Source organism: Lentzea sp. NPDC058436, assembly GCF_042721515.1.
Classification (GTDB): Bacteria; Actinomycetota; Actinomycetes; order Mycobacteriales; family Pseudonocardiaceae; genus Lentzea.
This window is the reverse complement of record NZ_JBHXLF010000018.1, coordinates 1-57120: the sequence shown is the minus strand read 5'-3', so window position 1 is coordinate 57120 and position 57120 is coordinate 1. Positions and strand designations below refer to the sequence as shown.

Annotated in this window: 51 protein-coding genes (1 of these 51 only partly in view); 25 read left to right on the top strand and 26 right to left on the bottom strand. The window is 69.5% G+C overall.

Annotated features, from left to right (window positions below; all coding sequences use genetic code 11):
- The 3 genes from tpiA to ACFWN2_RS36910 all read left to right on the top strand — a co-directional run.
- Positions 1–727, top strand: the 3' portion of a protein-coding gene (tpiA, locus tag ACFWN2_RS36920) for a triose-phosphate isomerase (protein ID WP_382435200.1). It extends 62 nt beyond the left edge of the window; only the last 727 of its 789 coding nucleotides appear in the window; the start codon falls outside the window, past its left edge; it ends in the stop codon at positions 725–727.
- Between the two features lie 94 nt (positions 728–821).
- Positions 822–1061: a preprotein translocase subunit SecG gene (gene secG / locus ACFWN2_RS36915; RefSeq protein ID WP_030478109.1), complete on the top strand. Its 240-nt coding sequence runs from the start codon at positions 822–824 to the stop codon at positions 1059–1061.
- Positions 1062–1127: 66 nt separating this feature from the next.
- Positions 1128–1472, top strand: a complete 345-nt coding sequence (locus ACFWN2_RS36910; protein ID WP_089912928.1) for an RNA polymerase-binding protein RbpA — start codon at positions 1128–1130, stop codon at positions 1470–1472.
- 75 nt (positions 1473–1547) lie between these two features.
- Here ACFWN2_RS36910 and ACFWN2_RS36905 read toward each other — a convergent pair whose 3' ends face one another.
- Positions 1548–2411, bottom strand: coding sequence for a hypothetical protein (locus tag ACFWN2_RS36905; protein ID WP_382435199.1), 864 nt, complete (start codon positions 2409–2411; stop codon positions 1548–1550).
- Between the two features lie 112 nt (positions 2412–2523).
- On the opposite strand from ACFWN2_RS36905, the gene ACFWN2_RS36900 reads away from it, so the two are divergent.
- Both ACFWN2_RS36900 and ACFWN2_RS36895 read left to right on the top strand, forming a co-directional pair.
- Complete coding sequence (locus ACFWN2_RS36900; protein ID WP_382435198.1) at positions 2524–3243, top strand: hypothetical protein; 720 nt, start codon at positions 2524–2526, stop codon at positions 3241–3243.
- Positions 3240–4850 (top strand): serine/threonine-protein kinase, encoded by a 1611-nt coding sequence (locus ACFWN2_RS36895; protein ID WP_382435197.1) that lies wholly within the window; start codon positions 3240–3242, stop codon positions 4848–4850. The genes ACFWN2_RS36900 and ACFWN2_RS36895 overlap by 4 nt, the downstream gene beginning before the upstream one ends.
- Here the strand turns inward: ACFWN2_RS36895 and ACFWN2_RS36890 are convergent.
- The gene (locus tag ACFWN2_RS36890) at positions 4837–5457 is read right to left on the bottom strand and encodes a TetR/AcrR family transcriptional regulator (RefSeq protein ID WP_382435196.1); all 621 of its coding nucleotides are present in this window, start codon (positions 5455–5457) and stop codon (positions 4837–4839) included. The genes ACFWN2_RS36895 and ACFWN2_RS36890 overlap by 14 nt on opposite strands.
- 38 nt (positions 5458–5495) lie before the next feature.
- Between ACFWN2_RS36890 and ACFWN2_RS36885 the strand changes: the two genes are divergently transcribed.
- Positions 5496–6593, top strand: coding sequence for a hypothetical protein (locus tag ACFWN2_RS36885; RefSeq protein ID WP_382435195.1), 1098 nt, complete (start codon positions 5496–5498; stop codon positions 6591–6593).
- On the opposite strand, the gene ACFWN2_RS36880 is transcribed toward ACFWN2_RS36885, so the two are convergent.
- The 3 genes from ACFWN2_RS36880 to ACFWN2_RS36870 form a co-directional block, all read right to left on the bottom strand.
- Positions 6583–7839, bottom strand: a complete 1257-nt coding sequence (locus ACFWN2_RS36880; protein WP_382435194.1) for a sensor histidine kinase — start codon at positions 7837–7839, stop codon at positions 6583–6585. The genes ACFWN2_RS36885 and ACFWN2_RS36880 overlap by 11 nt on opposite strands.
- 142 nt (positions 7840–7981) lie before the next feature.
- A complete protein-coding gene (locus tag ACFWN2_RS36875; protein WP_382435193.1) occupies positions 7982–8611 on the bottom strand; it encodes a DUF4360 domain-containing protein in 630 nt (209 codons plus the stop codon).
- A 74-nt stretch (positions 8612–8685) separates the two neighbouring features.
- Positions 8686–9312, bottom strand: a complete 627-nt coding sequence (locus ACFWN2_RS36870; RefSeq protein WP_382435192.1) for a DUF4360 domain-containing protein — start codon at positions 9310–9312, stop codon at positions 8686–8688.
- Between the two features lie 194 nt (positions 9313–9506).
- Between ACFWN2_RS36870 and ACFWN2_RS36865 the strand changes: the two genes are divergently transcribed.
- Positions 9507–9896, top strand: a complete 390-nt coding sequence (locus tag ACFWN2_RS36865; protein ID WP_382435191.1) for a response regulator — start codon at positions 9507–9509, stop codon at positions 9894–9896.
- A gap of 1 nt (position 9897) precedes the next feature.
- On the opposite strand, the gene ACFWN2_RS36860 is transcribed toward ACFWN2_RS36865, so the two are convergent.
- Entirely contained in the window at positions 9898–12714 is a 2817-nt protein-coding gene (locus ACFWN2_RS36860; RefSeq protein ID WP_382435190.1) for a substrate-binding domain-containing protein, read from the bottom strand.
- 117 nt (positions 12715–12831) lie between these two features.
- Between ACFWN2_RS36860 and ACFWN2_RS36855 the strand changes: the two genes are divergently transcribed.
- Complete coding sequence (locus ACFWN2_RS36855) at positions 12832–14205, top strand: hypothetical protein (RefSeq protein WP_382435189.1); 1374 nt, start codon at positions 12832–12834, stop codon at positions 14203–14205.
- Here the strand turns inward: ACFWN2_RS36855 and ACFWN2_RS36850 are convergent.
- A complete protein-coding gene (locus ACFWN2_RS36850) occupies positions 14189–14644 on the bottom strand; it encodes a GNAT family N-acetyltransferase (RefSeq protein ID WP_382435188.1) in 456 nt (151 codons plus the stop codon). The two genes, ACFWN2_RS36855 and ACFWN2_RS36850, sit on opposite strands and share 17 nt — an antisense overlap.
- Positions 14645–14729: 85 nt before the next feature.
- Here ACFWN2_RS36850 and ACFWN2_RS36845 point away from each other — a divergent pair, with 85 nt between their 5' ends.
- The gene (locus ACFWN2_RS36845; RefSeq protein WP_382435187.1) at positions 14730–15605 is read left to right on the top strand and encodes a M48 family metalloprotease; all 876 of its coding nucleotides are present in this window, start codon (positions 14730–14732) and stop codon (positions 15603–15605) included.
- Positions 15606–15684: 79 nt separating this feature from the next.
- On the opposite strand, the gene pgl is transcribed toward ACFWN2_RS36845, so the two are convergent.
- Genes pgl through tkt form a run of 6 tightly spaced genes read right to left on the bottom strand, consistent with a single transcriptional unit; the run spans position 15685 to position 23811 of the window.
- Positions 15685–16452 carry a 6-phosphogluconolactonase gene (gene pgl / locus ACFWN2_RS36840; RefSeq protein ID WP_382435186.1) on the bottom strand — a complete coding sequence of 256 codons (768 nt, stop codon included), beginning with the start codon at positions 16450–16452 and terminating at the stop codon, positions 15685–15687.
- Positions 16449–17465 carry a glucose-6-phosphate dehydrogenase assembly protein OpcA gene (opcA, locus tag ACFWN2_RS36835; RefSeq protein ID WP_382435185.1) on the bottom strand — a complete coding sequence of 339 codons (1017 nt, stop codon included), beginning with the start codon at positions 17463–17465 and terminating at the stop codon, positions 16449–16451. The genes pgl and opcA overlap by 4 nt, the downstream gene beginning before the upstream one ends.
- A complete protein-coding gene (zwf, locus tag ACFWN2_RS36830; RefSeq protein ID WP_382435280.1) occupies positions 17462–18949 on the bottom strand; it encodes a glucose-6-phosphate dehydrogenase in 1488 nt (495 codons plus the stop codon). Before zwf ends, opcA begins: the two co-directional genes overlap by 4 nt.
- Positions 18950–18999: 50 nt before the next feature.
- Entirely contained in the window at positions 19000–20586 is a 1587-nt protein-coding gene (locus ACFWN2_RS36825; protein WP_382435184.1) for a glucose-6-phosphate isomerase, read from the bottom strand.
- A gap of 25 nt (positions 20587–20611) precedes the next feature.
- A complete protein-coding gene (gene tal, locus ACFWN2_RS36820) occupies positions 20612–21724 on the bottom strand; it encodes a transaldolase (protein WP_382435183.1) in 1113 nt (370 codons plus the stop codon).
- Positions 21721–23811: a transketolase gene (tkt, locus tag ACFWN2_RS36815; protein WP_382435182.1), complete on the bottom strand. Its 2091-nt coding sequence runs from the start codon at positions 23809–23811 to the stop codon at positions 21721–21723. Before tkt ends, tal begins: the two co-directional genes overlap by 4 nt.
- Positions 23812–24064: 253 nt before the next feature.
- Here tkt and ACFWN2_RS36810 point away from each other — a divergent pair, with 253 nt between their 5' ends.
- The gene (locus tag ACFWN2_RS36810; RefSeq protein ID WP_382435181.1) at positions 24065–24988 is read left to right on the top strand and encodes a heme o synthase; all 924 of its coding nucleotides are present in this window, start codon (positions 24065–24067) and stop codon (positions 24986–24988) included.
- Positions 24989–25010: 22 nt separating this feature from the next.
- Complete coding sequence (locus ACFWN2_RS36805; protein WP_382435180.1) at positions 25011–26924, top strand: hypothetical protein; 1914 nt, start codon at positions 25011–25013, stop codon at positions 26922–26924.
- Positions 26925–26942: 18 nt separating this feature from the next.
- Here the strand turns inward: ACFWN2_RS36805 and ACFWN2_RS36800 are convergent, their stop codons facing one another.
- The 3 genes from ACFWN2_RS36800 to ACFWN2_RS36790 are packed head-to-tail and all read right to left on the bottom strand — an operon-like array spanning position 26943 to position 29302.
- Positions 26943–27593: an HD family phosphohydrolase gene (locus ACFWN2_RS36800; protein WP_382435279.1), complete on the bottom strand. Its 651-nt coding sequence runs from the start codon at positions 27591–27593 to the stop codon at positions 26943–26945.
- A gap of 50 nt (positions 27594–27643) precedes the next feature.
- Positions 27644–28291 carry a hypothetical protein gene (locus ACFWN2_RS36795; RefSeq protein WP_382435179.1) on the bottom strand — a complete coding sequence of 216 codons (648 nt, stop codon included), beginning with the start codon at positions 28289–28291 and terminating at the stop codon, positions 27644–27646.
- Between the two features lie 6 nt (positions 28292–28297).
- A complete protein-coding gene (locus ACFWN2_RS36790; protein ID WP_382435178.1) occupies positions 28298–29302 on the bottom strand; it encodes a hypothetical protein in 1005 nt (334 codons plus the stop codon).
- A 354-nt stretch (positions 29303–29656) separates the two neighbouring features.
- On the opposite strand from ACFWN2_RS36790, the gene ACFWN2_RS36785 reads away from it, so the two are divergent.
- Positions 29657–30184, top strand: a complete 528-nt coding sequence (locus ACFWN2_RS36785) for an FKBP-type peptidyl-prolyl cis-trans isomerase (protein ID WP_382435177.1) — start codon at positions 29657–29659, stop codon at positions 30182–30184.
- 80 nt (positions 30185–30264) lie between these two features.
- On the opposite strand, the gene ACFWN2_RS36780 is transcribed toward ACFWN2_RS36785, so the two are convergent.
- Positions 30265–31206, bottom strand: coding sequence for a quinone oxidoreductase family protein (locus ACFWN2_RS36780; RefSeq protein WP_382435176.1), 942 nt, complete (start codon positions 31204–31206; stop codon positions 30265–30267).
- A 168-nt stretch (positions 31207–31374) separates the two neighbouring features.
- On the opposite strand from ACFWN2_RS36780, the gene ACFWN2_RS36775 reads away from it, so the two are divergent.
- Positions 31375–32163 (top strand): glycoside hydrolase family protein, encoded by a 789-nt coding sequence (locus tag ACFWN2_RS36775; RefSeq protein WP_382435175.1) that lies wholly within the window; start codon positions 31375–31377, stop codon positions 32161–32163.
- A gap of 44 nt (positions 32164–32207) precedes the next feature.
- Here ACFWN2_RS36775 and ACFWN2_RS36770 read toward each other — a convergent pair whose 3' ends face one another.
- Entirely contained in the window at positions 32208–33794 is a 1587-nt protein-coding gene (locus ACFWN2_RS36770) for a DUF885 domain-containing protein (protein WP_382435174.1), read from the bottom strand.
- 36 nt (positions 33795–33830) lie between these two features.
- Between ACFWN2_RS36770 and ACFWN2_RS36765 the strand changes: the two genes are divergently transcribed.
- Together ACFWN2_RS36765 and ACFWN2_RS36760 are read left to right on the top strand one after the other, a co-directional pair.
- Complete coding sequence (locus ACFWN2_RS36765) at positions 33831–34121, top strand: hypothetical protein (protein ID WP_382435173.1); 291 nt, start codon at positions 33831–33833, stop codon at positions 34119–34121.
- Positions 34118–34966, top strand: a complete 849-nt coding sequence (locus ACFWN2_RS36760; protein ID WP_382435172.1) for a RimK family alpha-L-glutamate ligase — start codon at positions 34118–34120, stop codon at positions 34964–34966. Before ACFWN2_RS36765 ends, ACFWN2_RS36760 begins: the two co-directional genes overlap by 4 nt.
- On the opposite strand, the gene ACFWN2_RS36755 is transcribed toward ACFWN2_RS36760, so the two are convergent.
- Entirely contained in the window at positions 34955–36250 is a 1296-nt protein-coding gene (locus ACFWN2_RS36755) for a PLP-dependent aminotransferase family protein (protein WP_382435171.1), read from the bottom strand. The two genes, ACFWN2_RS36760 and ACFWN2_RS36755, sit on opposite strands and share 12 nt — an antisense overlap.
- Before the next feature lie 69 nt (positions 36251–36319).
- On the opposite strand from ACFWN2_RS36755, the gene ACFWN2_RS36750 reads away from it, so the two are divergent.
- Positions 36320–37105: an alpha/beta fold hydrolase gene (locus ACFWN2_RS36750; RefSeq protein ID WP_382435170.1), complete on the top strand. Its 786-nt coding sequence runs from the start codon at positions 36320–36322 to the stop codon at positions 37103–37105.
- On the opposite strand, the gene ACFWN2_RS36745 is transcribed toward ACFWN2_RS36750, so the two are convergent.
- Both ACFWN2_RS36745 and ACFWN2_RS36740 read right to left on the bottom strand, forming a co-directional pair.
- Positions 37091–38668 (bottom strand): cation acetate symporter, encoded by a 1578-nt coding sequence (locus tag ACFWN2_RS36745; protein ID WP_382435169.1) that lies wholly within the window; start codon positions 38666–38668, stop codon positions 37091–37093. The genes ACFWN2_RS36750 and ACFWN2_RS36745 overlap by 15 nt on opposite strands.
- Positions 38665–39078, bottom strand: coding sequence for a DUF485 domain-containing protein (locus tag ACFWN2_RS36740; protein ID WP_382435168.1), 414 nt, complete (start codon positions 39076–39078; stop codon positions 38665–38667). Before ACFWN2_RS36740 ends, ACFWN2_RS36745 begins: the two co-directional genes overlap by 4 nt.
- Before the next feature lie 333 nt (positions 39079–39411).
- Between ACFWN2_RS36740 and ACFWN2_RS36735 the strand changes: the two genes are divergently transcribed.
- From ACFWN2_RS36735 to ACFWN2_RS36705, 7 genes are all read left to right on the top strand, one after another.
- Positions 39412–42057, top strand: coding sequence for a nitrate- and nitrite sensing domain-containing protein (locus ACFWN2_RS36735; protein ID WP_382435167.1), 2646 nt, complete (start codon positions 39412–39414; stop codon positions 42055–42057).
- Positions 42054–42473: a roadblock/LC7 domain-containing protein gene (locus ACFWN2_RS36730; RefSeq protein WP_382435166.1), complete on the top strand. Its 420-nt coding sequence runs from the start codon at positions 42054–42056 to the stop codon at positions 42471–42473. The genes ACFWN2_RS36735 and ACFWN2_RS36730 overlap by 4 nt, the downstream gene beginning before the upstream one ends.
- A gap of 4 nt (positions 42474–42477) precedes the next feature.
- A complete protein-coding gene (locus ACFWN2_RS36725; RefSeq protein WP_382435165.1) occupies positions 42478–43023 on the top strand; it encodes a DUF742 domain-containing protein in 546 nt (181 codons plus the stop codon).
- Positions 43024–43132: 109 nt separating this feature from the next.
- Complete coding sequence (locus ACFWN2_RS36720; protein ID WP_382435164.1) at positions 43133–43621, top strand: ATP-binding protein; 489 nt, start codon at positions 43133–43135, stop codon at positions 43619–43621.
- Positions 43622–43708: 87 nt separating this feature from the next.
- Positions 43709–44275: a Uma2 family endonuclease gene (locus ACFWN2_RS36715; RefSeq protein ID WP_382435163.1), complete on the top strand. Its 567-nt coding sequence runs from the start codon at positions 43709–43711 to the stop codon at positions 44273–44275.
- Between the two features lie 308 nt (positions 44276–44583).
- Positions 44584–45048 carry a GbsR/MarR family transcriptional regulator gene (locus ACFWN2_RS36710; protein ID WP_382435162.1) on the top strand — a complete coding sequence of 155 codons (465 nt, stop codon included), beginning with the start codon at positions 44584–44586 and terminating at the stop codon, positions 45046–45048.
- A gap of 9 nt (positions 45049–45057) precedes the next feature.
- A complete protein-coding gene (locus ACFWN2_RS36705) occupies positions 45058–46161 on the top strand; it encodes an ankyrin repeat domain-containing protein (protein WP_382435161.1) in 1104 nt (367 codons plus the stop codon).
- Here the strand turns inward: ACFWN2_RS36705 and ACFWN2_RS36700 are convergent.
- Genes ACFWN2_RS36700 through ACFWN2_RS36690 form a run of 3 tightly spaced genes read right to left on the bottom strand, consistent with a single transcriptional unit; the run spans position 46140 to position 48738 of the window.
- Positions 46140–47057 (bottom strand): heme A synthase, encoded by a 918-nt coding sequence (locus tag ACFWN2_RS36700; protein WP_382435160.1) that lies wholly within the window; start codon positions 47055–47057, stop codon positions 46140–46142. The two genes, ACFWN2_RS36705 and ACFWN2_RS36700, sit on opposite strands and share 22 nt — an antisense overlap.
- A 20-nt stretch (positions 47058–47077) precedes the next feature.
- Positions 47078–47836, bottom strand: coding sequence for an ABC transporter permease (locus ACFWN2_RS36695; RefSeq protein ID WP_382435159.1), 759 nt, complete (start codon positions 47834–47836; stop codon positions 47078–47080).
- Positions 47833–48738 (bottom strand): ABC transporter ATP-binding protein, encoded by a 906-nt coding sequence (locus tag ACFWN2_RS36690; RefSeq protein ID WP_382435278.1) that lies wholly within the window; start codon positions 48736–48738, stop codon positions 47833–47835. Before ACFWN2_RS36690 ends, ACFWN2_RS36695 begins: the two co-directional genes overlap by 4 nt.
- Before the next feature lie 201 nt (positions 48739–48939).
- On the opposite strand from ACFWN2_RS36690, the gene ACFWN2_RS36685 reads away from it, so the two are divergent.
- Positions 48940–49515: a DUF998 domain-containing protein gene (locus tag ACFWN2_RS36685; RefSeq protein WP_382435158.1), complete on the top strand. Its 576-nt coding sequence runs from the start codon at positions 48940–48942 to the stop codon at positions 49513–49515.
- The gene (locus tag ACFWN2_RS36680) at positions 49512–51497 is read left to right on the top strand and encodes a glycosyltransferase (RefSeq protein ID WP_382435157.1); all 1986 of its coding nucleotides are present in this window, start codon (positions 49512–49514) and stop codon (positions 51495–51497) included. Before ACFWN2_RS36685 ends, ACFWN2_RS36680 begins: the two co-directional genes overlap by 4 nt.
- 162 nt (positions 51498–51659) lie before the next feature.
- On the opposite strand, the gene ACFWN2_RS36675 is transcribed toward ACFWN2_RS36680, so the two are convergent.
- Together ACFWN2_RS36675 and mptB are read right to left on the bottom strand one after the other, a co-directional pair.
- The gene (locus ACFWN2_RS36675; RefSeq protein ID WP_382435156.1) at positions 51660–55307 is read right to left on the bottom strand and encodes a patatin-like protein; all 3648 of its coding nucleotides are present in this window, start codon (positions 55305–55307) and stop codon (positions 51660–51662) included.
- 73 nt (positions 55308–55380) lie between these two features.
- Entirely contained in the window at positions 55381–56928 is a 1548-nt protein-coding gene (gene mptB, locus ACFWN2_RS36670) for a polyprenol phosphomannose-dependent alpha 1,6 mannosyltransferase MptB (RefSeq protein WP_382435155.1), read from the bottom strand.
- Positions 56929–57120: the final 192 nt, after the last annotated feature.

Below are 57120 nucleotides of genomic sequence, written 5' to 3'. Positions count from 1 at the left end.
CATCGGCCTCGTGCAGAAGATCGCCTTCTCCCTCCCGGAGAAGTACTTCGCCAAGGTCGAGGTCGCCGTTCTTCCCCCGTTCGTCGACATCCGCAGCATCCAGACGCTGGTCGACGGCGACAAGCTGCTCCTCAAGTACGGCGCGCAGGACATCTCGCAGCACGACTCCGGTGCCTACACCGGTGAGGTGTCGGGCGGGATGCTCGCGAAGCTCGGCTGCCACTACGTGGTCGTCGGGCACTCCGAGCGCCGCGAGTACCACGGCGAGACGGACGCCATCGTCAACGCCAAGATCAAGGCGGCGCTGAAGGTCGAGGTCACCCCGATCTTCTGCTTCGGCGAGAAGCTCGACGTCCGCGAGGCCAAGGGTCACCTGGAGCTGGTGCGCCAGCAGCTGGAGGACGGCCTGAAGGGCTTCACGGCCGAGCAGGTCGCCAAGATCGTGTTCGCCTACGAGCCCGTGTGGGCCATCGGCACCGGTCGCACCGCCTCCTCGGCCGACGCGCAGGAGGTGTGCTCGCTGGTCCGCTCGTTCGTGGCGGAGAAGTACGGCGAGGAGACCGCGGCCGTCGTCCGCGTGCTGTACGGCGGTTCGGTGAAGTCGTCGAACATCGGTGAACTGATCCAGCAGAAGGACATCGACGGCGCTCTCGTCGGCGGTGCCAGCCTTCAGGCGGACGAATTCACCAAGCTGTGCGCATTGGCCGCCGGCGGGCCTCTACCCTAAGTTGATCTGGTTAAACCCATAACCCCACTGGTTGCACACGTTCGGCAGTCGAACAGGTACTCTGTGGCGTCGGCTGCCTGACAGCGAGGAAGAAATGATCCTGTTCCTGCAGATCCTGTTGATCGTCTCCAGCGTGCTGCTGGTGCTGCTCGTGCTGTTGCACCGCGGCCGTGGTGGCGGCCTTTCCTCGCTGTTCGGCGGCGGTATGCAGTCGAGTCTGTCCGGTTCCTCCGTTGTCGAGAAGAACCTCGACCGCCTGACGCTGTTCGTCGGCGCGATCTGGGTCATCGCCATCGTGGGCATCGGGCTGCTGATCAAGCTCCCCGGAGCCTGATCTTCCGTTCAGCGGCAGAAGCCCTCAGGGGCTTGGGGTAACCACTTGGTGGGGGTGTAACGGTCGATGTCCGGTGGTAACGCGATTCGCGGTACCCGCGTCGGCGCAGGCCCGATGGGCGAATCGGAGCGCGGCGAGTCCGCGCCTCGTCGTCGGGTGTCGTACTGGTGCGCGAACGGTCACGAGTCCCGGCCTTCCTTCGCGGTCGACGCGGACGTTCCGGAGAACTGGGACTGCCCGCGCTGCGGCCTGCCCGCAGGTCGTGACGAGCAGACGCCACCCGCGCCTCCGCGCAACGAGCCCTACAAGACGCACCTTGCGTACGTGAAGGAGCGGCGCTCCGACGCGGACGGCGAGGCGATCCTCGAAGAGGCTCTCGCCAAGCTGCGCCGTCAGCGCGAAGAGCCGTAAACCTGGCTCGGTAGTTTCCGAACAACGCGAAAGGCCCCCTCTACTGCGGAGAGGGGGCCTTTCGCGTTCGTTGCTTTATCGCCTGAGACCGGAGAACTGGCGGCGCAGCATCGCGGCTCCGACGAGCAGGAAGAACAGCAGCACCACGAGCGTGCTGGTCGTGCCGCCGGACGAGCTCGACAGCGTCACGTCCACGTTGCCCACGAGCACGATGCCGCACTCCGCGCGCACCTTGTGGCGGCCGGGCTCGATGTTCGCGAACCGCACCGGCGACTTGAACGTGCCGTTCTCGTCGGCCGTGGTCTTGCCGACGTCCTGGCCGAGCGACTTCAGCGTCACGTTCGCGCCCTTGGGGCAGCCGGTGCCGGTCGCGGTCAGGTCGTCGCCGGGCTGGATGTTGTCCTTGTCCAGCAGGAGAACGCCGTCACCGGGGTTGGTCAGCGCGTCGGTCGTGGAGGACGACGGCGCCGACGAGTCCGTGGTGGTCGTGGTCGTCGTCGTGGTGACCGGGGGAGTCGTGGTGGTGACGACCGGCGGACGCGTCGTCACGGGCGGGTTGGTCACCGGCGGGTTGGTGACGGGAGGCTGCGTGGTGACCGGCGGTCGCGTCGTGGTGACGGGCGGCGGCGGCACGACGACGCGCAGCACGGTGCCGGCCACGCCGCACTTCGTGTTCGTCGACCGGGCTTCGAGCTTGTGGCTGCCGGCGCTCGTGCCCGCCGGGACGGTCGCTCCGACCGAGCCGCTCGACGCCGAGCCGGCCGTCGCGATCTGGATGCCGTCCAGCGTGAAGATGATGCTGACGGCACGACACGTCACGAAACCGCCCCAGGTCATGGTCACGGGGCCGCCCGCTGTGGCAGGCTGCGGCGCCGCACTCAGTGAGGGCGGCTGCTGGGCCGTGGCCGGTGTGGTGCTCAGCACCGTAACACCGGCCATGATGGCCACGAGTAAGCCTAAAGACCGCATTCCCTCTCCCCGGATCAGAACCTAAGGTGCGCTAGTGAGACGTCGCATGGCCGGTGCAGGTTTACTGCTGTGGTGCGGAATTATGCTGCTTCCCTCAACAGCGTCCGCACAGGGCGGGTCGGTGATCCTCGAGGCCGATGTGGACGGTAGGCCGGTCGGAGTAGGGAACCTGGTGCTGGACCCGTCGCGGACCGCCAAGGTCTCCATCACGGTCCGCAACAACTCGAACACCGTGCAGCGCGTCAAGACCGTGCGGATCAGCGGCACCGCGCTCGCGTTGACCTTCTTCGCTTACGACACAACGGTTCCGTTCGACGTGCCTGCGCGGTCGTCGGAGACCCGCTCGTTCCCGCTGGAGCCGACCGATCTGGGCTCGCAGGCGATCGGTCTCCTTCCGGTAACGGTTGAGGTCATCGACGTCCAACGCGAGAGCATCGCCTCCGTCGAGACGACCGGCGACGTCAAGGGGTCGCTCTGGTCCGTCTACGGGGCGTTCGGTCTGGGCGTGCTCGTGCTGACGGCGTTGTCGTGGGCGGGCGCGCTGATCGCGCTGGCCCGCCGGCGCCTGCCCGCGAACCGGTGGCAACGCGCCATGCGGTTCCTGCCCGCCGGCATCGGGACGGGGCTGATCGCGGTGATCTCGCTGTCGGTGCTGCGACTGGTGGCGCCGTCGCCCACGGCCGAGATCCCGTTCATCGTGGGCGCCGCCGCGGCGGCGTTCATTCTTGGCTATGTGACACCGCATCCGGGTGAAACTCAACCGTCCTCTGTGGATGCGGAGACCGTGAGGTTCCGCCTGTGAACCAGTCCAGTGTGGTCGCCGCCCTGCCGCAGTACGCCGTCGGTGAGCAGATCGGCGAGGGCGGCATGGGCGTCGTCTACGGCGGTGTGCACCGTCAGCTGGGTCGTCCCGTGGCGATCAAACGGCTGCCGCACGCCGTGGCCGAGGACCCGCGGATGAGCGAGCGCTTCGAGCACGAGGCACGGCTGCTGGCCCGCCTCGACCACCCGCACATCGTGCCCGTCTACGACTACGTCCGGCAGCAGGGCGAGCACCTGCTGGTGATGGAACGGCTCGACGGCGGCACGGTCTGGTCGCGGTTCGCGGGAGACGGCCTGACCGCGCAGCAGTCGTGCGGCATCGTGCTGGCGGCGCTGTCCGGGCTGCACGCCGCGCACGAGGCCGGGGTGCTGCACCTCGACGTGAAGCCCAAGAACCTACTCTTCACCTCGAACGGCGTGGTGAAGGTGGCGGACTTCGGCATCTCGCAGGTGGTGTCGGAGGGCGCGACGCTCGTGACGCACGGTGGCGCGGTGCTCGGCACGCCCGCGTACATCGCGCCGGAACAGGCGATGGGCAACCCGCTCTCGCCCGCGGCGGACGTCTACGCGACCGGCACGATGCTCTACGAACTGCTGTGCGGCGACCTGCCGTTCGAACGCGGCGGCGGCCCGATCGCGATGATCCAGAAGCGGGTGTTCCAGGAGCCGCGGCAGTTGCCGAAGGTACCGGAACCCCTTGCGGGCGTGGTGATGCGCAGCATCGCGCGGGAGCCCGCGGCGCGCTACCGCAACGCCGAGACGTTCGCGATCGACCTGGCGGCCGCGGCGGGCCACCTGTTCGGTCCGGACTGGCTCGTGCGCCTCGGCATGCCCGTGCACCTCGCACCGCAGGTGTCGGCGTCATCAACGCGTCCGTCACTGCGGCCCGTGCCCGAACGCGACACCGTGACGCTCACCGGGCAACGCATCCGCGCCACGCTCGTGGACCCCGTTCCGGCCGCACGGCTGAGCGGCAGCAGCACGCTCGTGCCGGCGGCACAGGTGATCAAGCCGCCGTCGACGCCGTGGGCGCTGTGGCTGGTGGCTGCGCTGGCGTTGATCGCGATGGCCGTGGTGCCGTTCGTGGCGACGGCCAACACGCTCACGACGTCGGTCACGCAGGACCTCGCGAATCCGGTGAACGCCGAGGGCACGCATCTCGTCGTGACGGCGGCGGGGATCCCGATCGCGGACGTGCCGGAGCGCACGCCTGAGGGGTTCGTGCTGCCCGGTGTCACGCGCTGGATCGTCGGCGGCGCCGTCCGGGCCCAGGTCGACGAGCAGCCGCCGTTCCTGCTGGTGTCGAGCCAGACGCCGTGGCTGAGTCTCATGGGGACCGGTTCGGTGCTGTTGCTGCTCTTCGCGTTCGCGTACCTGGAGTCGAACCTGCGGGCGTTGCGGCGCAGGCAGACCGGCATGGCGGCGATCATCGCGTCGGTGCCGCTCGGTCTCGTGCTGGGACTCGCGGTGTGGCTGCTGGTCTCGGTGTTGCTCACGCGCGAGCCGACCATGTCGATCGGGCTCACGTGCGGTGTGCTGGGCGCGGCGGCGGCGTTGAGCGCGTCGCTCGCCTCTAAGCGGCCCTGACCGCTCGTTCGAACAAGTCCGCGAGCTCGCTCGCGTACGCGGAGACGTCGGTGTCCGGCCGGGCCATGAGCTCGGCCGGCGCCGCCTCCATCGCGGCGAGCACCGACACGGCCATCACGCGCGGCGAGAACGCCCGCAGTTCGCCGAGCGCCTGACCCTCGCGGAACATGTCCTCCAACTCGTCCAGCGTGGCCGTGTTCTGCGCCTCCGCCCACGCCCGTGCGGCTTCGGCGTCGCGTGCGGCGGCCGCGATCTGGGAGATCGCGATGAGTTCTGCGGGGTGCTCGGCGCAGTAGTGCACGAAGCCCTTGATGAGTTGCCGTAACGCCGTGACGTGGTCGGTGGCGCTCTCGGTGTACGCGGTCAGTGCGCGGTCCATCGAGTCGTGCACGGTCAGCATGACCTGCTTCATCAGCTCCTCGCGCTTGGCGAAGTGGTACGTGATGAGGCCCGGGCTGATCTCCGCACGCTGCGCGATCTGCACGAACGACGCCTTCGCGTACCCGAGCTCGGTGATCGTCGCGATGGTCGCGGCCACGATCTGACCTCGCCGAGCGTCCTCGATGAAGCTGCGCTTCTGGTCGCCCGACCGATTTTCTGGTTGCATGAACAGCATCCTAGTTGAGCAACTAGTCGGGGGAAACGATGATCAGTCGAAAGGTGTTCCTGAAGTCGGTCGCCGGTGCCGCGGCCCTGATGAGCGCCGGGGGAGTGGCGTCGGCGGCGCCGAAGAAGCGCGGCGGCGTCTGCTACGACACCGGCGTCCTGCACGCGGTGGGGGACCCGTTGAGCCGCGTGCGCTGGAGCCGCCGCCAGCTCGAACGGGAGATCGGCCTGATCAGCGACCTGCGCTGCCCGTCGATCACGGCGTTCGGCACCGACCTCGGCCGCCTCGCCGAGACGACGGACGTGGCGCTGCGGCACGGCCTGCGGGTCTTCGTGCAACCGAGGCTCTACGACCACCCTCAGGAACAGGTCCTGGAGCACATGGCCGAGGCCGCGCGCACGGCCGAGCGCAAGCGCCACGGCGACGACATCACGTTCGTGACCGGCTGCGAGCACTTCCTGTTCACGCCCGGCATCATCCCCGGAGACACGTTCCTCGACCGGATCGCGGCCATCGCCGAACTCCCGCAGTCGGAGTGGCCGCAGGTCGTCCGGCGCTTCCGCGAGTTCATGGCGAAGGCCGTCGAGGTGACGCGCCGGGAGTTCCGCGGCCGCATCACCTACGGCGCGGCCGCGGGCGCCGACGCCGAATGGACCGACTGGTCGTTGTTCGACCTCGTCGGGCTCGACTACTACACGCACTTCGCGACCGACGCCGAGTACACGACCGACCTCGACCGGTACCGGCGCTGGGGCAGGCCGCTGATGGTCCTGGAGTACGGCTGCTGCACGTTCACCGGCGCCGCGCAGGCCGGCGGGATGGGCTGGGACGTCGTCGACTACGAGGCCGACCCGCCCGTGATCAAGCCCGGCCACGAGCGGAACGAACGCGAACAGGCCGACCACATCGCACGCATGCTGCGCGTGTTCGCCGCACAGCCCGACGTCGAGGGATCACACCTGTACTCGGTCATCTCGCCGGACGCACCGCACAACCCGACGTGCCGCGATCGCGACTACGACATGGCCTCGTACAGCCTGCTGCGCACGATCCGTGAGCGGTTCGACGACGACAACTCGCCCTACCGGTTGGAGCCCAAGAAGTCGTTCCACGCCTTTCAGCGCTTCAATCGCTGATCACGCGTTCCCTCGGGAACGACGCCGTCACCAGGAAGCCGCCGTCCTCGGTCGGCCCTGCCGAGAACTCGCCGCCGAGCAACGTGGCGCGCTCGCGCAGGCCGACCAGGCCGTGGCCTCCGCTGGGCAGCGACGACGACGGGCTGGACGAGGCCGTGTTGCGCACCTCGACCTGCACGTTGTCGTCGTACTGCGCGTCGATGAACACCGTCGCGCTCGCCCCGGCGGCGTGCTTGCGGATGTTGGTCAGCGCTTCCTGCACGGTCCGGTAGACGGCGCCGGACACCGGTGCGGCCAGGTCCTCGACCGGGCCCTTGAGCTGGATGGTCACCTCGAAGCCCGCGTCGGCCGCCAGGTCCGGCAGCTCGTCGACACCCGGCTGGATGTCGTCCGTGGTCCGCAGGACGGACACGAGCGTGCGGAGCTCGTCGAGAGTGCGCGTCGACAACGTGCGGATGGTGCCGGCGACCTGCTTGTGCTCGGCGTCGGCGACGGCCATGCGCAGCGCGCCGGCCTGCATGGCGATGAGGCTGACCTGGTGCGACACGACGTCGTGCATCTCGCGGGCCAGCTTCGCCCGTTCGTCGGCACGGATGGCGTGCGCGTGCAGCACACGCTCTCTCTCGCGTGACTCGGCCAGCTCGGAGATGCGGTCCGACAGCTGCTGGCGGACGTGCACCAGCAGGCCGATCGCGATCGGCAGGCCCGAGACCAGGAAGCCGTAGATCGCCGAGTGGAAGTGCCCCGACGCCGGTCGTTCGATCAGCTCCTCGAACGGCCAGGCGACGAACCGGCACAGCCACACCAGCGCGGCCGCGAGGCCCGTCTGCCAGCCGCCGACGTACCGGCGGGCGACCGAGTAGAGGGCGATCATCGCGGCGAGCTGCGACCAGCCGACGAAGAAACCGGGGATGGTCAGCACGAGCGTGAGGAACGGGAACCGGCGGCGCAGCACCAGCGCGCCCACCGCGAGCCAGTTCAGCCACAGCTGGTAGTTCTCGACCGGCGGGAGGTCCGTGATCGGGTCGGCTTCCAGCCACAGCCCGTACAGCCAGACGTCGAGCACGGCGAAGAAGATCAACGCCAGGTCGGCGAGGACCTGCCGGTAGTCACCACTCAGCGGCCAGCGCGAACCGGCCGCGGTCTCCTCCGACCGTCTGGCCGGGAGCAGCGTCGTGGTCAGGATCCGACCTCCCCTGTGAGCCTTCTGACCCTCACCGTACTGCGCGTATGCGGCGGATGGCATTGGCTGCCCCTTTACCCCGACCTGCCCCGTCAGGGGGTAAGACGCCCGCACACGCGAATCTGTACGGCTGTTGACTCACATATGTGCTACCGCACACGCTCGTGCGAGCGCGTGCGGTAGTCACAGCACTACTGAGGGGCCGCTACGGGCAGGTCTTCCAGCTGAACCGGTAGGTCGTGTCGATCGCGCCGTCCGTGGAGTCCATCGACACGAAACTCGTCGTCGTGGCCGTGTTGGACGAGCCCGGGTACACGCGGAGCTCGGTGTTGATGTTGAAGTTCCGCTTCTCGCCGCACGGCGAGTAGACGATCGCGGCGACGTCGGTCGTGTCGGTGGCCTGCCAGTCGTCGCTGTGCGGGCCGTTGTAGCGGTGCTGCGCCGAGTCGTTCTGCGACATGCCCTGGAAGTAGTAGTTGGCCTTCTGGATCGCGTACGCGCCTCTCTCCAGGTGCGCGAAGCCTCTGTAGTCGGCCTGGGCGATGCCGTAGGTGAAGCCCTGCGGGACGTTGACCCTGAGGTTGAGCTGGCAGTTCTTGCGGAAGTCCGTCGGCCGCGCACCGACGCCGACCTGGGCCAGGTAGTCGCTGTAGGTGACGGTGAACGCCTTGTTGTCCTCCGAGACCGCGACGGCCGCCGTGCCGGCCGGGCAGCCGGAGCCGTTGACCGTGACGATGTCGATGGTGATGTGGTCGGGCGGCGGCGTCTCGTTCGGCGCGCCGGGCGGGATGACGATGGCCGAGGCCAGCAGGGCAGCGGCAACCGCGTTGAGCATGAGGGCACCTTTCCAACGCAACTTGCAGGGTGTGGCGGCGGTTGGACTTCGGTGGCGGCGGCCTCAGTGAAGAATCAGCAACGCTTCCACGAGAAGTGATGCAGGGTGCGCACTTCTCCGCGTTGGTAGTCCATCGTCATGAAGCTATTCGTATTGGCGTCGGAGGTACCTTTGTCGACGCGCAGTGAGCTGTTGACGTTGAGATTCTTCTTCTCTCCGCACGGTGAGTAGACGATCTCCGAGAACTCGGTTCGATGAGTGATCGACCAGTTGTCGTCGAACGGCCCGTTGAACGAGTGCTTCCACGTCGTGGTGGCCGACTGACCCTGGAAGTAGTAATTCACCGACTGGTGCCCTGAGGCGCCGGGCCTGAGGTAGCCGTAGCCCGCGTAGGTCGCTTCCGCGATGCCGTACGAGAAGCCCTGCGGCACGTTGACCTGCAGAGTCAGCTGGCAGTTCTTGCGGAAGTCGGTCGCGCCGGCTCCCTTGCCCGCCTGGGCCAGGTAGTCGCTGTACATCACCCAGAACGAGGTGTTGTCCGGTGCCACGACCACTTCGGCGGTGCCCTGCTTGCACCCGGAACCGTTCACCGTCACCACGTCGATCGTCACGCGCTCCGAAGGAATCGCCGAAGCGTGCGCGGGTGCTGACGACAATGTGAACAGCACGGCCAGAGCGGCTGCTGCCGTCGCTTTGCGCATGAAGTTGGCCTTTCCTGGTGCCTCTTTCTCGGCGAGGAGCGGCAGCGGTGCCGCGAAGGTTAGCGCAGACCCTCAACCAATGGTGTGATCCAAACGGCCCATGTCATCCTGATGGAGCAGTTCGTGAAGAATTCCCAAAAATAGTCGGTCACCTGGTGCTGAGAGAACGAATGGTTTCAGGCATACTTGCCCGCATGTCGCTGGCTGGGCTGGTGCTCGTGGTCGAGGACGAGGACCCCGTGCGGAGGTACACCGTGAGCCTGCTCGAGGAGCTGGGCTTCACCGTTCTGCAGGCCACCGACGGCGTCGAGGCGATCGCGGTGCTGAGAGAGCGGTCGGCCGAGATCAGCGCGATGCTGCTCGACCACAGCATGCCCGGCCTGTCCGGCGAGCAGGTGCTCGCCGAACTGGAGCGCGAGGGCCTCTCCGTGCCGGTCGTGCTGACCAGCGGCTACGACCGCGCGTCGCTGGAGCGGCGGTTCGCGGGGCACGACATCGCCGGGTACCTGCAGAAGCCGTTCCGCATCGAGACGCTGGACGAGACGGTCCGCCTCGCCGTGTCCGGGCGCGCCCAGGCCTCCTGACTCAGCGCGCCAGCACCTGCCGCACGCGTTCGAGCAGGTCCGACTCCACGTACGGCTTGGTGATCAGCACCTCGTCGTCGAGGACCTCGTCGGTCGTGTAGCCGGACACGTAGATCACGGCGGGCGCGGCACCGGCCGAGCGCAGCAGCCTGACCAGCTCCGGGCCGCCCATCTTCGGCATCACGACGTCGGTCAGCACGAGGTCGATGGTGCTGCGGTGCGCCGTCGCGAACTGCAGCGCCTCCTGGCCGTCGCCCGCCTCGATCACCGCGTAGCCCGCGGTCTCCAGCGAGCGCCTGGTCATGACCCGCACCTGGGCGTCGTCCTCCACGAGGAGCACCGTGCCCGCGCCTTGGTGCGTGGTGAGGCGACGCGCGCACGGTGCTTCCGGCGTGCCGTTGCGTTCGATCGGCACCGGCAGGTAGACCTCCACGGTCGTGCCCTCGCCGGGGGCGCTGATCAGCTCGATCTGGCCGCCGGACTGCTGCACGATGCCGAACACCGTGGACAGGCCGAGCCCGGTGCCCTTGCCGACCGGTTTGGTCGTGAAGTACGGCTCGAACACCTGCGCCTGCACGTCCGGGGCCATGCCCGCGCCGGTGTCCTGGACGCGCATCACGACGTACTGGCCCGGCCGCACACCGACGATCCGGCCGGTGTCGTCGCCGCGCAGGGCCCGGTTCGCGATCTCGATCCTGAGGATGCCGCCTGCAGGCATGGCGTCGCGGGAGTTGACGGCGAGGTTGAACAGGATCTGCTCGACCTGGCCCGCGTCCGCCCACACCTGCGCCACGCCCTCCGGCAGGTGCATCTCCAGTTCGATGTGGTCGCCGACGAGCGTGCGCAGCATCGAGTGGACCTTGGTGAGGTTGTGCCGCAGGTCCAGGGACTCCGGGTGCAGGACCTGCTGGCGGGTGAACGCGAGCAGCTGCCTCGTCAGGTTCGCGGCCCGTTCGCCCGCGTGCCTGATGTCCTCGATCGCCGTGCGTCTCGGATCGTCCTGAAGGGTGCGTCGCAGCAGCATCTCGCTGTTGCCGTTCACGACCGTGAGGATGTTGTTGAAGTCGTGCGCGATGCCACCGGTCAACCGGCCGATGGCCTCCATCTTCTGCGCGTGCCGCAGCTGCGCTTCCGTTTCGCCGACGCGTTCTTCGAGCCGTGCGCGCGCGTCCTTCAGTTCCTGCATCAGCCTGATGCTGCGCAACGCGCTGCTGAGCTGCTGCTGCACAGCCTCGTAGACCCAGCCCGGCTGCGGGCCCTCCTCGAAGATCACGTACCCGAGGTGGTCCTCGTCGGTGTAGAGCGGGGCGACGAGCGCGCTGAACGGGGCGGCGCGCCGGAACGGGTACGGCGTCAGGTTGATGGTGGGGAACGGGGTGGCCGGCGGCGGCTTCAGCTCGCCGTTCTCGTACCGGACGAGTGTGCGCGCTGTGCCTGAGGTGTCGTACGCCATGACGTGACAGCCAGGGATGGCGAGGCGGGGGAGTTCCTCGGCGAGAGCCTTCGTCAGCTCGTCGACGCCCCTCGACGCGATGAGCCTCTGTCCTGCTTCACGCACCGTCTGATCGTGACGCTCGTGCGACAGGTACTTGAAGCGTGCGTCCATCGCGAACGCATCGCCCAGAAGCAACTGCACGCGCATCCACAGGTCGTTGATGATCGTCGCGTCACTGATACGTGCCGTCACGAACCGATGCAGGTCGAACAGCGGTGGCCACCACTGCGACGGTTCACATCCGACGCGCGCGCCCCAGCGGATGTACTCGGCCAGCAGCTTGAGGAACTCCGCGCCCTCGACCTCACCGCGTCCCGCCGCCATCAGCTCGACGACGAGCTGCTCCGCCCAGCCGTCCGGCAGCGACCCGGAGGCCTTGCCGAGCGAGTCGCGCAGGTGGTCGGCCACCGTGGACGCCGTCGCGGACTCGTTGATGGTGAGCCGGTCGTGCGCGGGGGCGTGGTCGCCCAGCCCGGACGGCAGGCACCCGCACGACCGGCGCACGATCAGCTCGGTCGGCATCGTTTGGCGTTGCCGCGCCGGCTCGCCCTTCACCAGCGCCACGGCCAGTTCCACCGCGCGGAAGCCCATTTCGCGGAACGGCGCGCGCACGGTGGTGAGGTCGTTCGTGCGGACGTTGGTGTGGTTGTCGTACCCGACGACGGCGATCTGCTCCGGAGTGCGGAACCCCAGCTCCTCCAGCGCGGACACGGCACCGATCGCGTAGTCGTCGTTCGCCGCGGCGATGGCGTCCGGCGGCTCCGCGACGCGGGAGAGCAGCCTGCGCACGGTGTCGGCGGCGCGGTTCGGTTCCCAGATCAGCGAACCGGGCATGCTCACGAGGGCCGGATCGAACGCGATCCCGTGGTTGCGCAACGAGTCCGCGTATCCCCAGAACCGCTCTTGGGCGCCCGCATGCGTTTGCGGACCCCTGATGAACGCGATCCTGCGTTTGCCGTGCACCTCGATGAGGTGGTCCACGGCCTGTTTCATCCCATTGCGGTTGTCCATCAGGATGGTGGGCCATTGCGCGAGAGGCGTCTCCACACTCACGATCGGCATCGGCGTGTACTGCTTCACGTACTCCTGCATGCCGTCGGAGCCGATGAGCTGGCCTACGCGCGTAGTCCACACCACGAGTGCATCGATGCGGTTCGGCGAAATGAGGTCGTAGACGGTGTTGGCCCGCCGCTTGTGCGGATCCGGGTGGTCCAGCTCGCTGCCGACGAAGCAGACCAGGTCACACCCGTGGTGCCGAGCGCCGTCACTCACACCGCGCCACTGCTCACCCGCGAGCTCGATGAGCGGTCCAGCGGTGATCATCCCGATCGTGGGACGTCGCCTCGCACTGCCGTTAGCCACAAAACCCCCGCTACTCAACGCGATTGGGGATGATACGCGTTGTCGGGGGGAATGCCTGCCTTGTTACCAGGGAGATTGGTGAACGCTGCACTGGAGGGCCTGGCGTCGAACCCGGCGCTACCCGGCACCCTGCTCGACCGTTTGGCCGCGATGCCGTCGTTGGCTCCGGAACTGGCCGAACGCGCTGACCTGTCGACATCGCACGTGCGCACATTGCTCTCTCACGGCGACCCCTCAGCCGTGTACGTCCTGCTGCAGAAGGGAGTGGTCCGTCCGGCGGACGTCCCCGTCACCGACGAATCGGTCGCTCTCGTGCTGACCGGCCACCCGGACACCGACCCCTCGCTGACCCGCGCGCTCGCGTTCCACCCGGACCCCGCAGTGCGGGCGAGCCTCGCGGAACGGGCTTGTTCGCTGCCCACCGACGTGATCGAGCGGCTAGCCCTCGACGACGTCGCCGAGGTGGTCGCCGAACTCGTCACGTTCCACGCGGTGCCCCTGCCGGTGGCCGAGTCGCTGAGCCGCCACCCGAGCGTCACCGTGCGGCGTGCGCTGGCCGCCGGCAGCAGGACGCCGGCCTCGGTGCTGGTGGCCCTGAGCTCCGAGGACGCCCTCGCCCGCGAGCTGGCCTCGAACCCCTCCACACCACCCGCGATCGCGGCGGACCTGTTGCGCCACCACGCCTCCCGCTACTTCCTCGCCTCGCGCACCGACCTGCCCGCGGAGGTGTACGAGCAGCTCGCGTCGGAGTTCGAACCCGGCATCCTCACCGAGCTCGCGGCGAATCCCGCCGTGCCCGCGCACGTCCTGCGCCGGCTCACCGACACCCGCGCGTTGCGCCACGTGCTGCTGCGCAACCCGGCGATCCCGCTGCCCCTGCTGCTCGACCTGGCCCCGGCCGCCCGCATCGGCCCGGAACCGTTGCCGCGCATCGCTTCCGCCTCCGTCGCCGAGCTCCGGGAGCTGGCCGCCTCGCCGGTGGCGCAGGTGCGGATGATGGTGGCGGCGCATCCTGATCTGCCTGCCGACGTGGTCGCCGGGCTGGTGGCCGATCCCGATCACGGTGTCGCCGACGCGGTCACCGCCGGCCCGCTGGTGACGGTGGAGCAGCTGTGGGACCTGGTGTCGCTGCACGGGCCCCGGTTGTTCGCCCGGGTCGCGCGGAACCCGTTGTGCCCGCCCGAGTTGTTGCACCACATGGCTTCGAGGGCTTCCTCGGCGGGTCCGGTCCTCCGTGCCATCGCGCGGCATCCGCACACCTCCGGCGCGACTTTGGTGCTGTGCCTGGGAGATGCGCAGGCCAGGTACCTCGCCGCCGGGCACCCGAACCTGCCGGCCGACGAGCTCGTCGCGTTGCTGGCCGACGAGTTCACGGCTCGTGCCGCAGCCTCGAACCCGTCGTTGCCGGTGCCCGTGATGGAGCGCTTGGTGGCGCTCAGTCCCACCACTTGATGAGGTTCGTCTGCTCCTTGCGGACCGCGTACCCGTTGGCAGCGTAGAACTCCCGGGCCTGAACCCGGTTCGCCCCGGTGACCAGCCGGACCCCGGACGCACCGTCGGCACGGGCCCACTCCTCGCCGGCGGCGAGCAGGGCCCTGCCGACGCCCCGGCGCTGGTGCCGGGGTGAGGTGGCCAGGGTGATGAGGTTCTTCAACGGGCGGTGGTAGGTGTTCTCGTAGTCGCTGAGCTGGACGTACCCGAGCACCTCAGCCCCGTCGACGGCCACGAGCAGCACCACGTTGGGCGCCTTGATGATGCGCTCCACCTGCGCGAGCGTGTCCGGCAGCGGGAAGTCGTACCCCAGCGCCTCGTGGTTGATGCGGTGGATCGCCGGCGCGTCGTCGGCCAGCACCTCGCGGATGTGCAACTCGACCCCCTCGGTTGACCTCACCACCCAACCACACTGGGCGGGACGGGCGAATCGGCTGGACACAAACGGGAGGCGGCTGGAACGCTCGTGCGGCGAGGTGATGACGGTGCGCCGACGACGCTTCGACCTGTCCGCCGTGTTCGAGTTGCTGCTCGGGGTGCCGACGGTGCTGAGCAGCCTGCTGCTCGTCGGTCTCGTCGGCAGGGCCTTCGTGCCGCACCAGCTGTGGCTGTTCCCGGTGGTGTGGCTGGTGTCCGGCGCGATCGTGTTCGTGCCGGCGATGGACAGGGTGCTCGCCGTCCTCGCGCTCAACCTCCGCGGGCCCACGAACAGGGAACGCGCCGTGCTGGAGCCGTTGCTCGAAGAGGTGTGCGGTGCGGCCGGGGTGGCACCGCAGCGGTACTGGCTGCGGATCGAGAACTCCAAGGAGATCAACGCGATGGCGGTCGGCGGGCACGTCGTCGCGGTGTCGACGGCGGCGCTCGCGTTGCCCGCCAGACATCTTGAGGCGGTGCTGGCGCACGAGGTCGGGCACCACCTCGCCGGGCACACGCGGATCTCGTTGCTGCGGTGGTGGTACGAGCTGCCGGCGCGGGCAGCGGTCCGGCTCGCCCTGGTCGTGGCGCTGGGGATCTACCTGGGCGGGCGGAAGATCGGCACGAAGACGGCCTTCGTCGCGAGCGTCCTGCTGATCGTGGCGCTGGCGGCGGTGGCGGTGGTGGCCAGTCCGTGGGTGCTGCTGGTGCCGGTGATCGCGCCGCTGCTGGCGTTGTCGAGCAGGCGGTCGGAGCTGTACGCGGACCGGATCTCGGCCGAGCTGGGGTACGGGCCGATGCTGCTCGAAGTGTTGCAGCGGTGGGTGAAGCAGGGGCACGACGAGCGGCGGGCCAGGGCTGGGATCAGGGCGCGGATGCTGGCCTCGCACCCGTCGTGCGCGCAACGCATCAGCAGGCTGCACGACAAGAAGGCCTCCAGATCGTGAAGGCTGGGAGCCACGAAAGGCTGCACAACAAAATGGCCCCCAGGCCGTGAAGCCTGGGGGCCACGAACAACTCAAGCCGCTACGGCGTGAACGACGCCGGAACCTTCGCCGAGGCCGCCGTGTCCAGCAGCCACAACGTCCGGCGCTGACCGGTCGCACCGGCCGCGGGCAGCTCCACCTCGTCGGCACCGGACAGGGCCGTGGCCACCGCGTCGGCCTTGGCCTCGCCCGTCGTCATCAGCCAGACCTCCCGCGCGTGCCGCACCGACGACAACGTCAGCGAGACACGGGTGGGAGGCGGCTTCGGGCAGTCGCGCACGGCCACGACCGTGCGCTCCTTCTCGTGCACGGCAGGCGAATCCGGGAACACCGACGCCACGTGCCCCTCCTCGCCGACGCCCAGCATGCAGACGTCGAACGCGGGCACGCCGTCGTCCTCCTGGCTAGCCAGGGAGGCCAGCACCTCGGCGTAGGCCGCGGCCGCCGCCTCGGGGTCGTCGCCGAACCTGCCGTCCGACGGCTCCATCACGTGCACCCGCGACGGGTCCAGCGCAACGTGGTCCAGCAGCGCGGCACGGGCCTGCGTCTCGTTGCGGTCGGGGTGACCCGAGGGCAGGAACCGCTCGTCGCCCCAGAACAGGTCGACGCGCGACCAGTCCACGGCGTCCCGCGCGGCGTTGCGGTTCAGGTGTTCCAGGACGGCGGTGCCGGTGCGGCCGCCGGTCAGCACGACGGACGCGTGGCCGCGGGCGGCCTGCGCGTCGACGATGCTGGTGACCAGGCGGGCCGCCGCGGCGGCGGCCAGCAGGTCGCCGTCGCGGTGCACCACTACTTGCGCATTGCTCACGAACTCGCCTTCGCCTTGGACTTCTTCGCGACCGGAGCGGCCTCGCCGTTCGACGACTCCGCTGCCGGCTCGTCGGCCTTCGGAGCGTGCGCACGGCCCTTCGAGACCTTCGCCAGCGACTTCAGCGCCGCCGCGTAGACCTCGTCCGGGTCGAGACGGCGCAGCTCCTCGGCGAGGCAGTCGCGCACCGAACGACGCTGCAGCGCGACCCGCCGCTCGGGCTGGCCCGGCTGCGACAGCGTGCCGGTCTTGCCGTCCGGGCGGAGCAGGTCGACATCACCGGACGGGCGGATGAGCCGCACCTCCACGATGCCTTCACCCGACGTCGCCTTGAAGCGCTTCGCCGCGACCTTCAGCCGGTCGGACAGCCACGCGGCCAGCAGGTCCGTCGACGGCGAGTCGGACTCGCCGGTCACCTCCGCCTCCAGGACCTTCTCGTACGGCGGCAGGTCCAGCGAGGAGGCGAGCATGGCGCGCCACAGCGTCAGCCGCGTCCACGCCAGGTCCGTGTCACCCGGCGCGTAGTGCGCCCGCCGGGTCTCCAGGGCCTTGATCGGGTTCTTCTCGGCGGCCGCGTCGGTGATGCGGCGCTGCGCGAGCTGACCGATCGGGTCCTTCGACGGCGACACCGGCGCGTCGAACGGCCACCACGCCACGACCGGGGTGTCCGGCAGCAGCAGCGGCATGACGCACGAGGCGCCTTCCTTGGCCAGTTCTCCGTACAGACGAAGAACAACGACCTCCGAGGCTCCGGCGTCGCCACCGACGCGGATCTGCGCGTCCAGGCGGGGAGCCGCCTGACGGGCACCGCGCGCCACGACGATCACGCGACACGGGTGCTCGCGCGAAGCGTCGTTGGCCGCGTCGATCGCGGCGTCGGTGCGCTGGCCGTCCTCGGTCACGATCACGAGGGTCAGCACGCGACCGAGGGTCGTCGCACCGCCCTCGTCCCGCAGCCGGACGAGCCGCGAGTTGATCTGGGAGGTGGTGGTCGAGGGCAGGTCGATGATCACGGACGCCTCCAGTGCCTTCCGGTGCGAGCGGTCATCGCGTCGGCCGACGGCGGGCCCCACGTACCGGCCTTGTACTTCTCCAGAGCGGGCTCGTCCTTGCGCGCCCAGAACTCCAGCACCGGGTCGAGGATCTCCCAGGAGAGCTCGACCTCGTCGTTCTTCGGGAACAGCGACGGCTCACCGAGCAGCACGTCCAGCAGCAGCCGCTCGTAGGCCTCCGGCGACGACTCGGTGAACGAGTGGCCGTAGCCGAAGTCCATCGTGACGTCGCGGACCTCCATCGTGTTGCCCGGCACCTTCGACCCGAACCGGATCGTCACGCCCTCGTCCGGCTGAACCCGGACCACCAGGGCGTTCTGGCCCAGCTCCTCGGTCGCCGTGTCGTCGAACGGCAGGTGCGGCGCCCGCTTGAACACGACGGCCACCTCGGTGACACGACGGCCCAGGCGCTTGCCGGTGCGCAGGTAGAACGGCACCCCGGCCCAGCGACGGGTGTTGACCTCGCAGGTGATCGCGCCGAACGTCTCGGTCTTCGACTCGGGCGAGAAACCGCCCTCCTCCAGCAGACCCGGGACCTTCTGGCCGCCCTGCCAGCCACCGGTGTACTGGCCGCGCGCGGTGGTCTCCTCGAACGGCTCCGCGGGACGCGTGGCCGAGAGGATCTTCACCTTCTCCGCGCGGAGGTCGGCCGGCTTGAACGAGACCGGCTCCTCCATCGCGATCAGCGCGAGCAGCTGCAGCAGGTGGTTCTGGATGACGTCGCGCGTCGCGCCGATGCCGTCGTAGTACCCGGCGCGGCCACCGAGACCGATGTCCTCGGCCATGGTGATCTGCACGTGGTCGACGTAGTTCGAGTTCCAGATGGGTTCGTACAGCTGGTTCGCGAACCGCAGCGCCAGGATGTTCTGCACGGTCTCCTTGCCGAGGTAGTGGTCGATGCGGAACACCGACTCCTCGGGGAAGACCTCGTTGACCGTGCGGTTGAGCTCCTTGGCGGACTTCAGGTCGTGACCGAACGGCTTCTCGATGACGACGCGACGCCACTGGTCCGGTGCCGTCTGGGCGAGACCCGCGCGCTTGAGCTGGTTGACCACCGTCGGGAACGCGCCCGGCGGGATCGACAGGTAGAACGCGTGGTTGCCGCCCGTGCCGCGCTCCGTGTCCAGTGCGGCCAGACACGACGCGAGGTTGTCGAACGACTGGTCGTCGTCGAACGTGCCCTGCACGAACCGGATGCCTTCGGCGAGCTGCTGCCACACGGCCTCGTTGAACGGCGTGCGCGCGTGCTCCTTGACGGCGTCGTGCACGACCTTCATGAAGTCCTGGTCGGCCCAGTCACGGCGGGCGAACCCGACGAGACCGAAGCCCGGCGGCAGCAGACCCCGGTTCGCGAGGTCGTAGATCGCCGGCATGAGCTTCTTGCGCGAGAGGTCACCGGTGACACCGAAGATGACCAGCGCGCTCGGGCCCGCGATGCGGGGCATGCGCTTGTCGCGCGGATCCCGCAGCGGGTTGTTCCACTTGGCGGAAGTGGTCACGAGCCGTCCTCCTGGACTGCCTCGACGAGCTGGGCCAGTCCGGCGATGCGGTCCTCCAGGTGGAGACGCAGCACCGGGCGACCGTGTTCGGCCAGCACCTGACCGTCGCCGAGCGCCTGCGCGAGCTGGAGCTGCGCCAGCGTGTAGGGACGGCCGGGCACCTCCAGGTCGTCACCGGACTCGCCGGTGATCTGGATGAACACGCCGTTCTGGTGACCGCCCTTGTGGTACTGGCCGGTCGAGTGCAGGAAGCGCGGACCCCAGCCGAACGTGGTCTGCAGGTGCGTCTTCTTCGCGATCTCCGCACGGAGCAGCTCGAACGACGCGTCGTCGATCCTGTCCAAGTACGCCTGAACCGAGATGTAGCCGTGGTCGGGCGCCACTTCAACGATCGCCGCAAGCGCTTCCGCGACGGTGTGGACCTTGCGCGGCGCCCAGTCCGTGCCGTGACCCTCGACCGGTCCGTCCACGAAGGACGGGACGGTCGCGGCGACGGCCGGCGCGTCGAGCAGCGCGCGGGAGGCCTTCTTCGCGGCCTCGACGTCGGGCTGGTCGAACGGGTTGATCCCGAGCACCCTGCCCACGAGCGCGGTCGCGTACTCCCACAGCAGGAACTGCGCGCCCAGCTTGCCCTCGACGGCGACGTGCGCCGAACCGGTGGCCGGTCCGATCGCGACGGTCGTGGCATCGGAACGCGCGTCCACGAAACCGGGAGCGCCGGGGCCCTCGACGACGACCGGCAGCAGGCCGGTGCCGTTCTTGCCCGTCGACTCGGCGATGAGCTGCTCGGCCCAGTCGCCGAAGCCCTTGATGCCCGAGCCCGTGTCGGCGAAGACGATCTTCTCGGCACCGTGCGCGTGCGCGGCGCCGAAGATCCCGGCGAGCACGACGGCGGGGTTCTCGACGTTGTCCTGCGACACCAGCTTCGCGACCTCGGCCGCGTCGTCGAGCAGTTCCTCGACGTTCGCACCCGCGAGGTACGACGGCACCAGGCCGAACGCCGTCAGCGCCGAGTACCGGCCACCGACGTTCGGGTCGGCCAGGAACACCTTGCGGTAGCCCGCCTCCTCGGACGCCTTCTGCAGCGGCGAGCCGGGGTCGGTGACGACCACGATGCGCGACGCGGCGTTGATGCCCGCGTCGGTGAAGGCCTTCTCGAAGATCCGGCGGTGGCTGTCGGTCTCGACCGTCCCACCGGACTTGGACGACACCACGATCACCGTGCGCTCGAGATCACCGGCGAGAGCGTCGGCGACCTGGGCGGGATCGGTGGTGTCCAGCACGACCAGCGGCACGCCCGCGGTCCGCGTGATCACCTCGGGGGCCAGCGACGAGCCACCCATTCCAGCGAGGACGACGCGGTCGACGCCCTCGGCGTGCAGTTCGGAGCGCAGCGCGACGAGATCCGGGAGCAGCGCTCGGGACGTCTCGTGCAACGTCGTCCACGAGAGGCGGATGCCCGCCTCGGACTCGGCTTCCGCCCCCCACAGGGTCGGGTCCTGCGCGGTCAGCTTGCTCGGCACCGAATCCGCGACCAGGTCAGCAGCGATCGTGCTGACCTGGTCGGCGTTCGGTGACCTCACGATTTCGACGGAGGTCACTTCGTGATCAGCCCTTCAGTTGAGCCAGTTGGTTCTTCACCGTCTCGAGCAACTCTTCCCAGGACTTCTCGAACTTCTCGACGCCCTCGGTCTCCAGCGCGACGAACACGTCCTGGAGGTCGATTCCCACGGCGGCGAGCTGGTCGAACACTTCCTGGCCCTCTGCGGCACGACCGGTGACCGTGTCACCCGTGATCTTGCCCGCGTCGGCGACGGCCTGCAGCGTCTTCTCCGGCATCGTGTTCACGACGTCGTTCACGACGAGCTGGTCGACGTAGAGCGTGGGGGAGTAGCTCGGGTCCTTCACGCCGGTCGACGCCCACAGGGGACGCTGCGCGTGCGCGCCGTCCGCCTTGAGGGCCTCCCAGCGCTCGCCCTGGAACGTCTTCTCGAACGCTCCGTAGGCGATGTACGCGTTGGCGAGCGCGGCCTTGCCCAGCAGGGCGGTGGCCTCGTCCGTGCCGATCGCCTTCAGGCGCTTGTCGATCTCGGAGTCCACGCGGGACACGAAGAACGAGGCGACCGAGTGGATCGAACGCAGGTCGTGGCCGTTCGCCTTGGCCTGCTCCAGGCCCGCGACGTAGGCCTGCATGACGGCCTCGTAGCGCTCGACCGAGAAGATCAGCGTGACGTTGACGGAGATGCCCTCGGCGATCACCTTCGTGATGGCCGGGATGCCCGCCTCGGTCGCCGGGATCTTCACCAGCAGGTTCGGCCGGTCCACGGTCTTCCACAGGTCCTGCGCCTCGGCCACGGTCTTGTCCGTGTCGAACGCCAGGCGCGGGTCGACCTCGATGGAGACGCGGCCGTCCACACCGCCCGTCGAGTTGTAGATGTCGCGGAACTTGTCGCACGCGTTGCGCACGTCCGTCGTCGTGACCTCGCGGATGGTCGCCTCGACGTCGGCACCGCGCGACGACAGCTCGCGCACCTGCTCGTCGTAGGACTCGCCCTTCGACAGGGCGCCCGCGAAGATCGTCGGGTTCGTCGTCACGCCGACGACGTTCCAGTCGCGGATCAGCTCGTCCAGGTTGCCGCTGGTGAGCCGCTCACGCGACAGGTCGTCGAGCCAGATGGAAACGCCGGCGCCGGACAGGGCGTCGAGGTTGGGCTTGCTCACTTGTTACCCCTCACGTTGTCAAGGGAACGGCGGGCGGCGGCGACGACGTTCTCCGTCGTGAAGCCGAACTCCTTGAACAGGACCTGGTAGTCGGCCGAGGCACCGAAGTGCTCGATCGACACGATCTCGCCGGCGTCGCCGACGTGGCGATACCACGGCTGCGCGATGCCGGCCTCGACCGCGACGCGCGCCTTGACCGAGGACGGGATGACCGACTGGCGGTACTCCGCGTCCTGCTTCTCGAACCAGTCGAGCGACGGCATGGACACCACGCGCACTGCAACGCCCTCGCCCTGCAGAACCTTTCCGGCCTCGGCCGCCATCTGCAGCTCCGAGCCCGTGCCGATGATCACAACCTCGGGGTTGTCGTCACCGAAGAGCACGTACCCGCCGCGCTTGACGCCCTCGGCGTTCGTCCCCTCGAGGATCGGGAGGTTCTGGCGGGAGAGCGCGAGGCCCACCGGGCCGGTCTGCTCGATGACGGCCTTCCACGCGAACGCCGTCTCGTTGGCGTCGCCGGGGCGGACCACCGAGAAGTCCGGGATCGCGCGCAGGGCGGCGAGGTGCTCGATCGGCTGGTGCGTCGGGCCGTCCTCGCCCAGGCCGATGGAGTCGTGCGTCCACACGTACGTGACGGCGGCCTGCATGATCGCGGCCAGGCGCACGGCGGGACGCATGTAGTCGGAGAACACGAGGAACGTGCCACCGAACGGACGGGTCGGGCCGTGCAGCGCGATGCCGTTGAGGATCATGCCCATGGCGTTCTCGCGGACACCGAAGTGCAGCACGCGGCCGTACGGGTCGGCGCTCCACATGCCCGTGGAGATCTCCGCGGGACCGAAGGACTTCGCGCCCTTGATGGTCGTCAGGTTGGACTCGGCCAGGTCGGCCGAACCGCCCCACAGCTCCGGCAGGTGCTTCGCCAGCGCGTTGATGACCTCACCGGAGGCCTTGCGGGTCGGGACCTCCTTGCCGCCCACCTCGTAGACGGGGAGGTCGGCGTCCCAGCCGGCCGGCAGCTCGCGCGCGACCAGGCGGTCCAGCAGCGTCTTGCTCTCGGCGTTGGCCGAGGCCCACGCGTCGAAGGACTTCTGCCACTCGGCCTTGGCGTGCTCGCCGCGCTTCACGACCTCACGGGCGTGCGCGAGGACCTCGTCGGCGACCTCGAAGGTCTGCTCGGGGTCGAAGCCGAGGACCTCCTTGGTGGCCTTGACCTCGTCCACGCCGAGCGCGGCACCGTGCGCGGCACCGGTGTTCTGCTTGTTCGGCGCGGGGAAGCCGATGATCGTGCGCAGCAGGATGAACGACGGCTTGTCGGTGACGGCCTTGGCCTTCTCGACGGCGTCGAGGATGCCCTTGACGTTCTCGCCGGACTCCACGACCTGGACGTGCCAGCCGTAGGCCTCGTAGCGCGCCGCGGTGTCCTCGGACAGCGCGATCGTCGTGTCGTCCTCGATGGAGATCTTGTTGTCGTCGTAGAAGACGACCAGGTTGCCCAGCTGCTGCGTGCCCGCGAGCGACGAGGCCTCGGAGGTGACGCCCTCCTCGATGTCACCGTCGGAGGCGATCACGTAGATGTGGTGGTCGAACGGGCTCTCGCCCTGCGCGGCCGACGGGTCGAACAGGCCGCGCTCGCGGCGGGCGGCCATGGCCATGCCGACCGCGGAGGCCAGACCGGAGCCCAGCGGGCCGGTGGTGATCTCGACGCCCCTGGTGTGGCCGTGCTCGGGGTGACCCGGCGTCTTCGAGCCCCACTTGCGCAGCGTCTTGAGGTCGTCGAGCTCCAGGCCGTACCCCGAGAGGAACAGCTGGATGTAGAGCGTGAGGCTGGAGTGGCCCGCGGAGAGCACGAACCGGTCGCGGCCGATCCAGTCCGCGTCGGCGGGGTCGTGCCGCATGACGCGCTGGAACAGCGTGTACGCGAGCGGGGCGAGGCTCATCGCCGTGCCGGGATGCCCGTTGCCGACGTTCTGCACGGCGTCCGCCGCGAGCACGCGCGCGGTGTCGACGGCGCGCTTGTCGAGCTCGGTCCAGTCGTCGGGCAGATCGGCCTTGGTGAGCCGGCTGATGTCGTCGGTGACGGTCACGGACTGACAGCTCCAAACTTTGTCACTAGGGCGGGTGCGAAACCCGTTCGGAATCGATCCCGAAGAGCCTCACCCGCGTCTCTCCCACGTCCTCCGGCCAGCCTAGTCCCGGAAGATTCAGATGGTGCTCCCAAAGCTCCCAGGCACATGTGTGGCGGGGCACACCAGCACCCGAACGGGCTGTGAATTCTTCCCGTGGTTACCATCAGTCGCTGGTTTTCCCACCACTTGCAACACGAGGAGCGTTCACGCGATGAGTGCCGTCCTCGAGGCCCCTCAGCGGTCGCCTCGTCAGGTTGTTGGCGCCTATGTGGCACTCACCAAGCCGCGGGTCATCGAGCTCCTGCTGATCACCACGATCCCCGCGATGCTCCTCGCCCAGCACGGCCTGCCGCCTCTGTGGCTGATCGCGTGCACTCTCACCGGCGGTACCCTCGCCGCGGGGTCGGCAAACGCCCTCAACTGCTTCGTGGACGCCGACATCGACTCGGTCATGAAGCGCACGGCGTCCCGCCCGCTCGCGCACAACGCCATTCCCCCGCGCAACGCCCTGATCTTCGGCGTGGTGCTCGGAATCGTCTCGTTCGCGTTCCTGTGGATCTTCGTCAACCTGATGTCGGCCGTGTTCGCCGTCGCGACGATCCTCTTCTACATCTTCGTCTACACGCTGGTGCTCAAGCGCCGCACCTCCCAGAACATCATCTGGGGCGGCATGGCGGGCTGCATGCCGGTCATCATCGGCTGGAGCGCGGTGACGGGCACCGTCGAGTGGCCGGCGCTGGTCATGTTCGGCGTCATCTTCTTCTGGACGCCGCCGCACACCTGGGCCCTCGCGATGAAGTTCAAGGAGGACTACGCCCGAGCAGGCGTGCCGATGCTGCCCGTGGTGGCCACAGCTCAGCAGGTGACGCGGCAGATCGTGATCTACAGCTGGATCACCGTCGTCTGCACGCTCGCCCTGGCCCCGGTCACCTCGTGGATCTACGTGGCGATCGCCGCGCTGTCCGGCGTGTGGTTCGCCGTCTTCGCGCACAAGTTGCACAACGTCGTGCGTCGTGGCGGCTCCACGAACACCATGAAGTTCTTCCACATGTCGAACCTCTACCTGATGCTCGTGTTCTGCGGTCTCGCCGTGGACGCCGTGGTCGGGTTGCCGGTGCTTGGCTGGCCGTTCTAGCTGCACCTCCAGGCGTACGGCTGTGGCGCCCGTTGAGTTCACCGTCACCGGTGGTGAAGGTTCGCCACTGGACTTCGTCGCGGCCCTGACGCCCGCCACCTCGCTGGTCGTGATCACCGATCCTGGTGGCTGGGCGCAGGTCAGCGCGGGCCTGCCGGTCGCCGCGGCCGGGGCTTCGGCGGTGCCGACCCAGGTGCGGGTGCTGCGGTGCGCCGTCCTCGACCTCCGGCACTTCCCGTCGGCCTCCTCGCTGCCCTCGCTCGCGGACGTGCCCGGCGACGTGGTGGCGTTGCACGACACGCGGGCCTGGGACTCGGCACCGGTGGTCGCGTCGTTGCGCGGCCTCGGACGGCCGCTCGTCCTCTTCACCGCCATCCACACGTGGGTGTCCGGTGTGGACACCGCGTCGGTGCTGATCGGCTGGAGCTCACCGCACGCGGTGCTCGCCGTGCCGCGCGGCGCGGGCTCGGTGCGCGTCGAGGACGCCGTCTGGCAGTTCCGGGAGCTGGAGCGGCGCCGGGCGATGACCTACACCGCGCTGCCCGCGCCGCCTCCCGTGGTCGTGGACCGGACCGTGACCGTCCTGGTCGCGCATCCCGGTGCGACCGAGGGCATCGCCGGGGCGCTGCGGCCCGGCGGCGAGTACGAGGTGTGGACGCGCGTCGGGCCCGGTCCGGTGCTGCCCGCCGACCTGGAGCTGCGGGTCGTTCTCGCGATGAACGGCCGTGACGTGCAGTCGGAGTCGTTCGTGCTGCCCGCCGACGGGGCGTCGCCGTGGGTGAGCTTCCCGGTGACGACGCCCTACGCGGCCGTGCCGTGGACCGGTGAGCTGGTCGTCTACCGCGGGGCCGTGCCGGTGCACGTGCAGCAGGTCGTGCTGCCGGTCGGGGGCGGCGAGTCGCGGGTGCGGCCGAGGGTGCGGCTGTCCCGGACGTTCGCCGACCTCGGGCCGTTGTCGTCACGGGCGGGGTCGGTTCTGGTGCTCGGCGAGCGGGCGCTGGTCTGCGCGGGCGGCGCCCCGTGGTGGACGAGCCTTCCGGACGGCGCAGCGCTGCCTCCCGTGACCGGCCTGGATCCCTGGTACGGCAAGGGTTTCCCGGCGTACTGCGAGGACCTCGCCACGTTCGCCGTCCGGGGTGCCGCGCTGCACGGGCTGCTGTTCGGGGACGGCCCGGTGATCCGGCGCGGCGGGGCGGTCGCGGTGGTGGGCCCGGCGCGCGTGCCGTGGGCGCAGGTCTACGAGCTGCCGTTCGCCGACGGCCCGTACCGGCTGTGCGCGTCCGTGTCGCGGTTCGGTCCGTTCGGTGCCGGGGGAGAGGTGCCGCCGCTGTGCCCGGAACCGGACCACAGCGGGAACGTGTTGTGCCCCTTCGGGTTCTGGGGCCTGTCGCGGGTGCTGGAACAGCCGGCGGGACCGCTCGCGTGGCAGGTCGCGCCGGCCGACCGGCAGGTCGGGGTCGCCGTGGCCGTTGATCCCGACCTGGACCGGACGCTCACCCAGCGGCACGTGGCCGAGCTGATGTCGTTCCTGCCGCCGCACATGTTCTCGTCCGCCTACCTCAGCCCGTCAGAGCTCGCGCGCGCGTTGGCGGAGGAGCGTGCGGACGTCATGCACCTCGTCTACGGCGAGGGCGCCCTGGAGGCCGTGGAGATCACCGGCTGGCCCCACCGGCCGTTGGTCGTGACGACGTTCCCGGCCGCGCACCTCGTGGACGCGTTCGTGAACGAGGCGGGCGCCGCGGGCGTCCTCTGCCCGGAGGTGGCCGTCGACCAGGGCATGGCGGGGTGGGTCAGCGGCATGCTGCTGGCCAGGCTCGCCGGGGGCATGCCCGTGGGCGAGGCGGTGCGGCGCACGCGCTGGGAGATGCTCGGCCGCGGCAACGTGCTGGGACTGGCGCTGGCGGTGCACGCCGGTGCCGACCTGCGCCTCAGGTAGACCTTTGGACAGACGTGCTCAGAACGCCACCTTGGTCAGCAGGTCCTCGACGCACGGGTCGTCGAGCGACTCGACGATGCACTTCCACAGCAGGAGGTTCGTCTCGGCCCACTTCGTGTAGGTCGCGGCGGCCTCGGCGTCGTAGAAGTAGTAGCCCTCGTCGGCTTTGCCCACCTGCTCGCCCACGATCTTGTGCGCGAGCTCGCGCAACGTGATGCCGTTCTCCTGCAGGTACTTGTGCGCGAGGACGACCGGTGTGACCGGAAGTGCCTTGAACAGCGTGTCCGCGTCGGACAGCGCCTGCGCCTCCAGCGAGATGTCGCGCGAGCGGGTGCGCATCTCGGCTTCGAGCACGATCCGTTCGACCCACTCGATGTCGCCCAGCGAGACGCCGGCGACGAAGAGGGTCTTGCGGCGCAGGGCCGCGCCGTCCGTCGGCAGCGAGTTGCGGCGGACCATGTAGTTCAGGTCGTGCACCAGTGCCGCGACCTCCACGACGTCGCGTGCGGCGCCGTTGCGTTCGGCGAAGTGCACGGACTTGTCGCGGACGAAGCTCACGTGGTGCCAGCCGTGGAACTGCAGCTTGGCGGCCAGGTCCTCGCAGAGCCGCTTCACCCGGTGCTCCACGTCCGCTATGACAGACCTCGGAATCCTTGTGCGCGTGCGCATCATCAGCCCTCCCGGACAGGTGGGCTGATGGTAGGCGTGCCGCGGAGGCTTTAGAGGTGGTTCGTGAGTTCCTCCAGCCTGTCCTCGACGGGCACGTGCCGGTGGCTGATGCCGGTGTCGGGGTCGTAGCTGAGGCTCCACGGGTTCACGGCACGGGACTTGACCAGGAACGTCTTGGTCCCGTCCGCCGCGCGCGGGATGCGGTGGAACTCGTGCGCGAGCAACGTGCCGGTGGTGCCCTCGGCGCACTGGGTGCGGTTCGTGAGCTCCGTGCCGACGATCGTGCGGCCACCGATGCCGAGCCGGGCGTCGAAGCGTTCGTGCAGGTAGGCGCCGCTCAGGATGGTGGTGCAGAAGTGGTAGCGGTGGTTGTGCACCGAGTCCGCGTAGCCCGCGCGCCAGTCGGCCAGCGGCTTGTACTCGTGCAGCCAGAACGTGAACGGCTCGTTCGCCTCGTCTCTCAGGCACCACGCGAAGTGCGTCGTCGTCTCGCGCGAGCGCGAGATCACCCAGGTCGCTTCCTGGGGTGTGAGGCCGTCGATGTGCGCGCGCAGTTCTTTGCGCAGCTCGGGCCTGGCCGCCCAGTCGGTGAACCACGTGCCGACGTCGGCCCAGTGGTCGACCACGGGGAATTCGGCGCGCTTCACCCGGGCGGCGAGCTCCTCGAGCGCGGACAACCCGGTGAACTCGGCTAGCAAGATCGATCAGCTCCTCAACTGAGCGGATGCGGAGAATTCGCGACGGAATGCGTGGAACTTGCCTTCGAGTTCCGTGAAACCGTCAGGGGAGAGCACCTCGCCCGTGATCTTCTCGAACAACGCCAGGAAGTCGTCGCGAGTGGTGGCCGGCGTGATGGCGAAGTGGTAGCCGGCCCTGGAATTGCTGATGCGCAGGAACTCCGCGCGTTCCATCGCGTAAAGGAACGAACTCTCGGTGAACCTGAGCGTGCGCGGATAGGGCCTGAGCACTCCCGCGGTGTTGCTGTAGAGCGTGAGCCACGCCGAGTCGTCGAACAACTCAAGGCGGTCGAGCGGCGGATCCGAAACGATGGTGACGTCGATCCGCGTGCATCGGCTGCGCGCGGCGAAGAGGCCGACGAGCCCTATGCCGATCTGTTCCTTGAGCCGTTCCTGGATCTGCTCGTAGTCGCCGTCCGCGCCCTCGTTGCGCAGGAGGTACCGCGCCCGGCCGCTGATCGCGTTGTCGTCGCGCGGGTCGGCCAGCACGGCCCTGAGCTCGCACTCCGTCTGGCTGAGCAGCACTCTTCCCGCGGCGTAGCGCCCGGCGAACCCGCGGAAGCAGTACAGCCGCGTCCGTTCCAGGTCCTGCATCATCAGCTGGTTGAACTCGGGGTCCGGCTTGGCCGTCGGCTCGAACACGTGACTGGGGAAGAACTCGCGGTCGAGCGCCCGATACTCCTCGGTCAGCTCTTTGAGGGCCTTGCGGCTCTCCTCGATGACCGGGGCGAGCAACGCCTTCTGCGCGGCTTTCGACGTGATGAGCGTCTGCGTGAAGCTCACCACCGCCGAAATGAGCGTGCCCGTACCCAGTGCGGTCAGCAGGTTTCTCGCTGCACCGGAATCCATTTGACTGGAAATGGCCAGCGACGCACCCGACGTCACGACGAGTATGAGGAGGAGCAACCCGGTCCGAGTCCAGAACAACTCCTGGATCAGGTTGCTGCGGATGCCTCCGGCCTCCGCGGACACGTGTCCCCACCTCCTGGGTCACCAGATTGGTCGCTACCCGAACGGACGAATGCGGTCGGTGTCCGATCAAGTGCGCGGAGTTACTGTACGCGTCGGTCAAAAGATAAGGAAGCTGCTATTCGTGCGACATTCACGACCGGAATAAGCGCCCTTGAGACCAGTGGCCGGACCGCACTCGTGCGCTTCGGTGACGCCCTGTCGCCGACACCCGCCGACGAGTCGGATGAGGGTGACCCACCCACCCGAACGCACCCACTTGCTCCGCTCGGCCGGTCACCGCGCTGGTCCGCCAGGCCGAGCTGTCAGGCGGCCTGCTACACGCCGCTCACACCCGTCCGAATACGCTCACCCACCATGCGTAACGTCCTGCTCATCGCTTCCGTCGCGCTCGCGGCGGCCACCGGCCTCACCGGCTGCGCGGGCTCGGCCCAGCCCTCGGCGGGCGGGTCGTCGACCGCGCCCACCACCCCCTGCAAGGCCGAGGACTTCAAGGTCACCGGCGACTTCGGTGCGGCGCCCAAGGTCGAGATCCCCGCCTGCAAGCCCACCGACGAGCTGATCGTCAAGGACCTGGTGCCCGGCAGCGGCGCCGAGGTGACGGCGGGCACGACGGCCACCGTCAACTACCAGCTCACCACGTTCTCCGACAAGAAGATCCTCGACAGCTCGTTCGAGCGCGGCGCGCCGTTCGACGTCGAGAACGTCGGCCAGGCGCCGGTCATCGACGGCTGGAACGAGGGCATCGTCGGGCTCAAGGAGAAGGGCCGCCGCCTGCTGGTGGTGCCGCCTGCCAAGGGCTACGGCCAGGGCGGTCAGGGCATCAAGGCGAACGAGACGCTCGTCTTCGTCATCGACGGCGTGAAGGTCACCCCCGCCGCCTGATCCCGTGACACGACAACGCCCCCGACCGCATCCGGTCGGGGGCGTTTCTCATGCGGCGGGAGCGGCTCGCGGGGCCGTTCTCACGGCAGGAGCAGCAGCTTGCCGGTCGTCTTCCGCGACTGCAGGTCCGTGTGCGCCTGAGCCGCCTCCTCCAGCTTGTACCGGCCACCGATCCGGATGTTGAGCTCCCCGGACGCGATCGCGGTGAACAGGTCGGTGGCCCGCCCCTCGAACTCCTCGCGGGTGAGCGTGTACCAGCCGGTCGCCGGCCGCGTCAGGAACACCGACCCGGCCGCGTTGAGCCGCTGCGGGTCGACCGGCGGCACCGGCCCGGACGAGGCACCGAACAGCGCCAGCAGGCCGCGCGGCTTCAGCGACGCCAGCGACTGGTCGAACGTGTCGGCGCCCACGCCGTCGTACACGACGTCGACCTTCTCGATCTGCGAGGCGAAGTCGCCGTACCGCAGCACCTGGTCGGCACCGGCCTCGCGGGCCAGCGCCTCCTTCTCGTCCGTAGACACTGTGGCGATGACCGTGGCGCCCTTGGACTTCGCCCACTGCGTCAGCAGCAACCCGACACCACCGGCGGCCGCGTGCACCAGCACCCGGTCGCCCTCCTTCACGACGTACGTCGAGTGGATCAGGTAGTGCGCGGTGATGCCCTGCAGCAGCGAGGCGGCGGCGAGCTCGACGTCCAGCCCGTCCGGCACCCGCACGGCCGCGGCGGCCGGCACCACGGCCTCGGACGCGTAGCTGCCGAGCACGGACATCCACGCGACCTTGTCCCCGGCGGCGAACTCGGGGGAGTTGCTGACGACGACCTCGCCCGCGCCCTCCAGCCCGAGGGTGAAGGGCTGCGGGATCGGGTAGAGGCCGCTGCGCTGGTACGTGTCGATGTAGTTGACGCCCGCCGCGGCCACCTTCACCAGCAGTTCGCCGTCACCGGGCACGGGCGACGGGACGTCGGTGTGCTCCAGCACCTCCGGACCGCCGGTCGAACGCACCACCACTGCCTTGGGCATCTGTCCTCCTTGATCGACTCAACCGTGCTCAACCCCGGCCGCGACCCCGATGTTCCCCGTTCCAGCGACTGGGAACAGCTCCAGCATGGGCGCGTTCGACCGGTCCCGCTCGTCACTTGCGGTGTTCCCGTAGCGACACGGCGCGCAGGCCGCTGCTACGACCGAACCATGCGAAAAACGACCCTGCTGCTGATCGCATGTCTGCTCCTCATGGGAGCGGTTCCATCCCACGCCGCCTCCGCCAAGAAGGGCGTGAACGCGGCCGACGACCCCGGCCCCGCCGGCGCCGCCATGACCGCCCTGGACTCCCGCTGGTACTACACCTGGGCCTCGGACCGCCGGGGGATCCAGAGCAACGCCGAGTTCGTCCCGATGATCTGGGGCGCGGGCAACGTCACCGACGCCGACCTGAACAAGGCGAAGGCCAACGGCCGCCAGCTGCTCGGGTTCAACGAACCGGACATGGCGGGCCAGGCGAACATGACCGTCGAACGCGCCCTCGACCTGTGGCCGCGCCTGCAGAGCACCGGCCTGAGGCTCGGCGCGCCCGGCGTCGCGTTCGGCGGTGACGTCGCGGGCGGCTGGCTCGACCGGTTCATGGCCGGGGCGAAGGCGCGCAACCTCCGCGTCGACTTCATCCCGATCCACTGGTACGGCCAGGACTTCTCCTCGGCGGCCACCGGACACCTGGAGTCCTACCTCCGCAACGTCTACAACCGCTACAAGAAACCCATCTGGCTCACCGAGTACGCGTTGATCGACTGGCGCTCCGGCCGCGCCGTCTACCCGAGCCAGCAACAGCAGACCGCGTTCATCACGGCGTCGACCAGGATGCTCGACGGACTGTCCTTCGTGGAGCGGTACTCGTGGTTCACCCTGTCCACGAAGACCAGCCCCACGGGACTGTCCACCGGCACGGCTCTGACGGCGGCGGGCAACGCCTACCGAGCCGCTTGACGGTGTGGTCGGGGAACGCCGGCGACTTCCCCGACCACACCCGGCTAGTCCTCGCCCAGCGCGACCCGGCGCGCGAGCCCCAGCGGCAGCGCGCCGGACCCCGCGATCCTGTCGTGGAAGTCGCGCAACGACCCCAGCCCCGCCGCCAGGTACTCCTCGCGGATCAGGTCGATCTCCAACGCCCCGGTCAGGTACGACGGCGCCTGTGTCGGCCACGCGCAGTACCGCCTCACCTCGCCCGCGGCCGTGCCCGGCGTCAGTGCCGTGCGCGCCACCATGAACTCCTCGGCCTCCGCCGGGGTCATGTCGCCGCAGTGCAGCGCCGTGTCGACGATCATCCGCGCCGCCCGGAACAGCCGCGCCTCGACGTGGCCCATCAACGCGCCCTTGGTCGTGTAGTAGCCGACCGTGCGCAGCAGCTTCTCCGAGTACAGCGCCCAGCCCTCGGAGAAGTACGACGTCCTGAACACCTTGCGCAGCGGGTGCGCGTCGCCCTGCGCCGCCAGCCACGCCGAGTGCCAGTGGTGGCCGGGGTAGGCCTCGTGCACCGAGATCGTCGGCAGTTGCGAGCGCGCGTTGGTGCGCAGGCGGTGCGTGACCTGTTCGTCCGTCGCGCCGTCCGGGGTGAACGGCACGAAGAAGTAGCCGGTCCGCTTCGAGGTCATCGGTGCCGGGCCGAGGTAGCTCGCCACCGACATGACGGCTCGCTGGAACGGCGGCGACGGCACCACCCGGCAGTCCTCGCCCTCGGGCATCGTGACCAGCGAGTGCTCGATCAGCGCGGCGCGCGCCCTGGACGTCTCCGCCTCGTACTCGGCGCGCATCGCCTCCAGCGTCGGCGGGTGGTCGTCCTGCAACGAGGTCATCACCGCGCGCCAGTCCCGCGTGCCCGCGAGCTCGACCAGCTCGGCCTCCAGCGCCGCGTAGGCGTCCTGCCCGCGCTGGTGCAGCTCCGGCGCGCCGTAGCCGAGCAACTCCTTGTCCTGCAACACGGCCGAGTAGAGCTTCTCGCCCATCCGCCAGTCGCCGGACGCCCGCAGCGCCAGGTCCTCCAGGAACACCGCGTGCCGGTCGAACGCGTCCGCAGCGGGTCCGGCCGCCTCGACGAGCGTCGCGCGCCGTTCGGGGGTCGACACCTGCAACGGCAGCTGCTCCAGCAGGAACGCGCGGCCCGTCCGCACCTGGCCGAGCGTGCGCAGCACGACCAGCGACGACGCCAGGGACGGGTCGAGGTTCGCCTCGGCTGCCGCGAGGACCGACGGCACCTCGCGCAGCTTGGCGACGGTCGACGTGACGAGGTCGGCCTCGGGCAGCAACCCGTGCAGGAACGGCCCCAGCAGCCCGAAGAAGATCACGCCGGAGTACTCGTGGGGGTCGCGCCGCCAGCTCGGCCACGTCTCCGCCGCCGAGGCCCCGCGCAGCACCGACACGGCGAGGTCGCGGTCCACCGAGCCGGGCAGCGCCTCCAGCCGCGTGAGCCAGCCCTCCTTCTCCCTGGCCCGCTGCTCGTACGCGGCCGAGGAGAAGTCCCCGAACGTCGAGTAGTGCGGGAGCGAGCCGACTCCCGCGGCGTGCGCGGGATGGTGGTCGAAGTACCACGAGAGGAACGTCGTCAGCGTGTCGGTGGTCACCCGGCTGAAGTTACCCGCTGGTTTTACAGTGTGGGGGTGTCTGATCAAACCATTCAGAAGCGCATCGCCGAGTTCGTGAAGGCCCACGGCAAGAAGGACACGCCGGTCAGGGCCGTGATCGAGCCGATCGGCCGGGCCGGCGCGCGGATCGTGCTGGTCGGCGCGGACGGCGCCATGGGCGACGTGATGACGAAGGACGTCGAGTCCGCCACCAACGCCGTCGAGGCCGCGGACGACGTCGAGCAGTCCGAATGGGACCGCGAGACCACCGCCGCCACCAAGATCGGCCCCGGCCACCGCCGCAAGATGGCCAAGATGCAGTCATGAGGGTCGTGCTCGCCTCCTGCTCACGGCTGCCGGAAGGAGACGGCGACGAGGAAGGTCTCGTGGCCGCTCTGGAGCGCGACGGCGTGGACGTCGTCTGGCAGCCGTGGGGCGGTGAGGTCGAGGCCGATCTCGTGGTCCTGCGCACCACCTGGGACTACCCGGACCACCTGGACGAGTTCCTGACGTGGTGCACCGGTGTTGCGGCGCTCGCGAACCCGTTGCCGGTGATCCGCTGGAACATCGACAAGTCCTACATGGCCGAACTCGCCGCGCACGGCGTCGCCGTCGTCCCCACCGCCGTCGTGCGGCCGGGGGAGGAGCCGGTGTTCCCCTCTGGTGAGTTCGTGGTGAAGCCGGCGGTGGGCGCGGGGTCGCGCGGCGCCGGACGGTTCACCGACCACGCCGAGGCCCGTGCGCACCTGGAAGCCCTGGGCGTGAAGGCTCTCGTGCAGCCCTACCAGTCCAGTGTGGACGCCCATGGCGAGACGGCGCTGGTGTTCTTCGCCGGCGAGTACTCCCACTCGTTCCACAAAGGACCGATGCTGGCGCAGGGCCTCGCCGAGGCGGAGTCCGGCCTCTACGTCGAGGAACGGCTGGGCAGCATCGAACCGTCCGCGCGGGAGGTCGAGCTCGCGAACCAGGTGCTCGACGTGACCGCCTCGCTGCTTTCGTTGCGGCGCAGTGACTTTCTTTACGCCCGCGTGGACGTCGTCACCGGCCCCGCGGGCGAACCGTTGCTGCTCGAACTGGAGCTGACCGAGCCGTCGCTGGGCTTCAAGCTCACGACCGACGACGCCGCGTCGCGGTTCAGCAAGGTGATCCAGGCGGCCGCTTCAGGCGCCTAGCTCGGGTGTGCCGCGGGCGATGCGCGCCAGCACGTCCAGCGCCGCGCCCAGCTGCTCGATCGGCGGAGAGGCGAGCGCGAGCCGCACGGCGTTCGGCGCGGCACCGACCGCGAACGCCGCCGCGGGCGTGACGGCGATCCCCTCGCGTGCCGCCGCGGCGACGAACGTGTCGGCCCGCCACGGCGGCGGCAGCTCCCACCAGCAGTGGTAGGCACGCGGATCGGCCCGCACGTCCAGCTTCCCGGCGACGAGCCGCTGGCGTGCCATCGCGTCCGCGCGCTTGGCCCGCTGCACGACGGCGGCCGTGCCGTCCGCGATGTGGTGCGCGGCAACGTCCGTGGCGAACCGGGAGGCCGTCCACCCGCCACCCCGCACGGCCGCGGCGACGTCGTCGAAGAGCCGGTCCGGCGGCACGACGAAGCCGAGCGTCAGTCCCGGCGCGATCCGCTTGGACAGGCTGTCGACCAGCACCGTGCGGTCCGGGGCGAGCGCGGCCAGCGGGGGTTCGTCGGCCAGGAACGTGTAGACGGCGTCTTCGATGATCGGGACGTCCAGTTCCTCCGCCACCGCAACGACTTCCTCGCGCCGGTGTGCGGGCATCGTGACGCCCAGCGGGTTGTGCAGCACGGGCTGGAGGTAGACCGCCCGCACCGCCGCCGCCCGCAGCGAGTCCGGCACGACGCCGTGCTCGTCCATCTCCAGCGGTACCAGCGTGATCCCGAGCCGGGCGCAGATCGTGCGCACCACCGGGTACGTGAGCGCCTCGACCCCGAGCCGCCCGCCCACGGGGACCAGCGCCGCGATCGTCGCCGCCAGCGACTGCTTCCCGTTGCCGGTGAACAGGATCCGCGACGGCGAGGGCCGCCACCCGGTGCGGTGGAGCAGCTCGGCGGCAGCGGTCCTCGCGGCCGCGGTCCCCGTCACCCCACCCGGCCGCAACGCCTCCGCCAGCACGTCCGGGCGCAGCATCGAGGCCAGACTCGCCGACAGCAGCGCGGCCTGCTCGGGCAGCACCGGGAAGTTCAGCTGGAGGTCGACGGGCGCGCCGCCGGGATCGGCGAGAGCGGGCTCCTGCACCGCCGCGCGCACGAACGTCCCCCGCCCGACCTCACCGACGACCAGCCCGCGCCGCGCCAGTTCGCCGTACACCCGAGCAGCGGTGGACGAGGCGATGCGCCGCCGCCGGGCGAACGCGCGTTGCGGAGGCAGCCGGTCACCGGGCCGCAACCGCCCAGCAGCGATTTCCGCGGCCACGGCGTCGGCGATCCGCCGGTAGTCGTCCACCGCACCCCCATTGCACCGAGAGCAATGTTTCGATTGTACCGAGCACAACCGCTGGTTACGGTCGGTTCCATGACCACCGCGACCGTCAACGGCATCACCATCGGCTACGACGACGAGGGCTCCGGCGACGACGTGCTGGTGCTGGTGCACGGCCACCCGTTCGACCGCACGATGTGGCACCCGCAGGTCGAGCACTTCAGCGATCTGGGATGGCGCGTGATCGCCGCGGACCTCCGCGGCTACGGCGAGACCACCGTGGTTCCCGGCATCACACCGCTCGCCACCTTCGCGTCCGACATCGAAGCGCTGCTCGACCACCTCGGCGTCGGGCGGTTCGTGCTCGGCGGCCTCTCGATGGGCGGCCAGATCGTCCTGGAGTGCGCGCGGACGTTCCCCGGCCGCCTGCGCGGCCTGGTCCTCGCCGACACCTTCGCCCAGCCGGAGACCGAGGAGGGCCGCCGCACCCGCAACGACATGGCCGACCGCCTGCTGCGCGAGGGAATGTCCGGCTACGCCACCGAAGTGCAGTGGAAGATGGTGGCGCCGCAGAACCCGGCCGCCGGCGAGTTCGTCGCCGAGCTCATGCACGCCGCGCCACCGGAAGGCGCCGCGGCGGCGTTGCGGGGCCGCGCGGAACGACCCGACTACACAGCGACCCTGAGCACGATCACCGTGCCCACGCTGGTGATCGTCGGCAGCGACGACGAGTTCACGCCCGTCGGCGACGCCGAGTACATGAGCTCGCGGGTTCCAGGTTCGACGCTGGTCGTGGTCGACGGTGCGGCGCACATGCCGAACCTGGAACGCCCCGAGGTGTTCAACAAGGCCGTGGAGGAGTTGCTAGCGAAGGCCTGACCCGATGCCGGTCAACCCCCGCACCTCCATCTCCGCCTGCTTGTCCGGGTCCGCCTTCTCCCCGCCCAGCACCGTGCCCAGGAACCCGGCCAGGAACGACAGCGGGATCGACACGATCCCGGGGTTCGACAGCGGGAAGAACGCGAAGTCGACGTCCGGGAACACCGACGACTTCGAGCCGGAGATCGCGGGGGAGAAGATGATGAGCAGCACGCACGACGTGAGGCCGCCGTAGATGCTCCACAGCGTGCCGCGGGTGTTGAAACGCTTCCAGAACAACGAGTACAGCAGCGTCGGCAGGTTCGCGGAGGCGGCCAGGGCGAATGCCAGCGCGACCAGGAAGGCGATGTTCTGGCCGTTCGCCGCGATGCCGCCGACGATCGCCAGCACGCCCACGCAGACCGCGGTGATCCTGGCGACGCGCACCTCGTCGCGCGGGTCGGCCTCGCCGTGCTTGATCACGTTCGCGTAGACGTCGTGGGCGAACGAGGCCGAGGCCGTCAGCGTCAGGCCGGCGACGACCGCGAGGATCGTCGCGAACGCCACGGCGCACACGATGCCCAGCAGCACCGTGCCGCCGACCTGGAACGCCAGCAGCGGTGCCGCCGAGTTCTCGCCGCCGGGGGCGCTGGTGATCTTGTCCGTGCCGACCAGTGCCATCGCGCCGAAACCGATGATGAGCACGCACGAGTAGAAGATCGCCATCATCCACGTGGCCCACACGACGGACTTACGCGCTTCACGGGCGTTCGGCACCGTGTAGAAGCGCATCAGCACGTGCGGCAGTGACGCGGTGCCGAGCACGAGAGCCAGCGCGAGAGAGATGAAGTCGATTTTGGACAGGTCCGAGGCGCCGTACTTCACGCCCGGCGACAGCACGGCCTCGCCGAGAGGGGAGCGCTGCGTCGCGCGGTCGAGCATCGAGGAGAGGTCGAAGCCGAACTTGCCGATCAGGAAGATCGTCAGCATGGACACGGACAGGATCAGCAGCACGGCCTTGATGATCTGCACCCACGTGGTGCCCTTCATGCCGCCGACCAGCACGTACAGCACCATGACGATGCCCACGACCGCGATGATGATGGCCTGGCCGACCTTGCTGTGCACGTCCAGCAGCAACGCCATCAGGCCGCCGGCGCCCGCCATCTGCGCGATCATGTAGAAGATCGAGATGACCAGGGTCGCGTTCGCCGCGGCCGCGCGCACGGGGCGCTGGCGCATGCGGAACGCCATCACGTCGCCCATCGTGAAGCGGCCGGTGTTGCGCAGCCGCTCCGAGATCAGCATCAGGCCGATCAGCCAGGCGACGACCCAGCCGATCGAGTACATGAAGCCGTCGTAGCCGTTCACGGCGATCGCGCCGGAGATGCCCAGGAACGACGCCGCGGACAGGAAGTCGCCCGAGAGCGCGATGCCGTTCTGCGTGCCCGTGAAGCTGCTGCCCGCCGCGTAGTAGTCCGACGCGCTGACGTTCCGCGTGGACGCCCGGTACACGATGTAGAGCGTCAGCAGGACGAAGACGCCGAAGACGGACAGGTTGATCGCGGTGTTCGCCCCGGTCACGCGAGCTCCTCGTCGGTTTCCACGAGTGCGCGCACCTTGTCGACCTGGGGGTCGAGCTTCCTCTTGGAGTACCGCGCGTACGCCATGGTGATGATGATGGTGGTGACGATCTGGAGGAATCCCATCGTCAAGCCGACGTTCACCGTGCCGAACAGCGGAGTGCTCATGAAGCCGGCGGCGTAAGCGGAAAGCAATACGAACGTGATGTACCAAGCCAGGAACGCCAGTGTTGCCGGGAGAATAAAACGCTTCACCCGTCTCTTCAGGTCGAGGAAATCCTCACTCGTTTGGATGGCGCCGAAATCAGGCTCACCGTCACCGTCCAACAGCAATGAGTGAGGACGCTCTTCTTCAAAGGTCGCGAATCCGGGCGTGGCCGGGCGTGACACGGAGGGCAGCGCCTTCGTCATCAACCGCTCGCATTCGTTACGGGGAGTGCCCGGCGAGGCTCCGCGCACTCAGCGCGTCCGGTCCGGGGGTGGGAGGCGCAAGCGTAACCACGCGTGGCGGCGAGTCAATCCCCTGAAGCCGCATGACCACCCCAAAAGGTCGCCCGTCACACTGGGTGATCGATCGTGCACGCCCCAGGTCGTTGTAGCGTCACGCTCTCTGGCCTACTATCCGCTAGCACCCGATACGGCTGATGGAGATATCGAGCTGCGGGGACATCGACTCGCGGGGATTCGCCAGGCCAGGAGGTAGCCGATAGTGGGGCACTTCGACCGCGCCTTGGGGATCATTTCGTGAATGTCGAGTGGAGAAAGATCAGCGACTGGCGCAACTGGCGCCTGCCCGTCAAGCTCGGCGTCGTGCTGCTCGTCCCGGTGGCCGTCGCGGTCGGCGCGGGAGCGTTGCAGATCTCCGGTTACGTCGACCGGTCCAACAACTACGTGCAGATGCAGGGCATGGTTCGTCTGCGGGCGGATCTCGCGCCTCTGATCTCCAGCGTCCAGCAGGAGCGCACGCTCGCCGCGCAGAGCTCCACCAGCGGTTCCGGTGTCGGCGCCTACCAGAACCAGATCAGGGCCACCGACAACGCCGCGTCGACCGTGCGCCGCCGCATCGACCGCACCGACGGGATCAGCGACGTCTCGCGTCAGCGCTTCACCGAGCTCGGTGCCCAGCTGGAGATCCTCAAGAACCTGCGCGAGAAGGTCGTGCAGGGCGGCGACGGCGGCGACCCGTCCGGCGGCACCACCGGCTACACCGCGGTCGTGAAGTCGTTGCTGGACTTCGAACAGGCGCTCATCGGCCAGTTCAACGACGACGCCATCTCGGGCACCGCGCAGGCCCTGCACCACATGGTCACCGCGCAGGAGCAGGTCTCGCTGCAGCACGCCATCGTGCTGGCCGGGATCGGCCGCGGCAAGCTGCTCGGCCCCGAGATCCGCGCTCTGGAGCAGTCGGACATCCGCCTGCAGGACCGCCTCAACGACTTCCAGGCCATCGGCACCACCGAGCAGCGCCGTGCCTACGACCAGACAGTGACCGGCGCCGGCGTGGCGCTGCGCACGGCGTTTGTGGAGCGCGCGCTCACCCAGCCGGAAGGCACCCCGGCTCCCGCCACGCGACCGGGCCAGCCCAAGCCGCCGCCGGAGTTCGGCATCGCCGTCGACGACTGGAACAAGTCGTCCGGCACCACCGCGCGGCTGATGGAACAGGTCGGCCGCGGACTGCAGGACGAGCTCGCGAACACCGCCGCCGCGCTGCAGGACGACACGTCCAACAAGGCAGGCGCCGCCGCGGTCGTGCTGCTCGCGATGCTGCTCATCGCCGGCACGCTCGGCTTCGTCATCGGCCGCTACCTGCTGCGCTCGCTGTCCGAGCTGCGCCGCTCGGCCCTCGACGTGGCGCACCACCACCTCCCCGAGGTCGTCGCCGCCATCCGCGCCGACCGCAAGCCGGACACCGAGATCGAACCGGTGCCCGTGCACTCCGTCGAGGAGTTCGGCCAGCTGGCCCGCGCGTTCGACGCCGTGCACGAGCAGGCCATCCGCTCCGCCGTCGAGCAGTCGTCGCTGCGGTCGGGGATGAAGAACATCTTCGTCAACCTGTCGCGCCGCTCGCAGGGCCTCGTCGAGCGCCAGCTCAAGCTCATGGAGGAGCTGGAGCGCCACGAGGAGAACCCCGAGCAGCTCGCGAACCTGTTCAAGCTCGACCACCTCGCGACGCGCATGCGCCGCAACAACGAGAACCTGATGGTGCTGTCCGGCACGGACATGGCCCGCCGGTTCAGCCAGCCCGTGCCGCTCGCGGACGTGCTGCGCGCCGCCGCGTCGGAGATCGAGCACTACCAGCGCGTCGTGGTGAAGTCGACGCCGTCGGTCGAGATCGTCGGCTACGCGGCCAGCGACCTCGTGCGCCTGGTCGCGGAGCTGCTGGACAACGCCACCGCGTTCTCCGCGCCCACCACCCAGGTCGTGATCGGCTCGCGGATGGACCAGCAGGGCGCCGTGCTGGTCGAGGTCGCGGACCAGGGCATCGGCATGGGCCCTGCCGAGCTGACCGAGGCCAACGAGCGGCTGTCGTCCGGCACCGAGGACGACGTGCCCGTGTCGCGCCAGATGGGCCTGTTCGTCGTCGGCAGGCTGGCGGGCCGTCACGGCATCACCGTGCGGCTGCGCGGCGCGGGAGAGGGCCGTGAGGGCCTGCGCGCGTTCGTGCTCGTGCCCGCGGAGCTCGTCCGGTCGCACGAGGCGGCCCCGGCGCCGTCGCAGCCGCGCCACGCCGCGCTGCCCCAGCCGAAGCCCGCCATCGCGAAGCAGCCCCACGTCGTGGTGAAGACGCCGAACCTGGCGCCGCCACCCGTGCCCGCCCCGGCCATCGACCAGCCGCGCGAGTCGGCCGAGTGGACGTCGTTCCGCGGCGCCGCCATCGACGAGTCGCTCCCGCAGCGCACCCCCCGTCCCGCCGCGGCCGAGTACAACGGCGTGGTCGCCGAGCACAACGGCGTGCCGCCCGAGTCTCCCAACGAGACGACGTCCTCCTGGTTCGCGGGCAGCGGGGTCTCGGACGAATCGGTCAACGGTGATCATTCGTCGGCACGACCCGACCTCGGACCCTCCCCAACGTCGTCACCGTCAGTAGTGGCATCCTGGTTCGGCAAGAAGCCCGGCGGGACGGTGTGGGAGCAGGCAGGAGATCCCGTCACGGACGACGGGGAGACCGACGCGGGGCTGCCGAAACGGGCACCGCGCAAGAACCTGCTCCCCGATCTCGCGGAACGGCCCGGCAACGGCGCACGTCCCACGGCGGGCCCGAAGCGCGATCCGGAACGAGCAAGGGGCTTTCTCGCCAGCTACCAGACGGGCCTGCGCCAGGCGCCGCTCGGAGGCAACGGGAACGGAAACGGCCAGGGGAACGGCCAGTACAACGGGGAGAAGGCATGAGCACGCCTCAGTCGCGCCAGGTCGACCAGTTCGGCTGGTTGATCACGAACTTCACCGATCGCGTGGCCGGTGTCGCCCACGCCATCGTGATCTCGGTGGACGGCCTGCTGCTCACCAAGTCGACGGCTCTGCCGCCCGAGCGAGCAGACCAGTTGTCCGCCATCGCCTCTGGTGTCGTGGCGCTCACGCTGAGTGCGTCACGTTGCTTCGAAGGTGGCGGAGTGTTGCGCACCGTGATCGAGATGGACTACGGGATCATGCTCCTCATGTCCATTCGAGACGGGTCTTGTCTGGCGGTTCTCGCCGCCCCCGACAGCGATGTCGGTCAAGTGGCCTACGAGATGACCGTGGTCGTCGACCAGGTGGGCCAGATCCTCACCCCCGAACTGCGAGCGCAGCTGCACAGCGTGAGGTGATCCCATGAGTTCGTCCTCTGACGCGCCCCGACGACGGAGGCGGGCCGAGACGCCCGCGGAGCAGACGTTCGCCGACCTGATGAACGGGTTCTCCCTGGATTCGGGCCGCAAGCGCACGCGCACGCCCGACGAGGCGCCCGCACGGGAAGCGGCCCCCGAGGTCCCGCGGGCCGAAGTTCCGTCGTTCGACTCCGTCTTCGCGGAGCCGTCCGACGCCTCGATCGTTCGTGCATATGCCTGGACGGGCGGGCGCACTCGGTCGAACATCAACCTCGAGATCGAGACACTTGTCTCCGCCAATGATCAGAGTCGGCAGTCGGCAGGTATCTTGCAGGCTGAGCACCAACGCGTCGTCGAGCTCTGCCACACCCCGCGATCCGTCGCGGAAGTGGCGGCACTGATGCGACTCCCGCTGGGAGTCGTGAAGGTGTTGCTCGGCGACATGGCGGAACGAGGTCTGGTGGACGTGCACCAGACCGCTTCCGCAGGCGGTGACACGCCGGACCTCGGGTTGATGGAGAGAGTGCTTAGTGGACTACGTCGGCTCTAGATTTCCCGAATTCGGGCCCCCTGGGCCGCCCGGTCGGGAGCTGACCTCGGCCAAGATTGTCGTCGCCGGCGGCTTCGGCGTGGGCAAGAGCACTTTCATCAGGTCCATCGTGGAGAGCGATCTCCTGACGATGAGCGCACTCCCGCCCGAACGAGCGGGCGGCGTGACGGAACTGGTCCGCATCCAGTTCGGACGCGTGTGGCTCGATCCGGGCCTCGCACTGCACCTGTTCGTGGCGCCGCAGTGGCAGGACACGCGCACGGGCTGGGGCGACGTGGTGCGCGGTGCCGTGGGAGCCGTCGTGCTGTTCGACATCATGCGCCCGGCGGACTCCGTGGACGCGATGCGGTACTTCGAGGACCACAACATCCCGTACGTGCTGGCGCTCAACAACGTGCACGCCTCCGTCCGGCAGGACGTGAAAGCGATCATCCACGGCATGGGCATCTCGCCCGACGTGCCGGTGATGGACTGCGACCCGCGGGTGAAGCTGTCCGTCCGGGAGGCGCTGATCTCGCTGACCGAGCACGCGAAGCTGGACCGGTGGCGCCGGCGTCCAGGGCCTGACGAGACCACGCCGCTCGCGCCCGTCTGTTGAGTTGGAGCAGGTCCAAGGCTTAGCTCGTTGTGGTTGTTCGGCCCCCGGTGCCTGGCGCCGGGGGCCGTTCGCCTTCAGGGTGGTCACGTGATCACCACGCGGCGTCCAGGCGGATACACCCTGGACGACTGGGAAGGTCTCGCCCCTCAAGAAGGCCGTCGCATCGAGCTCGTCGATGGACGGTTCGTCGTGAACGCTGCTCTCGCGATGAGGCATCAGCGGGTGGCGGACCGGCTCCAGACCCTGCTCGACGCGGCAGTAGCTCGTGAAGGCATGGAAGCGTTGACCGCGATCGGAGTCCGCGTCAACAGAAACCTCGGTTACATCCCCGATGTCGTGGTGACGTCCGAGTTCCTCGACACCGGCTCTGTCGACGTTCGGAACGTGGTGCTGGTCGTCGAGGTGGTGAGCCCGTCGACGAAGAAGAATGACAGGCTCGAGAAGCCGGCTGCGTTCGCCGCTGCCGGAGTGGAGCGCTACTGGCGTGTGGAGACGGCCGGTGCAGAAGGTCCGACCATTTATTGCTATCAGTTGGACGCGGGTGCTTACTCGCTTGCAGTGACGTTGTCGGCCGGCGCCACAGGTACGGCGGCCGTCACCAGCACGGTGTCCGTCACGTTCGATCCCGCTGATCTCACCAGAGGGCGGCGCTGAGCGAGAGCCCGCGGCTGTCTGGTGGCGTGGACATTCTCCAAGCAGGCCTCTTTCAGGCCTTTTTGAGCTGAAACGACAGAAGCCGAGGACGTTTTCCTCTTCTCTTTTCGGCCATGCCCAAAGAGAGTCGAACGTCCTGTGCCGCGGCGTCCGGGACAGCAAGGACCCCCGCCGCGCGCCTGCCCGTGTCGGCCCGGAGTCCTGACCCAGGTGAAGCCGCAGCCGTGACCCGCTGAACCCCACGTGCTCGACTGACGTGGACAAGATCGCTACGATGATTTCAGTGTCGACCGAAAGGGATCACTGAGATGAGCATCGGGCGGGAGACCAGGCTGTCCGCCTGGATCGAGCGGTTCGCGGCCCACTTCGCCGAGGAGGGCATCCCGCTGATCGGTGGCCGCATCCTCGGGTACCTGCTGGTGTGCCAGCCGGTCGAGCGCACCGCCGCGGAGCTCTCCCAGGAGCTGGAGGCGAGCAGCGGGTCGATCAGCACGAACCTCAAGTACCTGGTCAACGTCGGCCTGGTGACCAAGCGGACGCGGCGTGGGCGGCAGGCGGCCGAGTACCGGATCAACGAGAAGGCCTGGACGGACTTCATCCAGCGCAAGTTCAACGCCATCGCCAGCGTCCAGATCCTCACCGACGACGGCATGCGGTTGCTCAGCGGTGACCCCGAGCGCGCGCAGCGGCTCAAGGCCGTCGACAACCTCTACGGTTGGCTCTCGGAGGAACTCCCCGCTTTGTGGGAGCGCAGGCCCGCCTCACCGAAGTAGCGTGGTGCCATGTGGCACCCGTTTCGCGATGACATCGAGTACTACGAGGAGCGAGCGCACGGTCTGCTCGCCTCCGCGTGGGACGGCGTGCCGGGTGCGCTGGAGGTCTTCGACGACGTTCCGCTGACGGACGAGGGCGCGCACATCGTGCTGGCCCAGGCCCACGGGTGCGAGGACTGGCGGGCGCTGAAGGCGAACATCCGCAAACCGCGCCCGTTCGCCCGCGCCTACCAGGCCATCGAGATGCAGAACCCCGGTGAGCTCAAGGCGATCATCACGCGCGACCCGTGGCTCGTGAAAGCCAGTGGCACCAACGGGAACGACCTGCTCGGGCTGGCCACGGCCAAGTGCGACGAACGCCTGGTCGAGGTGCTGCTCAACGACGGTGCGGACATCGACCACCAGAACGTCCACGGCTGGACGGCGTTGCACCAGGCGGCGTACTCGAACCTGCCGAACCTGGCCGAGCTGCTGCTCGCCAAGGGCGCCCGCACCGACCTGGACGCACGGGGTGAGGGCGGCACGCCGCTCACGGTCGCGTTGTTCTGGGGCAACGTCGAAGCCGCCGAACTCCTGGCACGGCACGGAGTCCTCCCGCCGAACCTGCGCACCGCGGCCGGCCTGGGCGACCTGGACCTGGCCACCGAACCGGAGGCCAGAAGAGGCTATTACCGGCCGCACAGCGGTTTTCCGCGCTGGTGGCCGACGAACGACCCGCAGGAGGTGCTCGACGAGGCCCTGTCGTGGGCCGCGCGCAACGACCGCACCGAGGTCCTGGGTGACCTGCTCAAGCGCGGCGCCAGGATCGACGCCGACGTCTACCGCGGCACCGCGCTCGCCTGGGCGGCCTGGTGCGGGCTGGAGAACACGACGCGCACGTTGCTCGACCTCGGCGCGAACCCCAACCAGCGCACGACTTTTGGCGGCCCGATGCACGGCGAGGGCGTGACGGCGCTGCACCTCGCGGCCGAACGAGGCCACCTGCCGGTGATCAGGACCCTGCTCGACGCGGGTGCCGACAGGACGATCACCGACGTCAACTTCGAGGCCACGCCCGCGAACTGGGCCGGCCACAACGACCAGGGCGAGGCTCAGGCCTTGCTGAGCGCCTGATCGTCGTCGGAAGGCACCTCGACCTCGTGCGTGCGTTCGCGTGAGGACGTCCACAGTGCCGCCGTGGCAACGACAACTGCGCCGGCGCCGAGCACGTGGATCGACACGAGCACCTCGGGCACACCGGTCCAGTACTGGACCATGCCGAGCGCGCCCTGGGCGAGCACGACACCGACCAGCGTCCAGTAGGTGCGGGTGCGGGTGAAGAACCCGACCGCGATCAGCAGGCCCAGGAACAGGAACAGCAGGTCCGCGTGGATCTGCGCGAGCGTCGCCACCTCGACGCCCAGGCGCGGCGTCGACGCGTCACCGGCGTGCGGCCCTGCGGCCGTCACCCACGTGCCCGCGAGCAGCAGAGCGCCCAGCACGACGGCCATGACGACCTGGAGCCTCATCAACGGCGCCGGCACCTTCAGCCTGGCGGGACCGTCGCCCTCGGACAGCGAGCTCACGAGGAGCACGGCCATCCACACGAGACCCATCGAGATCATGAAGTGGATCGACACGGTGTACCAGGCGAGGCCCGTCAGCACCGTGATGCCGCCGACGACCGCCTGCACGGCCACACCGACGAGCTGCACGAGCGAGAGCACCAGCACCCGGCGGCGGCGCGGCAGGTGGAACCACGCGGCCAGCACGCACAGGCCCGCGATGATGCCGACGACACCCGTCAGCGTGCGGTTGCCGAACTCGACCCACTGGTGCAGGGCCGCGACCTCAGGGTGCTCCACCGGGACGACGCTGCCCTCGACGCACTGCGGCCACGTCGGGCAGCCGAGGCCCGAGCCGGTCACGCGGACGATCGACCCGGTGACCGCGATTCCGGCCTGCGCGATGACGACGGCAATCGCGAAAGCGCGCTGCCAGGACACGAGGAAGGCGGTCAGCTTCGACACGCCAACGATGGTAGGTGTCGTCAGGTGAGACGAGTCGTCCGGGTCGCCAACGCACCCGCGACAACACCCCAGGCCACGAGCACTGCGACGGGGCCCACACCCGGAGCGGTGCCGTGCACCACAGAGGTTTCCAGGGCCTGGGCCAGCGCGGCGGACGGCAGCAGGTGCACGAACCCGACCGGCACGGACAACGCCACCCCGCCGACCATCAGCAGCACGAACCAGATGATGTTCGCCAGCGCCAGCACGATGTCCGCGCGCAGAGCCCCACCCAGCAGCACACCCAGAGCACCGAACGTCAGCGTGCCCAGGACGATCAGCAACACCACCCACGGCAGGCCGCTCAACGGAAAGCGCCAGCCCAGGATCAACGCGGTGACCGCGAGAAGCGCGATCTGGAGCGCCACCACGACCAGCGCGCCGCACACCCGTCCCGCCACCAGCAGCCACCGGGGCAGTGCCGAGGCGGAAAGCCGCTTCAGCACCCCGTAACGCCGGTCGAAGCCGAGAGCGATCGCCTGCCCGGTGAACGCGCTGGAGATGATCGCCAGCGCGAAGATCCGCGCCGTCGCCGAACCCACGCGGGGCTCCGGCATCGGGATCACCGACATCAGCGACAACGCCACCAGCAGCGCCAGCGGGATGATCACGGTGAGCAGGATCTGCTCGCCGTTGCGCAACGTCAGCATCGCCTCGGTGCGCGCGTGCACGAAGAGCATGCGCGGCAACGAACCGCGGCCGGGCGCGGGCTTGAACGTGCCAGGAGCGAAGGTGGTCACGAGCGCAGCTCCCTGCCGGTCAGCTCCAGGAAAACGTCTTCGAGGCTGCGCTTGGCCACCGTCAGCTCCTCGGCCAGCACACCCTGCTGCGCGCACCACGACGTGACGGTCGACACGACCTGCGGGTCGATCAACCCCTCCACGACGTACGCGCCCTTCGTCGCCTCGCGCACCTTCAGCCCCTCGGGCAGTGCGGCGGACAGCAACGTCGTGTCGAGACCCGGCCGCGCGCGGAACCGCAGCTGCTGGTCGTCGGCGCGGTGCGCGGTCAGTTCGGCGGGCGAGCCCTGCGCGACCACACGACCCTCGTCGATGATCACGACGTCGTCTGCCAGCGCCTCGGCCTCGTCCATGAGGTGCGTCGTCAGCAGCACGGCCACGCCGTCGTCCTTCAACGCGCCCACGAGGTCCCACACCAGACGGCGCGCCTGCGGGTCCATGCCCGCGGTCGGCTCGTCCAGGAACACGAGCTCCGGCCGTCCGATCAACGCGCACGCGAGCGAGAGCCGCTGCTGCTGGCCGCCGGAGAGCCTCTTGTACGGGGTGCGGACCGCGCCGCCGAGCCCGAGGACCTCGATCAGCCACTTGGGGTCGAGCGGGTTGGCGGCGCACGCCGCCACGAGGTTCAGCATCTCCTCGGCGCGGATGCCGGGATACCCGCCACCGCCCTGCGGCATCACGCCGATGCGCGGACGCAGTTCCTCGGAGCCGGGCGCCATGCCGAGCACGCGCACCGAACCGTCGTCGGCCTGCCGGAAACCCTCGCAGATCTCGACCGTCGTCGTCTTGCCCGCGCCGTTGGGCCCGAGCAGGGCCAACACGGTGCCGGGCTGCTGAACGAGATCGAGGCCGTCGACGGCGGTCTTCGAGCCGTACCTCTTGACCAGCCCCGACACTTCCACCGCAGGCTGGGGATTCGGGCTCACAGGCACGCAGCCTAGGCGGTCCTGGCGATCCGCACGCAGTTGGGTCATTCGGCCCATTCCTGAAGCGGAGCTGAAAAAGGTGGGGCTAGCCCTACCCCGGTGAGTCAGGGACACCTCAGGGTCCCCTCGGGGGAGTTCCCCATTGGTTGATCACCGCGTTCACAAGAGACTTTTCTCGTGATCGAAGCGGGGGCGAAAAGACGGGGCCTGGTGCTCGGGGGACTGGTGTTCTCACTGGTCCCGATTCTCTACCTGCATGTCGTGTCGGCGGGGCAGCTCGACCCGATCTCGGACGTGATCAGCGACTACGTGTTCGTGGACAACGGCACCGGCTGGCTCGCGGCGACGTCTCTTAGTCTCGCCGCCGTTTCGGCGTTGCTCGCCGTCAACCTGCGGGGTGTAGTCAGGTCAGCGCAGTGGTTGATCGGCATCTGGTCGGCAGGGCTGACCGTGGCCACGATCTTCCCGACCGACCCGACGGGAGCGCCGACCACGATGTCGGGCTACATCCACCGGTACGCCGGCGCGGTCATGTTCGTGGCCCTGCCCGCCGCCGGAGTGCTCATCGCCCGTCAGTTTCCGGCCCTGCTCGGTATCGCAACAACGGCGACCATCTCCAGTGCGGCGTTTCTCGTCAGCCACGTTTCCTTCGGCGGTTTCGAGGCTCGCGGACTTACGGAACGCGTTTTGTTCGCATCTCTTTACGTACTCCTTTTCGCCATCGCGGCACTACAGGTGAGGCGCAAGTCATGACTCTGCTCGCCATCACGCTCGCCGTGCTCGGCGCCGTGTGCTTCGCCCTCGCGGCCCGCCTGCAACACGACGCGATCGCCTCGAACGGCGCCCGCGCCAGCGTCCTGCGGCAACCCCGCTGGCTGGGCGGTCTCGCGCTGCTCGTCGCCGGTGCCGGGGTGCACGCCGCCGCTCTCGGCATGGCGCCGCTGACCGTGGTGCAGCCGATCGGTGTGCTCGCGATCGGCATGACCGCGCTGATGGACCGCCGCTTCCGCGAGTTGCCGGCGATCCTGCTCACGACCGTGGGCGTCGGTGCGTTCGTGTTCTTCGCCTCGGGCAGTGCGACCGCCACGAAGGTCGTGCCGGACGTCGAACTCACGGCAGGACTCGTCACTCTCGGCCTGATCGCGATCCCCGGCGTCGTCGCGGCCCTTACGTCCAACGCACGCATCCGCGCTGTGGCGTTCGCATCAGCCGGTGGCGTCGCGTACGGCTACGTGTCCGTGCTGATGCGCGCCGTCTCCCAGTCCGTGCAGCAAGGCGGTTTCGGGCTTTCGCACCTCGCGTCCGTGCTCGGCATCGCCCTCTCGCTCGCCGTCGGCGGCTGGCTCGTCCAGCACGCCTACGCGGGCGGCCCTCCGCATCTCGCCGTCGCCTGCCTGACCGTGGTGGACCCGCTGGTCGCCGTGGGCCTCGGCACGTTCCTGCTCGGCGAGGCAGCCCATTTGTCTCCTTTGACCGGTGTCGTGCTGTTCGCCTGCGCTCTCGCCGCCGTTTGCGGCGTGTTCGCACTCGCTCGTCAACCTCGTGAAAACATCCGAACGGAGCTTCCCGTGAACACCTCCAGCGCGCTGCGCGTGGTCATCGCCGCCGACACGTTCCCGCCGGACGTCAACGGCGCCGCGCGCTTCGCGCAGCGTCTGGCGGTCGGCCTCGCCTCGCGGGGACACGACGTCCACGTCATCGCCCCGGACTCGCCCCGCGCCACGGAGATCCCCGGTGTGACAGTCCACCGGCTCAGGTCGCACCGGCTGCCGTTCTACCCGGACTTCCGCTTCTGCCTGCCGTGGCAGGCCTCCCGCGAGGCCACCGAGCTGGTCAAGGCCCTGAACCCGGACGTCGTGCACGTGCAGGCGCACTTCGTCGTGGGCCGGTTCGTCCTGAACGCGGCGGTCGCCGCCGGCATCCCCACGCTCGCCACGAACCACTTCATGCCGGAGAACCTGTTCAGCCACGCCCACGTCCCGGCGTTCCTGCAGGGCCTCTCCCGCAAGTGGGCCTACCGCGACCTGGCCCGCGTCTTCGGCCGCGCCGACGTGGTGACCGCCCCGACCCCGCGCGCCGTGCAGCTGTTGCACGACAGCGGTTTCCCGCAGACCGCCGTGCCCGTGTCGTGCGGCATCGACATCTCCCGCTACCAGCGTTCGGTGACGCACAACGACCGCCCGACCGCGTTGTTCGTCGGCCGCCTGGACGAGGAGAAGCGCGTCGACGAGTTCCTGCGCGCCCTGGCCCGCGTGCCCGGCGCGTTCGGCGAGATCGTCGGCGACGGCACCTGCAAGTCCGAGTGGGAACTGCTGGCCCGCGACCTCGGCATCACCGACCGCGTGCGTTTCCACGGCTTCGTGTCCGAGGACGACCTGCTCGACGCCTACGCCCGCTGCGACCTGTTCGTCATGCCCGGCGTCGCCGAACTGCAGAGCCTCGCCACCATGGAGGCCATGGCCGCGGGCAAGCCGGTCATCGCCGCGAACGCCATGGCACTGCCGCACCTGGTGAAGCCGGGCCGCAACGGCTGGCTGTTCGAGCCCGGCGACGTGAACCAGCTGGCGCAGCGCCTGCACACGCTGGTGCACGACGAGCCGATGCGGGCGCGGATGGGCGCGGCCAGCAGCGAGATCATCTCGCACCACGCGCTGGCCACGACGCTGGAGCGGTTCGAGGCGCTGTACTCGCGGGCGATGGGGAAGCCGGTCCCGGTCATCGCGCTGGCCGCCTGATCGGCGGGGGCTGATCGGCGGGGGCTGATCGGCGGGGGCCTGAACGGCGGCGGGGGAGTCGCCGAGGGGGAGCTGTCGGGGGAGTTGCGGGGGAACGCCGGTCCGGTCGCGTCACGCGGCCGGACCGGCACTGTCGTGGTGCCGCGACGGTCCGGAGCGCCCTTACCCCAGCTTGGCCTCGATCCGCCGCGCCACCACGAGCCCTGCCTGCGACAACCGCAACTCCTCCGGGTGCTCACCCTCACCCTCCACCAGGAACCGGTACAGCGAAGCGTGCCCCTCCAACCGCTCCCGCAACGTCGCCGCCACATCGCACCCAGGCGGATAAACAGCGGGGATCGCCTCGTCCACCAACTGGTCGCGCAACCGGCGGCGTTCGATGCGCGGCACGTACCAGGGCGTGATCAGCAGCAACGTCAGGCCGAACGCCAGCGCCGTGCCGATCACCGCCTGCCAGCCCCACCCACCAGGTCCGATGACCAGCAACACGTCGGCGACGGCGAGGTACCCGATGCCGTAGATGACGGCCCACCCGGCGGTCGCGGCGGCGGGAGGCTCGGCGCGTTCCGTGCCCCACACGCCCTCGACCCGGCGCCACCTCTGCAGCGACTTGCCGCCGGTCAGCGCCATCCACACCCCGAACGCTCCACAGAGGACCGAAGCCGGAATCACCAGCCACGGTTTGGTGTGCAGCCCGAACCGCCACACCGACCAGACCATCGCCGCCACCACGAGCACCACCGCCGCCTGCTTCCAGCGGCGCCGGACGATCTCCAGCGGCCGGAAGTCGGCCAGCACCGCCAACGGTGTGCGGATCGGTGAGGGCAACGACCCCAGGACGAGCAGCGCCGCCACGACGAACGCCACCCCGGCCACCGTGATCGTGCCGGTCGTGATCTCCGAACGGTCTTCTGGCAACCGGTCGACCGCTGTGGCCACCAACGGGATCACGGGTGACAGCAACACCAGCCCGTGCAGCATCGTGCCGCTTCTCAAAGCCGCGTAACCGAAAGCGCCGAGCAGGCTGGCCGCGCCCAGCGCCGCGCCAGGACCGGCCGCCCACGTCGGCAGCATCCCGAACAACGCCATCACGACCAGCGCGCCGCCGACCGCGAGTCCCAGCAGGCCCAGGAACTGCGCCAGCTGGCCACCGCGCGTCAGGCCGGTGATCGTCCAGTAGGGGAGCAGGGCCGCGCCGCGCACCACGCGCGTCACGGGACGGACGGCGGCGAGCCCCGAACGTTCGGAGTCGGCGACCGTCACGGCGACGGCCGCGGCGGTGGCGGCGGTGCGGATCATCTGGTCCGACGCCGCCTCCTGGGTGAGCGGCTCGCGGCCGATGCCCGCGCGGTCGAAGGCGTTCAACGCGCTCATGCCCAGCGTGACCGTGTGCTCGGCCGGATTTTCCAGGCGTCGCAACAGGTCCGCGTGCTCCTCCAGGAACAGCTCACCTCGCGACCGCTTGTCCGCGCCGTCGCCGCGGTCGGCGATGATCGCGGCGCGCAGCCGGGGGAGCTCCTCGCAGATGATCCGCCAGTGCAGGCCCCACGCGGCCAGCTCGGCGAGCTTCATCGACGACGGCGACAGCTCGTTCTCGGTCTCGTAGATGCCGGCCAGCTCCAGGCGGGCCTCCTCGGCGCACGCGGCCACCTGCACCGGCAGCTCCAGCCCGAACATGGTCCTCACGACCTCGTCGACCACAGCCCGTGCGCGCTCATCGGCCGTGCGCGTGTCACCGGCCGGGCGTCCCAGCAGGTCCATGCGCCGCAACCGTCGCGGGTCGAACAGCACGCGGCACAGCATCGTCGCGCCGTCGAGGCGGCCCCAGATCCAGTCGTTGACCCGCCACGACCGCTTCAGGAAACCGGAGAACCGCGACAGCGAGGCCCCGCCCGCCTTGTCGTCGGCCGTGATCGACTGCCGCGCGAACGCGTTGCGCGTCTGCAGCGACACCTGCACCAGTTCGACGGGCGTGTCCAGGCCGGTCGAGGAGTCGTCGGACAGGCACGTGCCGGCGATCTCCAGGGCCAGCATCCGCGAGAGCCACCGGTCGGCGTCCCCGAGCCCGGCCTCCGCGGGGTCGGCGGGCGCGCCGAGCAGGGCGTGCCAGCAGACGAGGCCGCCGAGCTTCATCCGGTGCTCGTCCAGCCCGCCGATCACCCGCCGGGCCTCGCCGACGATCCGGCCGACTTCGGCGACCTGCGCCCTGACCTCCAGGCCGACGTGCCCGTCGATCATGTGCTCGTGGTAGCTCGCGAGCCTGCCGGTCCAGTAGGTCTCGCCGAGCGAGTCGGACGGCTTCCAGTCGAACAGCTCCTCCCGCAGCCGGCGCAGCTCCGCGCGGACCTGGTGGAGCTCGCGGCGGGCCTTCGCGATCTCCTCGGCCTGCCCCTCCGGCACCACCCACACGAGCCGCTTGAGCAGGTCGAGTGCCGACGCCCCGAGGCGTTCGGCCATCGTGATGCCCCACTCCCAGCCGATGTCCTCGCGGCACACGACGGCCGGCAGCCGCACGCCCGGCACGTACGGCAGGACGCCGTGCAGCTTCTTCCACTTGCGCTGCGCGGTCTCGGCGGCCCTGCGCGCCCGTTCGAACGACCAGTTCGCCGGATTCCCCTTGGGCAGCGCGAACTGCTGCGCCGTCACCTGCCGAGCCGCGAGCCGGATCTCGACGTCCTCGTAGTGGCCGAAGAGCTTGTCCGCCAACGAGTACACCTCGCCGACGACGTCCTCGCCGCCGGAGTGCAGACGTTCGAGCAACGCCATCCGGCCGCCCCTGCTGCTCGCGGCCCGCCGGTTGTGCTCCTCGATCTTCTCGACGTAGGTCCTGTTGGCCTGGCTGGACATCGCACCCAGCAGCTTGCCGCCGGACCCCACGGTCGTGAGGCCCTTGCCGGGCATGTCGGCGACCGGCTCGGAGCCCAGCGGCTCGGCGTGCGGGAAGACCAGCAGCATCACGCGCCGCACCGGCCCGTCCGCGGGCATCCGGTCGATGGCCTCCAGCGCCTCCTTCGTCGGCGTGTTCACGAGGACACCGCCGTCGACCGCGAACCGGCTGCGGTCGCCGCCGTTGGCCCAGCTGGCGACGTCGGCCATGTCCGGGCGGTCCGGCGTGGCCTGCCCGCCGACGGGGATGAAGCTCGGCTCGAACGCGAACGGGAAGCTGGCGCTCGACCGCGCCGCCAGGGCGAGCTGCAGCACCCGGTCGTTCAGCACGTCGGGCGTGAAGTCGTCACGCGTGTCCCCGGACACCCAGTCGTAGGGGTCGCGGCGGAACGAGAACGAACCCTGGTGCACCGACTGCGAGAGCGGCTGGCCCAGGTCGTCGTAGGTGACCGTGGGAACGCCACCGAGCAGAGTGGTGGTGATCCGCAGGTCGATCGGGCGCTCGGTGGGCTCGGTCGGCTCGAAGTCCGCGGTGAGCCGGGCCAGCGCCTCCTGCAACCGGGGCAGGAAGAACTCGTCACCCTTGAGCAGCGACGCCGGCGAGCCGCGGAACGGCGTCCGCAGCAGCTGTTCCATCCGGCCCTGCTCGGCCCAGAGATCTCGCAGGCGGGTCAGGTCGGCGTGCTTGTTGACCTGCGACAACGCCAGTGCGGCGCCGTTGATGCCGCCCGCCGACGTGCCCGCGATGACGTCCGCCCTCGCCGTGCAGCCGACGAGGTCGAGCAGCGGCTGGTACACCGATCCGGGCCTGGTCAGCCGGTCGAGCTCCAGCACGACGCCGCCCATCCAGACGGCGAGGCTCACGCCCCCGTTGAGCACGACGGCGAACCGGACCTCTTCGCGCGACATGGGTTGTTCGGACATGCCACGTCACCCCCTCCGGCGACGATCTTCCTCTGAAGAGGTACTCGTCTGCCGGGGTTTCAGGGTTACGAGATCAGACGTGCCCGCCACCGGCAGGGTCGGACTTGAGGAACGGCCCCACCCTCTTGCGCGCGATCAGCACGCACACCGCGAACGTGATCACCGCACCCGCGACGGCCTGCGGCACGGTGTACGCGCGCCCGTCGAACGCGGACCCGGTCGGCGGCAGGATGATCGCGATGATCGCCGACGTCACCATGGCGAACATCCGGAACTTCGGCCCGACCACCGCCGTGGCCAGCGGCAGCGCCGCCCACAGCACGTACCAGGGCTGCAGCACCGGCCCGAGCACCAGGATCGCGCCGAGCGCCGCGCCCAGGCCGTTCATCGCCTTGATCCGGCCCTTGAAGCTGCGCCACAGCAGCACGACCGTGATCACCACGGACACCGCCTGCCCCAACAGGCGCGTCAGCGAGATCATCGCCTCGGTGTGGTTGCCGAGGCCGAGCAGGATGCCCGTGCCCGCGCCCAGGAAGCCCAGCGCGGTCGGCGGCGACATCCACGACTTCACGGTCGACGCGACGTTCAGCGTCTCGACCCAGCCGAACCCGAACCCGGTGCCGAGGCAGATCACCACCACCCCGACGGCCGCTATCACCGCCATGATCCCGGCCACCAACGCGAGGTGCTTGAGCTGACCGCCGAGCTTGCGCGCCACCAGCACGCCGAGGAACCCGAGCGCGGCCATCGCGGGGATCTTCACCATCGCGCCGCACACGATGACCCCGGATCCCAGGACGATCCACGACCACTTCAAAGGTTCCAGCCCGCGCATCGCCAGTTCGAGGCCGACCAGCATCAGGCCGAGCGCCAGGCCGTCGTTGTGCACGCCGATGACGATGTGGAACAGCACCAGCGGGTTCAGCGCGCCCAGCCACAGCGCGCCGACCGGCGGCACCCCGAACCGGGCCGCGAGGCGGGGCAGCGCCCACACGATCATCCCCAGGCCGACCAGCACCAGCAGCCGGTGCACGAACACGCCGGACACCACGTGGTCGCCGGTCAGCATCGCCGTCAACCGGCCGAACGCGAGGAACAGCGGCCCGTACGGCGCCGGCGTCTCCCGCCAGATGTTCGGCACACCGCGCGTCAGCACGTGGTCGACGCCCAGCGCCGTGGCCGGGCCCAGCTCGTACGGGTCCTGGCCGCGCGCCGCGATCTCGCTCTGCGCCAGGTAGGAGTACACGTCGCGGGAGAACATCGGCACGCAGAAGACCAGCGGAACGGTCCACATCAGCAGCGTGCGGTCCATCTGGCCGCGCGAGATCAGCCGGGGCCTGCCGGGCTTGACGAACCGCCCCAGCGCCAGCCAGGCCGACACGATCATGAAGATGCCGGTCCACACGACGCCCATCGCGACGCTCGGCATCCGGGAGAAGAGGCCCAGAACGGGTACGCCGTAGAGAGGGGAGTAGATGGGGGCGGCGCCGCCGCCCAGAGACCCCACGGTCAGGAGGAGCGCGCCGATGGTGCCCCAGCGACGCACGATGTCCAGCTGGCGACGCTCCCGGCCGTTCAAGAGGTCGCTCTCCGGAGTCACGGCTCCGCCGTTCGTGGGCATGGCCGCAGGGTATCGAGTGCGGTGGTCACGGCCCCTCACCGCGTCCTGCGGCGCTCAGCAGGGCACCTCGTGGTGTCGGCCCCACGCCCCCATATGACCCGATATGGGGACGCTGGTCGAGGAGGCGCAGAACGGCAAGGCCGTGGCGCAGCGGCTGGCGGACCGGGTCTCCGCCGTGTTCGTGCCGATCGT

Bases quoted from the DNA above. Each gene is read 5' to 3' on its own strand.
- secG (WP_030478109.1), top strand. From the start codon at position 822: ATGATCCTGTTCCTGCAGATCCTGTTGATCGTCTCCAGCGTGCTGCTG.
- ACFWN2_RS36910 (WP_089912928.1), top strand. From the start codon at position 1,128: ATGTCCGGTGGTAACGCGATTCGCGGTACCCGCGTCGGCGCAGGCCCG.
- ACFWN2_RS36905 (WP_382435199.1), bottom strand. From the start codon at position 2,411: ATGGCCGGTGTTACGGTGCTGAGCACCACACCGGCCACGGCCCAGCAG.
- ACFWN2_RS36900 (WP_382435198.1), top strand. From the start codon at position 2,524: ATGCTGCTTCCCTCAACAGCGTCCGCACAGGGCGGGTCGGTGATCCTC.
- ACFWN2_RS36890 (WP_382435196.1), bottom strand. From the start codon at position 5,457: ATGCAACCAGAAAATCGGTCGGGCGACCAGAAGCGCAGCTTCATCGAG.
- ACFWN2_RS36885 (WP_382435195.1), top strand. From the start codon at position 5,496: ATGATCAGTCGAAAGGTGTTCCTGAAGTCGGTCGCCGGTGCCGCGGCC.
- ACFWN2_RS36880 (WP_382435194.1), bottom strand. From the start codon at position 7,839: ATGCCATCCGCCGCATACGCGCAGTACGGTGAGGGTCAGAAGGCTCAC.
- ACFWN2_RS36875 (WP_382435193.1), bottom strand. From the start codon at position 8,611: ATGCTCAACGCGGTTGCCGCTGCCCTGCTGGCCTCGGCCATCGTCATC.
- ACFWN2_RS36870 (WP_382435192.1), bottom strand. From the start codon at position 9,312: ATGCGCAAAGCGACGGCAGCAGCCGCTCTGGCCGTGCTGTTCACATTG.
- ACFWN2_RS36865 (WP_382435191.1), top strand. From the start codon at position 9,507: ATGTCGCTGGCTGGGCTGGTGCTCGTGGTCGAGGACGAGGACCCCGTG.
- ACFWN2_RS36860 (WP_382435190.1), bottom strand. From the start codon at position 12,714: ATGATCACCGCTGGACCGCTCATCGAGCTCGCGGGTGAGCAGTGGCGC.
- zwf (WP_382435280.1), bottom strand. From the start codon at position 18,949: ATGCCCCGCATCGCGGGCCCGAGCGCGCTGGTCATCTTCGGTGTCACC.
- ACFWN2_RS36810 (WP_382435181.1), top strand. From the start codon at position 24,065: ATGAGTGCCGTCCTCGAGGCCCCTCAGCGGTCGCCTCGTCAGGTTGTT.
- ACFWN2_RS36800 (WP_382435279.1), bottom strand. From the start codon at position 27,593: ATGCGCACGCGCACAAGGATTCCGAGGTCTGTCATAGCGGACGTGGAG.
- ACFWN2_RS36785 (WP_382435177.1), top strand. From the start codon at position 29,657: ATGCGTAACGTCCTGCTCATCGCTTCCGTCGCGCTCGCGGCGGCCACC.
- ACFWN2_RS36780 (WP_382435176.1), bottom strand. From the start codon at position 31,206: ATGCCCAAGGCAGTGGTGGTGCGTTCGACCGGCGGTCCGGAGGTGCTG.
- ACFWN2_RS36775 (WP_382435175.1), top strand. From the start codon at position 31,375: ATGCGAAAAACGACCCTGCTGCTGATCGCATGTCTGCTCCTCATGGGA.
- ACFWN2_RS36760 (WP_382435172.1), top strand. From the start codon at position 34,118: ATGAGGGTCGTGCTCGCCTCCTGCTCACGGCTGCCGGAAGGAGACGGC.
- ACFWN2_RS36750 (WP_382435170.1), top strand. From the start codon at position 36,320: ATGACCACCGCGACCGTCAACGGCATCACCATCGGCTACGACGACGAG.
- ACFWN2_RS36740 (WP_382435168.1), bottom strand. From the start codon at position 39,078: ATGACGAAGGCGCTGCCCTCCGTGTCACGCCCGGCCACGCCCGGATTC.
- ACFWN2_RS36730 (WP_382435166.1), top strand. From the start codon at position 42,054: ATGAGCACGCCTCAGTCGCGCCAGGTCGACCAGTTCGGCTGGTTGATC.
- ACFWN2_RS36725 (WP_382435165.1), top strand. From the start codon at position 42,478: ATGAGTTCGTCCTCTGACGCGCCCCGACGACGGAGGCGGGCCGAGACG.
- ACFWN2_RS36710 (WP_382435162.1), top strand. From the start codon at position 44,584: ATGAGCATCGGGCGGGAGACCAGGCTGTCCGCCTGGATCGAGCGGTTC.
- ACFWN2_RS36705 (WP_382435161.1), top strand. From the start codon at position 45,058: ATGTGGCACCCGTTTCGCGATGACATCGAGTACTACGAGGAGCGAGCG.
- ACFWN2_RS36680 (WP_382435157.1), top strand. From the start codon at position 49,512: ATGACTCTGCTCGCCATCACGCTCGCCGTGCTCGGCGCCGTGTGCTTC.
- ACFWN2_RS36675 (WP_382435156.1), bottom strand. From the start codon at position 55,307: ATGTCCGAACAACCCATGTCGCGCGAAGAGGTCCGGTTCGCCGTCGTG.
- mptB (WP_382435155.1), bottom strand. From the start codon at position 56,928: ATGCCCACGAACGGCGGAGCCGTGACTCCGGAGAGCGACCTCTTGAAC.